The sequence below is a fragment of the Duganella zoogloeoides genome, assembly GCF_034479515.1.
In the GTDB taxonomy this organism is placed as follows: domain Bacteria; phylum Pseudomonadota; class Gammaproteobacteria; order Burkholderiales; family Burkholderiaceae_D; genus Rugamonas; species Rugamonas zoogloeoides.
The window spans coordinates 170,581-226,363 of sequence record NZ_CP140152.1; the positions used below are offsets into that span (position 1 = coordinate 170,581).

The window sequence follows — 55,783 nt, forward strand, 5'->3', positions numbered from 1 at the left end:
GGGGGCTTTTTTTTATTTCAGCGTGACCGGCACCACCACCTTGTCGTCACCGATCTCGATGGCCGCATCGGTAAAGTCGGGAGGACCGAACTTGCCGCGCGCATCGCGGCTGAACGCATAATTTTCCTTCGGCACGCCAATGAAATTGCGGTCGAGCTTGTTGTTCTGGTTTTCATCCTGGTACACCAGCACGGCCCACGTACCCTTGGGCACGTTGTCGATGGTGACGGTGGTCTGGCCCGCTTGCGCCGGCGCCGAGCCGGAGTACGTGCAATCCTTGAGGAAGTGTTCCTTGTCGCAGACGGCGGCATTGATCTTGCCCTTGCCGCCGGCCACGCCGCTCACTTTCACTTCGACGCTGGCGGCCGAGGCCGACCCCGCACACAGGGCGCAGGCCAGCCACAGCATGGCGCGAAAGAAGGAGGGCTTGTGGTAGGCTGTACGCATATGGTTTTCCTTGTGTAATAAGTGTGTTGAGTGTGTTGGAGTGGCGATGTTATTGAATACAGCTATCGTATTGCTGACCGTGGTGTTCATGGAACTGTTTTCCATCGTCGCGCACAAATACATCATGCACGGCTTCGGCTGGGGCTGGCATAAGTCGCACCACGAGCCGCGCACCGGCTGGTTCGAGAAAAACGACCTGTTTGCCGTGGTGTTTGCCGGTGTGGCCATCGCCCTGATTTATTTCGGCACCGAAGGCCACGCGCCGCTGCAATGGATCGGCGCCGGCATGACCGCCTACGGCGCCTTGTACTTCATCGCCCACGACGGCCTGGTGCATCGGCGCTGGCCGTTTTCGTACACGCCGCGCAGCGGCTACCTCAAGCGCCTGTACCAGGCCCACCGCATGCACCACGCGGTGCCGGGCAAGCACGGCGCGGTGTCGTTCGGCTTCCTGTACGCGCCGCCCGTGGCCGAGCTCAAGCGCCAGCTGCAGGCGCTGCATGGCGGGGCGCTCGAAGGCCGTCTTCAGCGCGACGCCGTTCCGGCGGAGGGCGCTGCCACAGGCCCGCAGGACGCTGCTGCATCTTCCGCAACCTCGAAGTAAGGGCACTCACGCCCCCCTTGGCCAGCAACCACAGCTTGGCCGCTTTCGACGTACCGACCCGCACGTCCCACGCGTGCGCGCCACGCGCCTTGACCTCGATGCCGATCTGCCGATAGACATTGCGCGCAGTGGCGATCGCCCACGCCGAGCGCAGGGGTAGCGCGACGATGCCTTCATTGGCCGAGTCGTAATACGGTTCCGCATAATCGACCAGCCGGGCCGCCACCGTGGACAGCGCCGCCCGGTGTTCGGGCAGCGCCAGTTCGGACGGCGGGATGCCCGCCTCGCGCAGCCAGGCGGCCGGCAGGTAGCAGCGGCCGATGTCCGCGTCGGCGACGATGTCGCGCGCGATGTTGGTGAGCTGGAAGGCCAGGCCCAGGTCGCATGCGCGGTCCAGCACATCCGCATCCTTGGCGCCCATGATGGTGGACATCATCAGGCCCACCACGCCCGCCACGTGGTAGCAGTAGCGCAGCGTGTCGTCGATGGTTTCGTACTGCGCGTCGTGCACGTCCATGGCAAAACCGGCCAGGTGGTCGTACGCGTATTGCGGCGCAATCGCGTGGCCCAGCGCCACTTCCTGGAAGGCCGCAAACGCCGGCTCGGTCATCGGCTCGCCCGCATAGGCACGCCGCGTTTGTTCTTCCAGCGTGGCCAGTTCGGCATACGCGTCGTGGGCGGGGGCTGCGGCAGCGGGCGCGAAGCCGAGTTCCTGGCCATCGACCACGTCGTCGCAATGGCGGCACCACGCGTACAGCATCAGCACGCTGCGCCGCACGTCGGCCGGGAACAACGTGGCGGCGGCCGCAAAGCTTTTCGAGCCCACCTTGATGGTCTCGGTGGCATGGTCCATCAACGCTTCGTTCATCGCGCCGTCCCCGCCAGTTCCGCGATCATCAGGCCGGCGGTGGCCTTGGCCGAACCGACCACGCCGGGCACACCGGCGCCCGGGTGGGTGCCGGCGCCCACCAGGTACAGGTTGGCCAGGTCGGCATCGCGGTTGTGCGGGCGGAACCAGGCGCTTTGGGTGAGGATCGGCTCCAGCGAGAACGCCGAACCGACGTGGGCGTTCAACTGGTCGCGGAAATCGAACGGCGTGAAGAAGCGGCTGGTCACCAGCTGGCTGCGCAAGCCCGGCATGTAGCGCTCTTCCAGGTAGGCGAGAATGCGGTCGCGGTAGCGCGGGCCTTCCACGTCCCAGTCGATGTCGGCATTGCCCAGGTGCGGCACGGGCGCCAGCACGTAATGGCTGCCGCAACCGGGGGGCGCCAGCGTCGGATCGGTCACGCACGGCGCGTGCAGGTACAGGGAAAAATCTTCGGCCAGCGTTTTGCCGTTGAAGATTTCCGTGATCAGCGGCTGGTAGCGCGGGCCGAAGCACACGGTGTGGTGTTGCAGCTGGCTGTGGTGGTGGTTCAGGCCGAAGTACAGCACGAACAGCGAATTGGAATGGCGCTTGCCGGCCAGGTTTTTCGCTTGCGCCGGGCCGCGCGGGTGCTGGCCCAGCAGCTTGCCGTACGTGTGCACCACGTCGGCGTTCGACGCCACCGCCTGCGCGGCAAAGGCACGGCCGTCTTCCAGGCGCACGCCGGTCACGCGGTTGCCGGCCGTGTCGATCGCCGCCACCTTGGCGTTGAGTTCGATCTTGCCGCCGATGTCCTCGAACAGCTTGACCATGCCGTTGATCAGGGCGCCGGTGCCGCCGCGCGGGAACCACACGCCCCATTTGCGCTCGAGCGCGTGGATCAGCGTGTAGATCGACGAGGTGGCAAACGGATTGCCGCCGACCAGCAGCGAGTGGAACGAGAACGCCATGCGCAGCTGCTCGTCCTTGATGAAGCGCGACACCATGCCGTACACGCTCTTCCACGCTTCGAGCTTGGCCAGTTGCGGGCCGGCGGCCACCATGTCGCGGATCGACAGGAACGGCACCGCGCCCAGTTTCAGATAGCCTTCGTCGAACACGGCTTTCGAGTAGGCGAGAAAACGCTGGTAGCCGGCCACGTCGTCGGGGTTGCGGGCGTGGATTTGGCGGTCCAGTGCTTCCTGGTCGTTGGCGTAATCGAAGTGGCTGCCGTCTTCCCAGCACAGGCGGTAGAACGGCGTCACCGGCAGCATTTCGACATAGTCGGACAGGCGCTTGCCGGCGGCCGTAAACAGTTCTTCGAGGGCGGACGGATCGGTGATCACGGTGGGGCCGGCGTCAAACGTAAAACCCTGGTCGTGGTACACGTAGGCGCGGCCGCCCGGTTTGTCGCGTTGTTCGAGCAGCGTGGTCTGGATGCCGGCGGCCTGCAGGCGGATGGCGAGCGCGAGGCCGCCGAAGCCGGCGCCAATCACCACGGCCTGTTTTGCTTGGTTCATGCGGAAGTCCTGATCTGTTGAGGTTGGGTTTTGAGTGCGGCTGCCACAGCCTGCCCCACGGGCACCGGCGGCTTGCCGGAGACCACGCGCAACTGGTCGCCCAGCGTCGGGCGGCCGGCATAGAAGCGGGCAATCAGGGGCGCGGACAGCGTATAAAAGCGCTGCATCACGCGCCAGCGGTGGTCGGCTTCGCCGGCCAAAAACAGCATGCGGTTGAGCAGGCGGAAAAAGCGCTGGCGGCGCCACTCGCCGGTGGCGTGCGCGCGGATGGCGGCAAACAGCGCCGCCGCACGCAGGTCTGGTTGCTGTGCGATGCGTTCAGCCAGTCGCACCGCGTGCGGCAGCGAGTAACCGGTGGTCGGATGGAACAGGCCGGCGCGCAGGCCGCTGCTCGGCTGGCCGTGCAGGTCGTCCCAGTAGCCGTCGTGGTCGCACGCCAGCGTGATCGGCAGTGCGCCGCGCTCTTCGCGCAGCACTTCCACGATGCGCCAGCCGCGCGCGGCGGCGTAGGCGGCGATGTTGGCGCGCAGCCGTTCGGGATCGCGCTCGGGCGCATCGACGTAATGGGTGTCTTCGATCAGCAGCCGGTCCGGCCCGAACGGCAGCACGTACACGAAGCGGTAGCCGCCTTGCTGGGCCACGCTGGCGTCCATCAGAATCGGCGCCGTCAAGCCGTGCGGTGCGGCCAGGCGTACTTCCTGGCCGAGGAAAGTCTGGAAGCCGAGCGCCAGCCGGTCGCTATGGACCGGGCCGCGACCGTCGATCACGGCGCCCGCGTGCAGCACGGTGCCATCGACCAGCGTGACCGAGGTGGGGGTGAGCGCGGCAATGGTGGTGTTGGTGCGCAGCGTGTCGCCCAGTATCGGTGCGAGCACTCGGGCGAAATCGTCGGATGCGATACTGGCGTAGCCGCCGGCCAGCGTGCGTTGCAGTTCCGGGAAGACCACCTCGTAGTGCGGCCACCGGGCCGCGACCAACGGCGCGAGCCAGGCGCGCTGGGCGTCATCGAGATCGCTGTCATGGAACGACCAGGTGTGATTGCCGCCGATCTGCGCATCCTGTTCGAGCAGCAGGATGCGCAAGTCAGGGCGCGCCGTGCGCAGGCGCCAGGCGATCAACCCATTGGCCAGTCCGCCGCCGGCCAGGATCAGGTCGTACGGCTTTGCGTTCAGCGTGGCGTTGGTGCCGGCCGGCCTCATGTTGCTGCTCCGGCAGATACGCCGGCCAGGGCCTGCTCCACGATATCTGCCGCGCGCGTGGCGCCGCCAGCATGGGCCAGTTCGCTGGATAATGGCGCCAGGCGGCGCTGGTACGACGGATCGTCCAGCAGAGCGCGCAGGTGCGCCGCCAGTGCGGCCGCGCCGGTGATGCGCGCCGATGCCCGCCGGCCGATGCCCACATGGCACACGCGTGCGGCCACGCCCGGTTGGTCGAAGGCGATCGGCAGCGCCAGCATCGGCGTGCCGGTGGCGATCGCATCCATCACGGTATTGAGGCCGGCGTGGGTGACCACGGCGTCGGCCCGGGCGAGGGCTGCCTGTTGTGGCGCATAGGCGCAGACGGTGGTGGCGCCCGGTGTGCCGGCCTGTTCGATTGCTTTGGACTGGCGGGCATCGAGACCGCCGCAGTGGGCCGCCAGCAGTTGCACGTCCAGCGCGCGGCAGGCCTTGGCGATGCGCTCGAAGGCGCCGAAGCGCTGGCCCTGCAAGGTGCCGAGCGAGGCGAATACCAGCGGTCGGTCCGGATCGAAAGCGGGCAGTGGCGTGGTGGCGGCCTGGACTCCGGCACTGCCACGTAGTGGGCCGACGTGGTGAAAATGGTCGGGCAGGTGCCGGCGCGGGAAATCGAAACCGGCGATCGTCTGGCTGATCTGTGCCAGCGGCGACAGGCACTCGTGCATGGCGTCGCGCGGGGAGATCCCCAGGTTGCGCGCCTGGCGTTCGATGGCGCGCCGGTGCGGTGTCATGATCCAGTCGTACACGCTGGTACTGCCCGCCACCATTTGCAGGCCGCGCGCGCTGGCGTCGTAACCGAACGGCATCACCGGCAGCGGCACGGCTGCTTCGCGGTTGACGGGCAGGGCGCACGCGACCGAGACGAACGGCAGCTGCAGCGCCTCGGCCACCAGGCCCGCTGCCGCTTCCATCTGGTCGCCGAGCAGGGCATCGATGCGCAGCGCTTCGATGGTGCCGGGCAGCTCCTCGCACAGCATGCCGGTGGCGTCGGCCATGTCGAGGATGACCTTGCGCAGGCCCAGCGGGCTGCCGGGATTGGCGGCACGGCGCAGCGCTGCTGCCAGCGAGCCGGGCGGAAAGCGCCGGGCGCCCAGCGCGTAAAAAGCGATGCCGGGAACAAGGGGGGCGGCGGCGCTTGGGGAGCGATTATCTCCCAGGTAGCCAGCGCCAGCGCTCGCCGCGTGGCCGGCGTGACCGTTCAAGGTGCCGGCCATGCTTGCGCCAAGGTAGGCGGCCGCATCAGGCCGGTGCAGGAACGTCACGCGGTGGCCGCGCCGTACCAGTTCGCCAGCCAGCGCGGCCAGCGCGCTGAAGTGACTGGGAAATGCCGGCGCCACCACGCCGAAATGCTGCGGGTGGATGGAGGCCGCCACGCCTGGCGGGCGCGCCGATGCGGACATAACCAGGCTTGCCGCGGCGACCTGCCCGCCGGTCACGACGCGCGCGCAGCGGCCAGCGGGCCGGCGTTGCGGAACAGCGTGCCTACCAGGCCGCGCGTGCCTTGCTTGCCGCCGATGGCGTCGCTCAGGTAGGTGTCGGCCTCGCGCAGGTGGTCGGCCAGGCGCCCGGCCGTGCGTTCGCGTCCCAGCGTGGCGTTGAAGGTGGCCTTGCCGGCGTCCTGGCCGGCATCCTTGCCGGTGATGGCGGCGTCGGCGTCATCGAGCAAGTCGTCCTTGATCTGGAACGCCTGGCCGGCCGACAGCGCGAACGCGCGCAGCGCCTGCAGCACGCGTTCGTCGGCCTCGGCGATGATGGCGGCCATTTCCACCGACAAGCCCAGCAGCACGCCGGTTTTCAACTCGTTGGTGCGGGCGATGTCGTCGAGCGAGCGCTGCGGGTTGCCGTGCAGGTCGAGGAACTGGCCGCGCACCAGGCCCTGGGCGCCGACCGTGTCGGCCAGCGCGCCGACCAGCCGGGTGCGCACATGGGCCGGAATGTCGGGCGCCTGCGACAGCAGCTGAAATGCCCGGCTGAGCAGGGCGACTGACGCCAGGATGGCGACATGTTCGCCGAACTGGCGGTGCACGGTGGGCAGGCCACGGCGCAGCTTGGCGTCGTCCATGCAGGGCAGGTCGTCGAGGATCAGCGAGGCGGCGTGCACCAGTTCCACCGCGCAGGCGGCGTCGAGCAGTGCTGGCGAGGTGCAGCCGAGGTCGCGCGCGACCAGCATCAGCAGCAGCGGACGCATGCGCTTGCCGGTGCCGAGCGTGGCGGCGCGCATGGCGGCCGTGAGCGGATCGGACCGGCCCTGGTCGGGCAGCGCCTGGCTGAGACGCTCTTCGATCTGCCGGCGGATCTCTTCCATGTCCGATGCTGATGGATCATGGCCAGGCTCGCTACCGAAGTTGCTGGTCCGTAAAATCTTGGTAGCCATGGCGCATTTCCTTGTGCTGTAATGTGATGCGGCGGGATGTTTGACGTTGCCGAAAATTATGTAAAAGTTGCTTTAGACCTCATAGAATCATCATACTCAAGCTTTGCCTATCCTACCCTGCCGATCCAATCGTGCGCCAGTTAAAAATAGCGGGTCATCAGCGGGTCATCAGCGGGGCGGCAGCCCTCGGCATGGCCCCGAATGCTGTGCTACCATGCAATGGTTTCTTATAGGAAAGACAAAGGGATGCGGGTAACGAACTGGTTTCTTGCCGTACTGCTCAGCGCTGGCGTGTGGACGCCCGCCGTCGCCATCGAGCGAGTGGCGGTCGGGGCCAGCTTTCACCTCGTGTACGAGCAGGATGCTGCGGGCCGGCCCACCGGTCTGGCTGTGGATGTGCTGCGTGCGCTGGCCGCGCGCGCCGGCGACACCGTGCGCTTCCAGTTCTATCCCTGGCCGCGCGCGCAGGCGATGGTGGAGCGCGGCCAGGCCGACATCCTCGTCGGCCCCTACCGCTCGGCCGAGCGGCTCAAGCGCTTCGACTTCCTCGACCAGCCGTTTTACCGCGATCGCCTGGTATTTTATGCGCGCAGCCAGGGCGGCGCCACCTGGCAGGGCGACTTCCGTAGCCTGGCGGGCAAGCGCGTGGCGGCAGTGCGCGGCTGGCACTACGGCGACAGTTTCGACGTGGCGCGGCCGCTGTTCGACCTGGGCGAGGTATCGCAGGTGGATAACGGCTTGCGCATGCTGGCGCTGGGGCGCGTGGACCTGTTTGCCAGCAACCAGCGCAATACCGACGCGCTGGTCAAGGAGTTGCGCCTGGACGGCGCGCTCACCGTGCTGTGCCCCGACATCGGCCGCATCGACGGCTACCTGGCGTTTCCGCGCACGCCGAAGTTTGCGGCCGCGCGCCAGCAGTACAACCTGTTGTTCAACCAGATGGTGCGCTCGGGCGAGTTGCAAAAGCTGGGCGTGAAGAACCGCGTGCAGGTACCAACCGGCGAGCCGGTTGCAACGTCCAATGCGGCATGCAAGTAAGCGCGCACGCCTGACGCAGGCGTGCACGACGGCGGCGCTTGCGCTAAGCTGGCGCTTCGTCTAACAGGAGAGCACCATGACCCCCGAGCTCGACAGGCGGCAGCGACGGCCGGAAACGTCGCAGACCTCAGATACGGCAGGCTGGCACTCCTTCGATTTCATCGTGCGCCAGGCCTTGCAGGTACAGCGCGACATCGGCACCCCCGGTGCGGTGGAAATGCTGCAAAACATCGGGCTCAACCCGCAGGTGATCGCCCGCGTGCTGAGCCCCGAGCGCCAGGTCCGCGCCGAGGACCTCAGGGCGGTCGCTCAGTCCTTGTGATGGAACGGCGCGAACCACGTCACCAGGAATGACGGGATGGTTGCCGCCATCACCAGCCAGAAGTAGTGCACATAGCCGAGCGCCTGTTGCAGGTGGCCGCTCACCACCCCGGTCACCATCATGCACAAGCCCATCAGGCCGGTGCCGAACGCGTAGTGGGTGGTGCTGTACTTGCCCGGCGCCAGTTGCTGCATCAGGTAAATCATGAAGCCCACCGAGCCGAAACCGTAGAAGAATTTCTCGATCGCCACGCCGGCGCTGATCACCCACAGGCTTTCCGGCTGGTACATGGCCATCAGCAGGAAGGTCACGTTCGGAATGTTCACTGCGCAGCACAGGATGAACAGGGTGGACGGCAGGCCCCGGCGCGAGACGAAAATACCGCCCAGCAGCGAACCCACCAGCACGGCGATCAGGCCGTACGTGCCATAGACCAGCCCCAGCAATTCATTCGACAGGCCGAGGCCGCCCTTGGCGACAGGATCGACCATGAAGAACGGGCCGATCTTTTCCAGCAGGCCGATGCTGAGGCGGAACAGGAAGGCAAAGCCCACCATCAGCCACACGTCGCGCTTCTGGAAGAACGTCACGAACGAGTCCCACAGGATGAAACCGGCTTCGCCGACCGACCTGGGGGCGTTCTCGGCCTTGGCGCCGTCCGGCATCACGCGCGCGTGCCAGATGGCCGAGACGATGATGATGGCGGCAACGATGAAGAAAATCACGCGCCACGATTCGATCCACTGCGGACCGAACTCACCGGCCGGGTGGCCGAAGTAATGGGTGTGCAGCCAGCCGCTCAGGTACACCATGCCGCCCGAGGCAACGATGGGGCCGACGTTCCAGCTCAGGCTCTGGATGCCGCAGAACAGCGATTGCGCGCGCGAGTCGAGCGAGGTGACGTACACGCCGTCGGACGCGATGTCCTGCGTCGCGCCCACCAGCGACAGCAGGCCGAACAGGAACACCATCACCACCATGTAATTGGGCAGCGACATGGCCAGCGCCACGCCGGCAAAGCCGATACCGACGATCACCTGCGTGCATAGCACGAAGAATTTCTTGGTCCGGTACATTTCCACGAACGGCGCAAACAGCGGCTTGATGGTGTAGGCCAGGATCAGGTAGCTCGCGTATTCGGCCGCCTTGCCGTTGTCCATGCCCAGGTTCTTGAACATGATCGACGTCACGCTGGTGAGCATCATGTAGGTGAGCGCCATGGCGAAATAGCTGCTCGGCACCCATAACATCGGCGTGCCGGGGCGGAACATGGCGGCCAGCAGCGACGGGTGCTCGGCGCCGGGCGGCAGGCGCTGCGGCTTGGCTGCCGATGGTGCCTGCGGCTGCGTGGATTCTTGGTGCATGTGTCGTCCTCGTTGTTCTCTATGGAGTATAGCTGCGCAGGCAGGCTCTGCGGCCACTCTGCGGGTCCTCCGGCGCGTACGCCGGAGGGGTACTACGGTTGCGTTGCTCTTTGATTTACGCGGCCTGTTCCAGCTTGGCGTTGCCGCGCTGCTGCACCACGTAGTCGCGGTACCACAGGGCGCTGTGCTTGAGCGTGCGCTTCTGGGTAGCGTAATCGACGTGGACGATGCCGAAGCGCTTGGCGTAGCCCGAGTTCCATTCGAAGTTGTCGAGCAGGCTCCAAAGGAAGTAGCCCTGCACGTCCACGCCTTGCAGGCGGGCGTCATTGATGGCCTTCAGGTGGCGCAGCACGAAGTCGATGCGGGCCTCGTCCGGCACTTCGCCATCGACGATGGTGTCGGCATTGGCCATGCCGTTTTCGGTGATGTAGATCGGCGGCAGGTCGTAGTCGGCGTGCAGCTTGAGCAGCAGTTCGGTCAGGCCGTCCGGGTAAATTTCCCAGCCCATGTCGATGGTGCCCAGCTTGTTTTCGGGCTGGCGCGGCGGCACTTCTGCGCTGCAGAACGAGCGGAAGTAATAGTTCAGGCCCATGAAGTCGAGCTTGCCCTGGATGATGTCCAGGTCGCCTTCCTGCACGTCCGGCGCGTTGTCGCCGTGGACCTTGAGCGCCAGCGCCGGGTAGTGGCCCTTGAAGATTGGATCCATGAACCATTCCACCGAGCGCGAGTATTCAAACTCCGCCATGGCGATATCGGCCGCGCTGTCGGTGGCCGGGTGCGCAGGCCACTGGTTCAGCACGATGCCGAGCTGGGCCGAGCTGGCGACGTCGCGCATGGCGCGCATGGCCAGGCCGTGCGACAGCAGCAGGTGGTGCGACACTTGCACCGACTGCTTGATGTCGGCCACGCCCGGTGCAAACTGGGCATTGCCGTAGCCGAGGTTGGCCGTGCACCATGGCTCGTTATGAGTTGCAATCGTTTTCACCCGGTTGCCGAAGCGGCGCGTGACCTCGGCCGCGTAGGCGGCGAAGTGGTAAGCGGTATCGCGATTGAGCCAGCCGCCTTCGTCCTGCAGGGCCTGCGGCAGGTCCCAGTGGAACAGCGTGACGTGGGCGCTGATGCCTTTGCTTTCCAGTTCGGCCAACAGCTTGTCGTAAAAGGCAAAGCCGGCTTCGTTCCAGGCGCCTTTGCCCTGCGGCTGCACGCGCGCCCATGCGATCGAGAAGCGGTAGGCGTCCACGCCGAGGCTGGCCATGATCGCCACGTCTTCGGGGTAGCGGTTGTAGTGGTCGCACGCGACATCGCCATTGGTGCCGTCGATGATCTTGCCAGGGGTGTGGCTGAAGGTGTCCCAGATCGACGCGCCCTTGCCATCGGCGGTGGCGGCGCCCTCGATCTGGAAGGCGCTGGTCGCAATGCCCCAGGTAAACGATGGCGGAAATTGGGTGAACTCGTGGCGGATGTCGGTCATGGGTCGGCTATAGGTCGGCAAGATGCGGGTGAAGGAGGCTTGAAAACGATTTCAAACGGATGCAGAGATTAAACCCGAACTCGAATCCAGTGTCAATCAATTGATAACACGATGGCATTGTTCAGCGGCGCCGGCACGCAACAGCGGCCTGCGCATGGCATGGCCGGCGGGTTTGTCACGGACCCGCACTGATATAATGCCGCCTCATTCTTTCACTGCACCGCCACCATGTCTTCCGATACTCCCAAAGAACCCCCAGCGCGGGGCATGCTCTACGATCCGACCGAACACCGCATCCGCAGCTTCGTCACCCGCGCCGGCCGCTTGTCCACCGCCCAGGCGCGCGCGCTGGAAGAGCAGCAGCAGTTCCTGATCACGTACGAGAAGGCGCCGCTCGATTACGCCCAGGCATTCGGCCGCCAGGCGCCAACGGTGCTGGAAATCGGCTTCGGCATGGGCGGCACCACGGCCCACATCGCCGCCGCCATGCCTGACAAAGATTTTATTGGCGTGGAAGTGCACACCCCGGGCGTGGGCAGCCTGCTCAAGCTGATCGGCGAGCAAAACCTCACCAACCTCAAGGCGATCCAGCACGACGCGGTCGAGGTGCTCAACCACATGATTGCCGATGGCTCGCTGCATGGCGTGCACATCTTCTTCCCCGACCCGTGGCACAAGGCGCGCCACAACAAGCGCCGCCTGATCCAGGCGCCGTTCGTCAAGCTGCTGGTGCAAAAGCTGGCGCCGGGCGGCTACATCCACTGCGCCACCGACTGGGAAGACTACGCGGTGCAGATGCTGGAAGTGCTTAGCGCGGAAGAGGGCCTGCAAAACACTGCCGACGGCTACGCGCCGCAGCCGGCCTACCGCCCGCTGACCAAGTTCGAAAACCGTGGCATCAAGCTGGGCCACGGTGTGTGGGACCTGGTGTTCTCGAAAAAATAATGGCAGCTTCGGCCTAGCGCTTTTCGAGCGGCTCCAGGTCGAGCACCACGTTGTACGACAGGCGCGCGGTCTGCCACAGGCCGCCGCCGCGCACCTGCGCGTCGCAGCTGGTCAGCTGGCCGGCAAAGCCGTCGCGCTTGAGGCGGGCGCGGAAGATCACCGCCGCCTTCGCTTCCAGGTATCCCACCATCTGCCCTTGCAGGAACACGGCCACCGCCGCATCTTCATACGCATTGCGGTCGTCGCAGAACAGCATCGCCGTGTGCGGGGCGCGCGCGGCAGCATCGCCATGCGCCCCGGCCAGCGCTTTCAATACGGGCTGGTAGCGCGATTCGTTGACCACCTCGACCAGGAAGCGGCCGCCGTCGGACCAGTAGTGGGCCACCGGCGTGTCGGGCAGCACCGGCGTGTAGGGTGCGGCTGGCAGCGGCGGCAGCGCCACTTTTTGCGCCGGGTTCGATTTGACGATCCGGTACACCACCAGCGCGGTGACGGCAATGATCAGGATGGAGATAAGCAGTTGCATGAGGTAACAGGGGCGGACAATCAGGCCGCCATCTTAACCGATCAGGGTGCGACCGACCGCATGGCATCCGCCTGGTACACCACCTTGCCGCCCACCACCGTTTGCAGCACCTTGATGTTGGCGATGTCCTCGGCGGGTATGGTGAAGAAATTGCGGTCGAGGACGATCAGGTCGGCCAGCTTGCCGGTTTCGAGCGAGCCGGTCAGCTTTTCCTGGCGCAAGGTGTATGCCGCGTTGAGCGTGATCGCGCGCAGGGCCGCCGCGCGCGGCATGCCCGGCATGTCGCCCAGGCGGCCCGCGTACTCGGCGCCCGCATCGGGCGCCGCAGTGCGGGTCACGCCCACTTTCAGGGCGAACCATTCGTCGAGCGGATCGACCGGCCAGTCGCTGCCGTAGGCGATGCGCGCGCCGGCGTCCAGCAGCACCGACTGCGGTTGCACCAGCGGGTAGCGCTGCGGCCCCATGTAGGGTTGCAGTGCGCCGAGCGTGTCGGGCGCCGGCTTGGCCCATTGGAACGACAGCACCGGCGTCACGTCGAGTTTGGCGAAACGGGCGTAGTCGCTTGGGGCCACGATTTCGTCGTGGGCCAGCGCCGGGCGCGCTTTCTTGCCGGCTGGCGTGCCGCGCAGCCAGGCGATCGCATCGAGCGTCTCGCGCACGGCGCGGTCGCCATCGACGTGGATGTGCGGATCGATGCCGGCGCGCGCCAGCACATCGAGCGTGGAGCGCAGCGCCGCTTGCGAGAAATACGTGGGCGGGCCGTTGCTGGTGCCCGGCTGCCAGTTCGGCTGCTGTTCTGTGCCCTGGTTGACCAGGTACGGTTCGAGCATGGCGCCGGTAAAGGCCGGCGCCGAGATCACGCCGTCCATGAACAGCTTGGCGTGGCGTACCTGCAGCGACGGCGCCACCGTGGTCGGGCCCTGGTCGAACTGTTTTTTCTGTTTCAGCAGGTCGGCCACGGCGCGCTGCGGTGTACTTCCCTTGTCGAGGTCGATCAGCACGGCAAAGTGGGCGCGTGCGGTGAGCTTGCCTTGCCGTTGCAGGTCGGTAAACGCCGTCATGGTTTCGGGATCGGTATAAGCGTCGAGGAAAGACGTGATGCCTTGCCGGCGCATCGCTTCGAGCGCCTTGGTCGATGCCGCCAGGTTCTCGGCCACCGTGAGCGGCGGCAGTAAATTCATGGCCATGTCTTGCGCCGCGTCTTCGAGCAGGCCGGTGGCCTGGCCGCTGGCGTCGCGCGCGATCTTGCCGCCGGCCGGGTCCGATGTGGCGGCCGTGATGCCGGCCACCGCGATGCCCTTGCTGTTGAGTAGCAGCGAGTGGCCGAACGACGAGCGTACCAATATTGGCCGGTCGGTCTTGAGGGCGTCCAGTGTGGCGGCGGAGGTCGTCACGCCGTCGGGCAGCATGCCCTGCTGGAACCAGTTGACCACCACCAGCCAGCGCTTGGGATCGGCCTTGCCCAGCCGGACATCTTGGTCGATGCAGGCCTGGATGCGCTGCTGGAATTGCGGCACTGTCAGCGGTGCGTAGTCGAGGCTGCAATTGAGCAGGCGGCTGCCACCCGACTGCGGGTGCATATGGCCGTCGATCAGGCCCGGCATCAGCATCTTGCCGCCCAGGTCGATCACCGTGGTGTTCTGGCCTTGCAGTTTGGCGGCGCCTGCGTCATTGCCCACGTAGACGATGCGCCCGCCGCGCACGGCCAGCGCCTGCTGCACGCTGTCTTTGGCATCGACCGTGTAGATGTAGCCGTTGCGGTAGACGGTGTCGGCCGGCAGCGTGGCGGCGGCGGCCGTGGCAGAGGCGAGCGCGCAGGTCAGCGCAAACGGCAGCGCAAACGGCAGCGCAACGGGACACTTCAAGCGGGCAAACCAACCGGGTCGGGTCATGCAGTCTCCAGGAGCTAGAAGGCTGCCTTGAAGCGGGCGCGCAGCGACGGCGGCAAAAAGGCCAGCACGTTCCCCGCGAGCACCAGCGCCAGCCCGCACAGCGCGGCCGGCGTCCATTGGTAGCCTTCGTAAATGGTTGAAATCGTCAACGCGACGATGGGGAATAATACCGTGGAATAGGCGGCGCGGTCGGGGCCGATGCGGCCGACCAGCAGCAGGTAGGCCGTAAAGCCGATCACCGAGCCGGGAATGGCCAGGTACAGCAGCGCCCACAGGTAGCGTGGCGACGGGTCGAGCGCGAACGGCATGCCCAGCGCCAGTGCGGCGGCACCGAGCGTGGTGGCGCCGATCAGCATGGCCCAGGTGTTGGTGAGCCAGGGCGTCAGGCCCAGCGCCTGCATGCGCGAGGACAGCAGGTTGCCGCAGGCGAAGCACCAGGTGCCGCCCAGCGACAAGGCCAGGCCCAGCAGCACGCCGCTGTCGTTCCAGTGGCCCTGCATCTGCGGCGCGAACAGCAGCACGATGCCGGCCAGGCCGAACAGCGCGCCGAGCATCACCTGGCCGCGGATCGGGCGGCCGAGGAACAGCCGCCCGGCCAGCGCGATCCACAGCGGCGCGGTGGAAAACACCACGGCTTCCTGGCCGCTGGTGATGTACAGCGCGGCATAATAAAAGCACAGGAAGTTCAGGCAGAACAGCGCGATGCCCTGCGCGAACAGGTAGGGCCAGGCCTGGCGCGGCGGCCACCAGCGCTGGCGCGTGACCAGCAGCGCCGCCAGCAGCAGCGCGGCGGCAATCCAGAAGCGGTAGGCGATCGAGACCGGCGCGGGCACCACGCCCAGTTGAAAGGTGATGGCAATCCAGGTGGTACCCCAGATCAGGACGGTAAGCAGGTAGAGGACAATATTCATGGCGCCAGCATGGGGGCAGGGCGGCGCCGGCGCTTGTCTGAAATTGCGCATATCGCCACGATGGCGATTTTTGCCGTGCTGGCGCGTGCTAGACTTTATCCATGTCACGCCACCCCGATCTGTCCACCGCCCTGCTGTCCGCCCCCGTTTTGCCGGAAGGCCGGCTGTCGCACTCGGTGTTCAAGACCATGTCCGAGACCGACGCCGTGCTCGAGCGCTTTACCTGGCTCGGCGACGAACTGGCGCTGGCGATCTGGCGGCGCGACACGCCGTGCGCCGAAACATCGTATTGCCAGCCGGGCCACCACACGCTGTCGTACTACATGGGCGGCGGCTACCGCACCGAGCGCGGCGAACTGCCCGGCCTGTACGGCGCGCCGCAGCGCCTGTGCACCTTGCCGGACTGGCACGAATCGAGCTGGACGGTGCGCGGCCCGCTGCGCTTCCTGCACGTGTATTTCCTGCCCGAGCACTTCACCCGCCGCGCGGTGGTCGAGCTGGACCGCGAACCGCGCGAACTGACCCTGGCCGACCGCACGTACTTCGAGCACGCGCGTATCGGCCAGCTGTGCGCGGCACTGGCAGGCATGGACTGGATGGGCGCCGACGCCCAGCTGCGCGCCAATGAAATGACCCACGAAACGCTGTCGCACCTGCTGCACGCGCAGTCGCTGCCGCGCCACCAGGGCCGCGTGCGCGGCGGCCTGGCGCCAGCCGTGCGGCGGCTGCTGGCCGACTATATCGAAGCGCACCTGGCGCACCCGCTGACCTTGCAAACCCTGGCGCACCTGGCCTGCCTGTCGGAATACCACCTGCTGCGCATGTTCAAGGTATCGTTCGGCATGACGCCGTCGGCATGGATCGCCGCGCGCCGCATCGAGCACGCGCGCCGGCTGTTGCAGTGCACAGGCCAGCCGCTGCAGCAGATTGCCGATGCCTGCGGCTATGCCGACCTGAGCCACTTCAGCCACCGCTTCCGCGCGGCCGTGGGCGCCGCGCCGGGGCGCTATCGCAGCGTGGTGGCTGGCTGAGAGTCTTTCCGGGCAGGGAATGCGTTGCTGCTTGCGCGTTTCCCTGCCGAGATGGGGGCGCGCTACTCGAACTCGCGGATCAGTTCCACGATCTGGTCGCCATACGATGCCAGCTTTTTCTCGCCCACGCCGGAAATGCCGCGCAAGTCGTCGAGCGCGGTGGGACGGGCCTTGGCGATTTCGCGCAGGGTGGCGTCGTTGAAGATGATGTACGCGGCGACGTTGTGCTCGCGCGCCGTGCCCATGCGCCAGCTGCGCAGGCGGTCGAAGATTTTTTCTTCGGCGGCCGACAAATCGCTTTCCACGTAGCCTTTCGAGGCGCGCGGGGTCTTCTGCTTGACCGGCTTTTGATATTGGCGCAGCTGTACTTTCTGGCCGCCCTTGAGCACGGGACGGGCAGCGTCGGTCAGTTTCAGCGAGCTGTATTGTTCGTGGTCCACCGTGAGCAGGCCGAGCGCGATCATCTGGCGCAGGATGGCGCGCCACTCGTGCTCGCTGCGGTCGGCGCCGATGCCGAACACCGACAGGCTGTCGTGGTGCCAGGTCTTGATGCGGTCGGTTTCCACGCCGCGCAGCACTTCGATCACGTGGCCGGCGGCAAAGCGCTGGTCCACGCGATAGACGGCCGAGAGCAGCTTTTGCACCGGCACCGTGCCGTCGAACGACACCGGTGGAATCAGGCACGTATCGCAGTTGCCGCACGGTCCCGATTGCTCACCGAAATAATCAAGCAGGCGCACGCGGCGGCAACTCAGGGTTTCGCACAGGCCCAGCATGGCGTCGAGCTTGGTGCCGAGCACGCGCTTGAAGGTTTCGTCCGCTTCGGACTCGTCGATCATCCGGCGTTGCAGCACCACGTCCTGCAAACCATAGGCCATCCAGGCGCTGGCGGGACCGCCATCGCGGCCGGCCCGGCCAGTCTCCTGGTAATAGCCCTCGATGCTTTTCGGCAGGTCGAGGTGGCAGACGAAACGCACGTCCGGCTTGTCGATACCCATGCCGAAGGCGATGGTGGCGCACATGACGATGTTTTCTTCGCGCAGGAAGCGGGCCTGGTTGGCGGCGCGCTTGGCGTGGTCCATGCCGGCGTGGTAGGCCAGTGCGCGGATGCCGTTTTCGTTGAGGAATTCGGCGGTCTCCTCGACCTTTTTGCGCGACAGGCAATACACGATGCCGCAGTCACCCGTGTGCTCGGTGGTGATGAAGTCGAGCAGCTGCTTGCGGCCGTTGGCCTTTTCGACGATCTGGTAGCGGATATTGGGGCGGTCGAACGACGAGACGAACTGCGCCGCGTCGCCCAGTTGCAGGCGGTGCACGATCTCGGCGCGGGTTTGCGGGTCGGCCGTGGCAGTAAGGGCAATCCGGGGCACGTCGGGGAACTGCTCGTGCAGCACCGACAGGCGGATGTATTCGGGACGGAAATCATGGCCCCATTGCGACACGCAGTGCGCCTCGTCGATCGCAAACAGGGCGATCTTCGAGTCCTGGAATAAATTCAGGCAGCGCTCGGTCATCAGGCGCTCGGGCGCCACGTACACCAGGTCGATCTGGCCGGTGCGCACCAGCCGCTCGATGCGGTTGGCTTCTTCGTAGGTCTGGGTGGAATTGAGGAAGGCGGCGCGCACGCCCACTTCTTCCAGCGCATCGACCTGGTCCTGCATCAGCGCGATCAAGGGGGAAACCACCACGCCCACGCCGTCGCGCAGCAGGGCGGGAATCTGGTAACACAGCGACTTGCCGCCGCCGGTGGGCATCAGGACCAGGGCGTCGCCGCCGTTGCTGACATGATCGACGATCTCGGCCTGGTGACCGCGAAAGGCCGGGTAGCCGAACACGGTTTCCAGCAAATGGAGAGCGCGCTCCTGGTTTTCCTGATTCATTTACTGCTCGTTCCTACAACAAAGTGATGTCTTGAGTGACCGTCATTAATCGGCCCAGACGATCACGCCATAATAACCGGTTATGAGGACAATCAGGCCGAACACAATCCGGTACCAGGCAAAAATCACGAACGTATGGGTCATGATGTAGCGCAGCAGCCAGCGGATGCACAGGAACGCCGAAATGAAGGCCGAGACGGTGCCGATGGTAAAGAACGAGACATCATCCATCGACAGCAGCGCGCGGTCCTTGTACAGCGAATAGACGGTCGCACCGACCAGGGTCGGAATGGCCAGGAAGAACGAGAACTCGGTGGCGACCTTGCGCGAAAAGCCGAAGATCATGCTGCCCATGATGGTGGCGCCCGAACGGCTGGTGCCGGGGATCAGCGCAAAGGCCTGGGCGATGCCGATTTTCAAGGCATCGACCGGGGTGATCTGGTCGAGCGACGTGATGCGTTCCACGGCCGGATTGTCCTTGGCGCGCTTTTCCACCCACAGGATGATGAAGCCGCCGATGATGAAGGCGGCCGCGACCGGGATCGGTGCAAACAGGTGCGCCTTGATCGACGAGGCGAAGATCAGGCCCAGGATGGCGGCCGGCAAGAACGCGATCAGCACGTTGAGAGCAAAGCGCTGCTGCACCGGATCGCTGAAGATGCCCGACAATACCAGGCCGATACGGGCACGAAACTCCCAGATCACCGCCATCATGGCGCCGGCCTGGATCACGATTTCAAACACTTTCATTTTGTCTTCCATGCCTGCAAACCCCAGCAGGTGTTCGGTCAGGATCAGGTGACCGGTGGAAGAGATCGGCAGAAATTCCGTAAGACCTTCAACCACGCCCATGATGATGGCTTTAATGACGAGAACAATATCCATGAAGTTAAGTATATAAAGGGTTGGAAGTGAGGGGAATGGCTGCAAATGCCGAGGCACCGGGGGCGAAGCTTACCATGTTCGGCGTGCACTATTTGCAATCTGACTAAGCGGTAATGTTGAATGGTGCGCTGCGGAAATATCGAACGGTTCCAAGCGCGTGACGCCGGGAGAGCGGAACCGCCGCATTGCAGCATCCGCACATCAAGAGATACGTCAGCGCAGCCGCAGCAAACGTGTCAGTTCACCGCTTTTTTCGATGGCGTCGATGGCTGCGTTGACCTGGCCCACGCGCAAGTTTCCTTTTCGGGAAATCGCGCAGCCGGTCTTTTCCTCGCTGATGACCAGTTGGCTGAACCCGGCATCGAGCTCACCGCTGGCAAACTGGCGCTCGACCGTGACGCCGGTGGCGAGGAAGTAATCGAAGCGACCGCCTTGCCATTTGCGCAAGGTCAGTTCGAGCGAGGGCGCGTCGTCGCGCACGAAACCGTCGCCGAGGCGGCCCTGCACTTGCGGATAGTTAAAGCCCAGCACGGTGCCGACGGTCTTGCCACGGATGTCTTCGAGCGAGACTGGCGGCGGCACATGACGCGAGGCGATCAACACTTCGGACGTGGGAATGAAGGGGCGGGTCCAATCGACCTTGCCCTGGAACCAGGCCGGCGAATAGCCGCACACGATATCGCCCTCGGCCGCTTCGAGCGCGCCCATCATGCGCTTGCGCGGCAGCGGCATGAAGCGCACCGGCCGCTTGAGCTGGCGCGCCAGCGCCGCCCCCATCGCCTCCTGGAACCCCGAGCGGCGCGACACCGAGGTCTCGCCGGGGGCGTCTTCCACCTTGTGGATGTAGCGGATCGTGGCTTCTGCCTTGCGAGACGGCGCCACCGGAGAGGCTGCCAGCGCAGCAGCCACCCAGGCAGTGCCCAGCAATATCAGTGCCGACACGGGTATCAGTTTGGTCATGTGGTGCCTCGGTCGGGAAGGTGGTGTCACGCTAGCGGATTAGTGGAACGCCGTCAATGTAACCACATGCTAAGATTGTCGTTATGGCCACGAATGATCGTTTTTGGCCAATTCCCTCCGCCGTCCTGCGCTGGTTTTTTATGTTCAGGCTGCGCGTGCATGGTCTGACAAGTTTCGATAATGTGAACGTTGCACATCAGGAGAAATCACTTGAAGAAAATTAGTATTGTGCTGGTCGTCGCGGCCCCGCTGTTAATGCTGGCAGCTTGCAAAAGCGAGAAACCGCCTGAAGTGGTTCAAACCGTGGAATGGTACAAGGCCAACAAGACTGAACGCGCTGAGGTTTTGGCCAAGTGCAAATCCAATCCCGGTGAGCTCGCTGCTACGCCAAACTGTGTCAACGCCACGCGCGCCGACACGTCCACCACCTGGAGCGCAAGAGGTGGCGGTATTGCCCCAGTTAAACCACTGACGGCAGACGACATCAACAAAAAATAGCGTTAATCAAGGAATGGCGAGAAAGCATGCCACTGACGCTTTCTCGCCAGTACTCGAGACAGCGTTGAGCAGACGTCGGCCCGGCTTCCGGCACGTCTTCAAAGCGGGCGAGTTTATCGCCTGTCCGGCGTGGTTGCGCGGTCCAGTTCATTGAGCCACGAGATTGCCTGTTCCCGGTTCGACCCGCACATTTCTTCCGATGGCTGCAGCCCACCGCAGAACCCCGGCCGCTCGGGGCGGCCGAAGATCAGGCAGCGCTGGTCGTCGCCCAGCTGCACGCAGCGCACTCCAGCCGGCTTGCCATTTGGCATGCCGGGAATCGGGCTGGTAATGGAGGGCGCGGTGCAGCAGGCGCCGCAGTGCGGGCGGCAGGCGAATGCCGGGCGCGCGTTGGCCGGGAGGATCAGGGTGCTCATAGGGCCGGTATTTTACCGCGCTTCTGCGGCGATGTCCCCGGCGGCTACCCACGCGGCCACCCGCTGCGCCACCCATTCGCCATCGTCGAGCGGGAGGTCGTGGCCGGCGTTGGGATGGATGCGGTGCTCGGCCCGCCACGCTTGCGCCAGGTGCTGCGAGCAGCGCGGATCGACCAACTGGTCGCCGGTCGAGGACAGCACCAGCAGCGGCAGGGCGGGGCGTGCGGCCGGTGCACGGAAGCGCGCTGCCGCCACCAGCTGGCGCAGCGCGTTGCGGCGGCTGACCGGGAATTCGTGCTGGTAGCCGAGCCAGCGCCGCAGCAGGCCCTCGCGTTCGGCATTGTCGCCATGGCGGCTGGTCAGGCGCAGGATCAGCCGTTCCTGGGCCTCCACGCTGCCGTCCGCCAGCATGTGCACGATGGCGCCATAGTTGCGCCAGCGCAGGCGCTGGTGGAAGCAGCTGAACGGCCGCATGCTGGTGTTGATCAGCACCGCGCGGTCGATCTCGTGCGGATAGCGGCTGGCCCATTCCACCGCCACCATGCCCCCCAGCGACAACGCCAGCAGCGAGTAGGGTGCCCGTACCCCGCGTGCGCGCAGCTCGGCGCGGCACGCTTCCACCATCGCCGCCACCGAAGTCGGGCTGATGGCGGCGTGATGGACGCCGTTGCCGGGCAAATCCGGGGTGATGATGGTGGCGCCCGGCAGCGCCCGCGCCAGTTGGCCGGGGAAGCGGCCCCAGTGGCGCTGTTCGCGTATCAGGCCGCGCAGCAGGATCCAGGTGAGCATCGGATTACGCTCCGTACCAGTGCGTCAGCGAACGCCGCCGCTGCTGCTTGCGCGCCATCCCTTCCGGCACCCAGCGGCCGTGGCTGTTGACGGCCCGCATCAGGAAATCGAACCAGATCAGGTGGCGGCGCAGCACCCGTTGCAGCCGGTGCGCGGCGGTGGGATTGAACATGGCCACGCGGTCGAACAGCTGGCGCGGGTTCTTCTTGACCCACAGCCACGACCCCATCTCCAGCGTGAGCGGTAAAAAAGTGCGCTCGGTGTAGCTGGTGCCGTTCAGGTACAGGTAATCCCACAGGTCGCCGTGGGTGCGGTACTGGCGGCTCTGCGGCTCGAACACGTAGTTGTGGTTGGGATAACTCTCGCTGAACAGTTCTTCGAGCGCGCCAATGTCGGCCAGGTGGGCGATTGGCGCGGCCGTGTGCGCATGGGGAAACCAGATGCGGTCGCGCAGGCCGAAGCCCGAGTGGCAATCGAGCGCCATGCTGAACTGGCGGGTGAGCAGTTCGCGCTCGACCACGTCGCACACGGCCAGGCTTTCCGGTTCCATCGGCGCGCCGGCAGGGCCGCGGTACCAGGGCAGGTGGTGGCTGTAGCGCTGGCCGCCCAGCATGAACGGCACCCGGTCTACGGCCGACAGTGGCGCATTGCGCATCAGATCGACGCCCTGCGGATTGCAGCGCGTGGCCTGCCACATGCCGCCGGGGTTCACCAGCGGCATGAAGACCAGGCGCATCGATTCGAGCTGCTGGTGCAGTGTGCTGTCCCAGCGCAGCCGCGCCAGGATGCTTTCCATGAACGACAGGATGACCTGGGTGCCGATGCGCTCGAGGCCGTGGATGCCGCCGAAGAATCCGAGTGCCGGCACATCCAGGCTGGGATTGCCCAGCGCGATCGAATACACGGGAAAGTCGCGCCCGTCCATGGAGACGGTGCAATGGGTGTCCACCTGCATATGCTTGCCGCCCGCGTCGATCAGGCGTTTCAGGGTGATCAGTTCTGGCAGATTCTTCTCGGGCATGTGCAGGGACACTGGAAGCGGGGACCAACAAGTGTAGCTGAAATTGATTTCGCGCCAGCGCTGCGCACGCTTGGCTTGAGGCAGATACAGGAGAGTGCAGTTCGCCCCTACTACGCTGGACCTTCTTTGCGATTTGGAAATTTACCTAGGAGATACCATGAAACCGAGCATCTTTTTCAGGATGGCCGTGATACTTGGCCTGTTAGCGGCATCGCACGGGGCAAGCGCGTCGTCGCTGCTGCGCGATTTGTCCGGCAATCTCTCTATCGGTACGCTGTCGATCGTGGCGTCTCCGGTTGTCTCGGCGGTAGGCTCCGCGCAAGGTGGCGCCGCGCTCTCGGCCGGACCGGTGATCTTGGTCAGTGGCGCTTCGTTGGTCGTCAGCGGCTTGGTGCACAACGAAAATATGTCCGAGATATTTTTGACGGCGGTCGGATCGGCTGGCCAGTATTCGGTCACTCTCGGCGCTCAGGCCGTCAATGCAGTGGGCCTGGCCGTCGGCGCCATGGTCGAGGTGGTAAGCGAAAGCAGCGGCACTATTTTAGTAACATCCGGAAAAGTACTGGCCTTCATCCCGAATGCCTTGGGTGAAGCGTTGTTGTCACAACAACGGCTGGCAGCTCCATGAGCGCGCGACGCCATGCGGCTTTGCTGGCGATGGTGCTGTGGGCGGTCTGCGCCATGCCGGCCCATGCCGGCCGCGCGTGTGAAGAACAAGCGATGAGTTTCGAAGCTTTGCGCGACGGGCTGGCAACGGGGGCGCGCTTGCAGGCCGCATTGAATGCCACCGGCAGCGACGTGGCGCTGATCGCGCGCCAGGGACAAGACCTGTCCGCCTACGGGCTGAAATACTCGCATGCGGGCCTGGCGTATCGTGCCGGACCCGGGCAGCCATGGCGGGTGTATGAATTGCTCAACGAATGCGGCACCGCAGCGTCTGGCCTGTGGGTCGATGGGTTGGCCAATTTCTTTCTCGAGGGGCCCTTTAGCTACGACGCGTTGATCCTGGTCCCCCCGGCCGCAGCTGCCGAGCGCCTGACACTGGCCTTGCGCGATACGGTGCAACTGCAACGCTTGCACCAGCCGCATTACAGCATGGTGGCTTACCCGTTTGCCACCACCTACCAGAACTCCAACCAGTGGATACTGGAAGTGCTGGCGCATGCTGCGGCCGACCAGGGGCGGGTCGCAACCCGGCAGGAAGCGCAGCAGTGGTTGCAGGCAGCTGGTTACCGCCCCAGCGAAATGCGTATCGGTGCCCTCAAGCGGCTAGGCGGGCGCATGTTCAAGGCCAATGTTGCGTTCGATGACCATCCGAATAACTTGCGCTATGCTGGCCGCATCAATACCGTGACCGTCGATTCGATCAGCGAGTTTCTACGCAGGCAACAAGGCTGGACCATGCAGGAAGTGAAAAAGTAACTTGACGAAATCGTTTACCTTCCATAGCCTTCCTGGTGGAGACTTCAATTCACAATTAAAAAAGGGTAAACGATGACACACGTTTCAAGCCGCCTGGCGATGCTGCTGACCGCCATCCTGGCCTCCGGGGCCGTCCATGCCGCCACGGCGCTCGACATCCAGCCTGGCGGATCTTTCCGCAACACGGACAACAAGAACCTCAAGGATACGAGCGAAGGCACGTACCCGGTTCCCTACAAAAAGCCTACCGCCGCCGAGATCACCGGCGCACTCGACCGCGTGCGCGGCTACGTGGACAGCATCACCCCCACCCGCATCATCGACAAGGCCACCGGCAAGCCGGTCACCGACCTGAAAAAACCTGTCGCTGGCGCCGTGTTCGAGCCGTCGTCCAACGATTTCGGCCTGATGGTCTACGAGATGGGCGTGATTCACTCGGGCCTGATCAAGGCTGCCGAAGTGACCGGCGACAAGCGCTACACCGACATGACGCGCCGCCACTTCCAGTTCTTCAAGGACAGCAAGCCGTACTTCCGCGCCCAGGAAGACCAGTTCAAGCTGGGCCGTGCCAACAGCTTCACCCGTTTCCTGCAGCCGATGTCGCTCGACGACAGCGGCTCGATGTGCGCGGCGCTGGTGCGCGCGCGCTTCGCCAAGGTCGGTCCCGACCTCAAGGACATGATCGACACCTGCAGCGGCTACGTGCAAAAGCAGCAGTACCGCCTGGCCGACGGCACGTTCGCGCGCAAGCGTCCGCAAGCGTCGTCGCTGTGGGCCGATGACATGTACATGGGCATTCCGGCGCTGGCCGAGATGGGCCACCTGACCGGCGACAAAGCCTGGTTCGACGATGCCGCCTCGAACGTGCTGACCATGGCCGAGCACCTGTACAACAAGCAGAACAACCTGTTTACCCACGGCTGGAACGCCAACAACCCGGACGCGCCGCGCTTCTACTGGGCGCGCGCCAACGGCTGGGCAGTGCTGGCCATGAGCGACCTGCTCGACGTGCTGCCGAAAGACCATCCGTCATACAACAAGGTGCTGGCGCAACTGCGCGCCAGCCTGCACGGCATCGCCGAAACCCAGTCCGGCACCGGTCTGTGGCACCAGATGCTCGACCGTAACGACTCGTACCTGGAAACTTCGGCCACCGCCATCTTTGTGTACGTGTTTGCCCATGCGATCAACGAAGGCTGGATCAGCCCGACCACCTACGGCTCCATTGCCCAGGCTGGCTGGGTAGGCCTGAGCACGCGCATCAACGCCAAGGGTCAAGTCGAGGGCACTTGCGTAGGCACCACGTTCGCCAGCGACCACATCTACTACTACAACCGTCCGACCAGCGTCGATGCCATGCACGGCTACGGTCCGGTGTTGCTGGCGGGTGCAGAAATGCTGCGCATGCTGAAAAATCCCGAGATCGACATCCAGCACAAGCTGCGCACGTACCACTACGTGCCACGCGAGCACGGCAAGGCCATCAGCGATCACTGATAGCCTCGATGTCTGATAAGGCGCCGCTGCGAGCGGCGCCTTTTTTTAACCGCGGTACAGCGGGTGGGACGCCACGTGCACCGTGACCTTGTGGTTGATCATGCCGCTTGGCGCGATCTTGGACAGGTCGAAGCGGGCTTCATCGCGCAGCGTCTGGAAGTGCCAGGTGAAGCTTTGGCCGTTGACGCGAAACTCCACGGTCTCGCCGTTGTTCACGTTGACCGCCCGGGTTTTTTCCGTGATCACCACGTGGCGCTCGGCGGCGGTGGCTGGCGCCATGGTGCCGTACGGGGCAGCCTTGGTACCGGCGGCGTGGGCGCCGCCAGCCAGCAGTGCTGCGGCCAGGCCCGTTGCCAGGGTGGTTGCGAGAGCGGCTTTGCGGAAGGTCTTGAACATGATGAAATCCTTTGAGTGGTAGAGCAGGGGTTCCTGCGGTCGTTGCCGGCATACGTTCGATTTGCTGCCGACAGAACACAGTATGGATGCGCCGTCCACGCCTAAAATCTGCCGCTCGGGGTGTACGGCATATGCCGGTCGGCATATTTCGCTGGTGGCATCCGAGGCGTGCCTCTAGCAGAGCGCAAGGCGCTTCGCTATAGTGGCTGCCAAGCCCATCCTTACCGAAGGAATTACCGATGCATCCCGAAAAAATGACCGGCCTGGAATTGCTGCAGGCAGCGATAGACGGCAAGTTTCCCCGCCCACCGATGTCCGACACCATGCCGATGGAAATCACCGAGGCCAAGGCCGGCTACATTCTCGGCACCGCGCGCGCCGACGAGCGCCACATCAACGTGATGGGCGGCATCCACGGCGGCTTTGCCGCCACCATCCTCGACTCGGCCACCGGCTGCGCCGTGCACTCGATGCTGGAAGCGGGCGTGGGCTACGGCACCACCGACCTCAGCGTCAAAATGTTCCGCCCGGTACCCAAGGGCGAAACCTTGATCGTCGAAGGCAAGATCATCAACCTCTCGCGCAGCCTCGGCGTGTCCGAAGGCACGCTCAAGACTGCCGACGGCAAGCTGCTGGCCCACGCCACCGCCACCTGTTTTATTTTGCGCCGCGACTGACCATGTTGAACCTGACCCGGCAATTCTTCCGCGCCGCCGGCCTGGCCGCGCTGGTCGCTTCCAGCAGTGCCTGGGCCGCCGTGGCCGTCGGCGCCGATGACGCCAACTTGCAATACACGGGCCGCATCGACTTCGCCGACAAGGCGGCGCCGGTGATCTCGTGGCCCGGCACCAGCATCGAAGGCAACTTCACCGGCAGCAGCCTGGCGGTCACGCTCGATGACCAATACGGCAAGAACTGGTTCAACGTTTTTATTGACGGCAAGCTCGATAAACCGGTGATCATCAGCGCCGCCAAGGGCGGCAAGACTTACCCGGTGGCGACCGGCTTGCCGGCCGGTCCGCACCGCTTCCTGATTACCAAGCGTACCGAGGGTGAGGAGGGCGCGACCGTGTTCCGTGGCCTGGAACTGGCCGACGGCGCCAGGTTGCTGGCGCCGCCCCCGCGCAAGGCGCGCCGCATCGCCTTTTTTGGCGACTCGATCACCAGCGGCATGGGCAACGAGGCGCCCGACGACGGCCCCGATCACGAACTCAAGGACAAGAACAACTTCATGGCGTACGACGCCATCACCGCGCGCGCGCTCGACGCGGAAATGCACGTGGTGTCGCAAAGCGGCATCGGCGTGATGATCAGCTGGTTCCCGTTCATCATGCCGCAGTTTTACGACCAGTTGAGCGCGGTGGGCAACAACGACAGCCGCTGGGATTTCAGCCAGTGGACGCCGGACGTGGTGGTGATCAACCTGTTCCAGAACGACAAATGGCTGATCGACCGCGAGCAGCGGCTCAAGCCAATCCCGACCGACGCGCAGCGCATCGCCGCCTACAAGGATTTGGTGAAAAAGATCCGCGCCGAGTATCCGCGCGCCTACATCATCTGCGCACTGGGCAGCATGGACGCGGTGAGCCCGGGCAGCAAGTGGCCCGGCTACGTGAGCAGCGCGGTGGCGCAACTACGCGCCGAGCAGGATGAACGCATCGACACGCTGTTTTTCGACTACACGGGCTACGACAAACACCCGCGCGTGAAACACCACCAGGCCAATGCCGCCAAGCTGACGGCGTTTGTCCGCCAAAAAATGGGTTGGTAACTTCGGGGTCAGTGCCGACATTCGGACACGAACTGAGCCCTATAGCGGTTGGGCCCGTGTCCAAATGTCGGCACTGACCCTAATGCCGTTACTAATGCCGTTAAGTTAAGCTCCGCATAGCCGTCGTACCCGCGCAGGCGGGTACCCAAGTTCTGCAAAATCCCCGGAAACGCCTGCCAAATTGGGTCCCCGCCTGCGCAGGGACGACATTTTTAAGCAAACAAAATTAAGACTTTTCGCTTAACTTAACGGCATTAGGCACTGACCCTGAACTTTAAAATTCTTCCCAGTCGCCGTCGCTGCTGGCGGCGGGTTTGGTGCGGGCGGGTTTGTCGGCCAGTTTTAATGCTGGCGATTTGGCCGCTGGCCTGGCTGCCGGTTTGGTAATCGCAGGGCGGGTGGCTGGGGCTGCTGCTTTGGCTGCTGCCGGACGCGATGCTGTTGACGCGCGAGCCGGGCTGCCAGCCACCTGGAACACACTCACCATCTCGGCCAGTTTGACTGCCTGCTCCTGCATCGCTTGCGAAGCGGCGGCGGCTTGTTCCACCAGTGCGGCATTTTGCTGGGTGACCGTGTCCATCTCGGCCACGGCGGTGTTGATCTGCTCGATGCCCAGTTCCTGCTCGCGGCCGGCCGAGCTGATCTCGCCCATGATCTGCGTGACGCGGCGCACGCTGCTGACGATTTCCGTCATGGTGGTGCCCGCTTCGTTCACCAGCGCGCTGCCGGTGCCCACTTTTTCCACCGAATCGGTAATGAGCTGCTTGATGTCCTTGGCGGCGCTGGCCGAGCGGTGCGCCAGGTTGCGCACTTCGGTGGCCACTACCGCGAAGCCACGGCCCTGCTCGCCGGCGCGGGCCGCTTCCACGGCCGCGTTCAGCGCCAGGATGTTGGTCTGGAAGGCGATGCCGTCGATCACGCCGATGATGTCGGCGATCTTGTCCGACGATTCGGTGATTGAGGCCATGGTATCGACCACGCGCGCGACCAGCTCGCCCCCCTTGACGGCGATGTCCGAGGCGGAACCGACCAGCTGGTTGGCCTGGCGGGCGTTGTCCGAATTTTGTTTGACGGTCGAGGTCAGTTCCTCCAGCGATGACGCGGTTTCCTCCAGGCTTGCGGCCTGCTGTTCGGTGCGGCGCGACAGGTCCATATTGCCGGCGGCGATTTCATTGCTGGCAGTGGCGATGGCGTCGCTGCCGTCGCGCACGCTGCGCACGGTGTCGGCCAGGCGGTCCTGCATCTGGTGCAGGCCGGTCATCAGCGCGCCCATTTCATCCTGGCGGCCGAGGTCGATGGTATTGGCCAGGTTGCCGTCGGCAATGGCGTTGAAGTGCTTCAATGCTTCGCCCAGCGGGTTCATCACGGCGCGCAGCAGCATGAGCGACGACACCAGCGCCACGACCAGGCCCAGCACGATGGCAACGATGGCGAAGGTCATGTTGCGGTTGTAGGCGGCCTGGCTGGCCTCGTATTGCCTGGCAGTCGATTCGAGCTGGTACACGGACAGCTTTTCGGCGCTGTCGGTGTACAGGCGGAACAGGCGGGTCACTTCGCTGAGCATCAGGCGGTCAATTTCCGGCTGGTTCTTCTCGCGCAGCGCCTTGAATGCCTGCTGGATGCCGTCCTTGATCAGCGCGGTGCGCGCGGCGCCGGTCTGGTCGGCCAGCGCTTTTTCACCGTCGCCGAAAGGCAGTGCGGTATAGCGCGCCCAGGCTTTGTCGCTGGCGTCGAGGAAGCCTTGCGAGCGGGCCAGCGTTTCTTCAGCATTGGCCGCGTCCGGCTTGAGCGCCACGCGGTCGATCGACAGGCGCGCGCGGTCGATCTGGATCTGGGTGTCGGCAATGGCCTTCATCGACACCATGGAATTTTCGTAGACGTCCTTGAGTACGCCGTTGGTGGTGTGCAGCGCCGAGATGCCGCGCACGCCAATAAAGATCATCAAGGCGCCGAGCAGCAGCATGGTCCCGATCAGGCGGGTGCGGATAGTGAGGTTTGAAAACATGGTGTGTTCCATTCGAGAAGTGTCGCAAGGCCAAAATACGGTCAACGTAAGCAGGATTGCAATGTCAACAGCGGCAACGGACCAGGGGACGTGGCGGCCGGTTGCGGAAAATCGGTCTCTACGCTGTGCGCCGGGATGGCGGTGGGCAGCGATGCGGCAGGGGAATGGGCCACATGGAGGGTTCGGTCACTGCGGCGGGGATAAGGCCGTAGACTTGCATGCGCGTAGTCTGAAAGACCGGCAGTGTGACAGCGAACGCCGCCAGTCTAGCTGATTAATTTCTGGTGGGCAAATGAAACAAATTGAATTGCAGATGATTTTGCGACACTTCAGCGCGGCCGCGCCGGATTGCCGACCACGGTCACGCCGGGTGCAACGTCGCGCGTGACCACGCTGCCGGCGCCGATCAGGGCATCGTCGCCGATGGTCACGCCCGGCATGATCAGCGCGCCGGCACCGATCCAGACATTCTTGCCGATCTTGATCGGCCGCCCGAACTCCAGCCCTTGGGCGCGCAGCGCCGGTTCGCGCGGATGGTCGGCGGTGAGGATTTGCACGCCGGGCCCGATCTGCGTGCCGTCGCCGATTTCCACCTGTACCACGTCGAGAATGACGCAGTTGAAATTCATGAACACGCCGTCGCCGAGCGTGATGTTGTAGCCGTAGTCGAGGTGGAACGGCGGACGCACCACGCAGTGCTTGCCGACGGCGCCCAAGCCTTCGTGCAGCAGTTCAGCATGTTGTTGCGGTGTCAGGCCGATGCTGCGGTTGTAGCGCTCCATCCAGTGGCGGGCGGCAGCCTGGTCGGCCTGCAGTTCGTCATCGACGGCAGTGTAAAACTCGCCGGCCAGCATTTTCTGTTTTTCGGTTTTGGTATTGGGCATCGTCAGCATTTCCTTTGGCAAGAGTGTGGATTTTGCCATAGTTGTCAGCAGGGCCAGGCACCGCACCTTGACGTCCCCCGGCCTTGCGCTTATATTAATGACTTACAAGTAAGTAACAGTCAGGCAAGAGTCGATCCCCCATGCAAGCCCCTCAAGACAACAAGCCCCGCTGGGAGCGGCGCAAGGATGCGCGCCCGCAGGAATTGCTGGCCGCTGCCCTCGACCAGTTCGTCGAACGTGGTTATGCCGCCACCCGGCTGGAAGACGTGGCCAAGCGCGCCGGCGTGTCCAAGGGCACGCTTTACCTGTATTTCACCAACAAGGAAGAGCTGTTCAAGGCCGTGGTGCGTGGCACCATTGTCGAAGTTATCGGCGAGGCCGAGCAGGATGCCGCCGGTTTCGAAGGCCACAGCGCCGCGCTGATGCGCGAGCTGCTGATGCGCTGGTGGAACCAGTGCTGCTCCAGCCAACTGGCCGGGATCACCAAGCTGATGTTCGCCGAAGGTAACAACTTTCCGGAACTGGCGCATTTTTACAACGAAGAAGTGGTGGCGCGCGGTACCGGACTGATCCGCAGCGTGCTGGTGCGCGGCATTGATCGCGGCGAGTTTCGCGCCGTCGATCCCGACGTCATGACGCCGGTGCTGGTGGCGCCGGTGATGATGCTCATGATGTGGACCCAGTCCTTCATGCCCGCCTGCGAGATGCCACCGATCGATCCGCACGCCTATATGGACCTGTTTATCACCACCAACCTGGCCGGCCTGGCCGCCCCCGCGCAGTGAGCCGGCGCCGCAGCGTTACGCCCCTGCGCGGCCAGCTTGCCGTTTCCGCCGGTTCAACCCCCTCAAATTGCAGCCTGTCGCAATTTCCCGCGATCCGACCGTCATATCGTTAATATGTCCCCCGATGTCAGTTCAACGATAAAATGACGGATTATTTAATCCCGACCGAGTCTTAAGATGAATATTGAACAAGTCCGCTTCAACATGATCGAACAGCAAATCCGCCCTTGGGACGTCCTCGACACCGAAGTGCTGGACCTGCTGCACGTGGTCAAGCGCGAGAATTTCGTGCCTGTCGCCCACAAGGCGCTGGCCTTTGCCGATACCGAAATTCCACTGCCAGGCGGCGAGAACATGTTGTTCCCGAAGATCGAAGCGCGCCTGCTGCAAGACGTCATGGTCAAGAAACATGAGTCGGTGCTGGAAATCGGTACCGGCTCCGGCTACATGGCTGCGCTGCTGGCATACCGCGCGCGCCACGTGACCACCGTGGAAATCTCGCCGGAACTCAAAGCCCTGGCCGAGCAGAACCTGGCCGCCAACGGCGTGGCCAATGTCACGGTCGAACTGGGCGATGGCGCGCAGGGCTGGACCAACGGCGCACCGTTCGATGTGATCGTGGTGTCGGGTTCGCTGCCGGAACTGCCGGAAGCGCTGCTCAAGCAGCTCAAGGTCGGCGGCCGCCTGGCGGTCATCATCGGCCAGGCGCCGGCGATGAAGGCGCAGCTGATCACCCGTACCGGCGAAGCCGGCTACGACACGCGCACGCTGTTCGAGACCTCGGTCAAGCCTTTGCTGCTGGCTTCCAGGCCGTCGGCGTTCAAGTTCTGAGCGGGGCCGGCATGCAGATGATCACCGCGCCGGAACTGGCGGCCTGGCTGGCCGACGATACGCGCGCCAAGCCGGTGCTGCTCGATGTACGCGAGCCGTGGGAATTCGACGAGTGCCGTATCGACGGCTCGGTGCTGATTCCGATGAACACCATCCCGGGACGCATCGACGACCTCGATGAAGATGCCGAGATCGTCTGCATCTGCCACCACGGCGCACGCAGCATGAACGTGGCAGCGTTCCTCGAGCGTCACGGCTTCGGCAAGATGGTCAACCTGACGGGCGGCATCCATGCCTGGGCCCTGCAAGTTGATCCGGCAATGAAAAAGTATTAAAGGTATTAAAGGTAGAGAACGCAAGCGCCGGCCATCACCGGCGCTGCGGGAGCAGTGTTTGATTCGATCAACTTAAAAAGACTCCAACGGAGAAAGCAATGCAGAAATCCCTTATCGCCGTGCTGCTGTCCAGCGCTTTGATGACCTTGGCTTTACCTGGCGCACAGGCCGCCGATCTTATCCAAGTCTATCAGCAAGCACTGGCGAACGACGCCACGTACGCCAGCGCCCGCTCGTCACTGGATGCGGGGCGCGAGCGCACCACCCAGGGACGCGCCGGCCTGCTGCCGTCGGTCTCGGCGCAGGGGAGCAATACTCGTAACAATGGCGATTTCCGCCCGTTCAACGAGGGACAACTGATTACCGACGGTAGCGGCATCGGCTTTGTCACCCGGCGCGATACGGACAACCACGTCAACAGCTATTCCGTCACGCTGAGCCAGCCGCTGTTCAACTGGGCCGCCTGGCAAACCTATCAGCAGAGCAAGCTGGTCCAGGCCATCTCCGAAGCCACGTTCGCCCAGGCCCGCCAGGACCTGATCACCCGCGTGGCGCAAGCGTATTTCGACGTGCTCACGGCGCAGGACAACCTCACCGCCACCCAGGCGCAAAAAACCGCGACCACCGAGCAGCTGGCTTCGGCCAAGCGCAATTTCGAAGTGGGCACCCAGACCATCACCGATACCCACGAGGCGCAAGCCGCGTACGACCTGGTGGTGGCGCAGGAGTTTGCCGCGATTACCGACCTCGATAACAAGCGCACCGCGCTGCAAGTCATTACCGGCAAGCCGACCGGCGAACTGGCGCCGCTGCGCGCCGGCGTGACCATCTCGGCGCCGGAGCCGGCCGCCATCGATCCGTGGGTGTCGTCGGCCGAAGGCCAGAACTTCTCGGTGATCGCTTCGCAGCTGCAGCTGGAAATTTCCAAGCGCGACATCTCGCGCAACCGTGCCGGCCACATGCCGACCCTGAACCTGGCCGCATCGACCAGCCACCAAAGCACCACCGCGTCAGGCACGCAAAAGAACAACGCCATCGGCGTCACCTGGAGCGTGCCGATCTTCAGCGGCTTTGCCGTCACCAGCCAGGTGCGCGAAGCGATCGCGCTGGAAGACAAGGCCCGCAACGACCTGGAAGCTACCAAGCGGCTGGCCGCACAAAATGCCCGGGTGGCATTCCTCGGCATGAACAGCGGCCTGGCGCAAGTCAAAGCGCTGGAAGCGGCGGAAGTGTCGAGCAAGTCCTCGCTCGATTCCAACAAGCTCGGCTACCAGGTGGGCGTGCGCATCAATATCGACGTGCTGAACGCCCAGCGCCAGCTGTACGCGACCCAGAAAGACCTGTCCAAGGCGCGCTACGACACCGTCATGAACGGCCTGCGCCTGCGTTCCGCCGCTGGCACGCTGCGCGAGGATGACCTGGCGCCGATCAACGCCTTGCTGCAACATTAAGACGGAATTCACGCAACAAAAGTTGCCTTTCGTTATCGTATTAAGTTAGTATCCATTCCTGTTGTTTTACAAATAATTAAGCTTTCGTACTAATTATTCGACTAGGGGAATGGAATGGTTTTAGCGTGGATTTTGATCGTCGTCGGTGCAGTCCTGTTTTTCAGCATGGGCTTGCTGGGTGCGCTGTTGGCGGCGCCGGTCTGGTATTTTGCTTACCGTCAATGGCAAAAGGCCAGCGGCCCGCAGGCGCTGGTGACCAAGGGCTTCGATGAGGAATTCCTCAAGTCGGCCGATTTTTCGCACACGTTTAAAAAATTCGCGATCGCGGTGGACGTGAAAAACCAGCGCGTGTACCTGGCGCAGAACGGCAAGTCGAAAATCTACAGCTATGCCGACATCCGTGGCTGGCGTTACAACCTCTCGACGGGCGGCGCCGTGTATGGCGGCGGCATGAACGCGGCCATGGTCAATATTGCCAACAGCAACCAGAACGTCAACAGCAGCGGCTTTTTCGTGCGCGTCAAGGATGTCGATCATCCTGAATGGCAAATCCAGTTCAAGTACAACAAGCAGTATGAGCATGAACTGAAGCGCTGGATGGAAATTTTCGAACAAAAAGTGAACAACAACTAAGCAAGTTCGCTGTCATCTGAAATGCAGTAAAAAATTATTTTGTTTTTACTGCATCCAAATCGGCTGGTCGTTTGTAGTGCTGGGGTAAGCCCAACAACCACTACAGGAGCCAAGACCATGCCTACCCTGCCATACGCCAAACTGTTGCTCGTTTCCGCTGTCTCGTTGTCGCTCGTCGCTTGCGGCGGCAGCGATGACGATATCGGCACCAATACGCCCGTTCCGCCCACCACCCCGCCTGTGGTGACCGTGGCGGGCGACGTGTTCGTGCTGACCGCGAGCAACAAGCTGCTGTCGTTCGACCGCGCCACTCCCGGCACCATTCGCACCACGGCCACCGTGACCGGCCTGCAAGCGGGCGAAAACCTGCTGGGCATCGATTACCGCCCGGCCGATGGCATGCTGTACGGCGTGGGCAGCACCGGCCGCATCTATACCCTCGATGGCACGACCGGCGCGGCCACCCTCAAGTCCACCCTGGCCGCTGATACGACCGACACCACCTTGCCGTTCACGGCGCTGGCCGGTACCGAGTTCGGCGTCGATTTCAACCCGGTGGCCGACCGCCTGCGGCTGGTGAGCAACACCGGCCAAAGCCTGCGCATCAATGTCGATACCGGCGCCACCACCACCGACGGCGCCATCAATGGCGGCGCGGTCAACACCGCCATCACGGCCGCTGCCTACACCAACAGCTTTGCCGGCACCGGCAGCACCACCTTGTTCGTGATCGATGCCGCCAACGGCACGCTGTACACCCAGAACCCGCCCAACAACGGCACCCTGGCCCTCCCGCTGCCACTCGGCCTGACCGCCACTGCCGTGGCCGGCTTCGATATCGATGCCCGCACCAACACCGGCTACGCCGTGATGACGGTGGGCGGCGTGCGCGGCTTCTACACGCTGAACCTGGCCGCACCCGTTGCGCCCGCTACGCAGGCTACCCTGGTGGCCGCGATCAATGTGACCGAAGAGTTGCGTGGCGTTGCCCTCAAGGCGCCGGCCGCACCCATCGCTTACGGCCTGACCGACGACGCCCGCCTGGTCACTTTTAAAACGGCTACCCCGAATACGCTGGACGCCAATGTCGCCATTTCCGGCCTGGCATCGGGCGAGCGCCTGCTGGGCATCGACATCCGGCCGAAGGATGGCCTGCTTTACGGCATGTCCTCGACCGGCCGCATCGTCACCGTCGACCCTGCTACCGGCGCTGCGACCGCCCGTGCCACGCTGGCAGCGGACCCGACGGACACCACCGCGCCCTACACGGCCATTACCGGCACCGCGTTTGCCGTGGACTTCAACCCGGTGGCCGACCGCCTGCGCGTGATCGGTAATACCGGCCAGAGCCTGCGTATCAATGTCGATACCGGCGCTACCACCACTGACGGCGCCCTCAACCGCGCCGGTCTGGCGCCGGTAGTGACCGCTGCTGCTTACACCAACAGCTATGCCGGCACCACGGCCACCCAGCTGTTCGACATCGACACGGCCAGCGCCAGCCTGGCGCTGCAAAATCCGCCGAATGACGGCACGCTGGTCAATGTGGGTCTGTTGAACGTGGCGGTGGCGGGGGACGCCGGTTTCGATATCGCCGGCGGCGCCAACGGCCTGGCGCTGGCAGCGTTGCGCACCACGGCCAGCGGTCCGAGCGCGCTGTACCGGATCGACCTGGCCACCGGCGCAGCAGTGCTGGTCAATGGCGCGGCTACCCCGGCGACGTCGGCGATCGGCGCCGGTGCGGTGGGGCTGACCGACCTGGCGATCGCCATCAAGTAAGCGCCGGACGTAAAAATGGCGGGCTGTGCAGCCCGCCATTTTTTTGCGCCCGGTATTGCGCGCTCCGAGCCAACACCGCCTTGCCCTGGCATCGAACCCCGTACGGGTGCCGATGCCAGGGCGGCCATGCGGGTTAAGGGTTAAAAGTTACAGCCCGGCGCCGGCGCCGTCGAAGCGGCGTTCGATCAGCTCGATCTTGTAGCCATCGGGATCGGTAACAAACGCGATCACGGTGTTGCCGCCCTTGACCGGACCTGGCTCGCGGGTGACGGCGCCGCCATTGGCGCGCACCGATTCGGCGGCGGCGTAGATGTCGTCGGCCGAGATGGCGATATGGCCGTAGGCGGTGCCCAGGTCATAGCTGGTGGTGCCGTAGTTGTACGTCAGTTCCAGTTCCGCGTGCTCGGGGTTGGACCCGTAACCGAGGAATGCCAGCGTGTACTGGTATTCCGGGTTGTCGCTGGTGCGCAGCAGTTTCATGCCCAGCACCTTGGTGTAGAAATCAATGGAGCGCTGAAGATCGCCGACTCGCAGCATCGTATGCAGAATTCGCATGGTGGTCTTTCGTGATGAACAAGCGGCGATTTTATGCGATTTAAGCGGACTCCGTTGCGCGCCTTAGCAGTTGACCAACCCTTCAGAGCAAGGCGCAGGGACGAAGACAGTACATATGTACGGCACGGCCCTGCAACGCCGCTATGAAGGGTTGGTCAACCGCTTATGCTTGCAGTTTTGCGTCGAGGGTGATTTCTGCGTTGAGCAGCTTCGAGACCGGGCAATTGACCTTGGCCTTGTTGGCGGCTTCCTCGAACTTGGCCTGATCGGCGCCGGGGATGGTGGCCAGCAAGGTCAGGTGCACCTTGGTGATGGCAAAGCCGCCATCGACCTTGTCGAGCGTGACCGCTGCGGTGGTTTCCAGCTTTTGCGCAGTCATGCCTGCTTCAGCCAGTACGCCCGACAATGCCATCGTGTAGCAGCCGGCGTGGGCGGCGCCAATCAGCTCTTCCGGGTTGGTGCCGGGGCCGTCTTCGAAACGGGCCTTGAAGCCGTAAGGGGCTTCTTTGAGCACCCCGGTCTGGGTGGAAATGCTGCCGATGCCGTCTTTCAGGCCACCGCTCCAGACTGCTGAACCGCTGTGTTGACTGCTCATATATTTCTCCTTGGGTTGAATGGTTATTTGCTGGCGGTGGCAGCTGCCGGAGCCACCCGCCAGATGATGTTGCCCACGTCGTCGGCCACCAGCACGGCGCCCGGTTTGTCGATGGCGACGCCCACCGGACGGCCTTGCGCCTTGCCCTTGGCGTCGAGGAAGCCGGTGAGGAAGTCCTGCGGCGGCCCCGACGGCTTGCCGTTGGCGAACGGCACATACACCACCTTGTAGCCGCTGTGCGGCTTGCGGTTCCACGAGCCATGCTGGCCGATGAAGGCGCCGCCCTGGTAGGCCTGCGGCAGCAGCTTGCCTTCGTAGAACACCAGCCCCAGCGAGGCCGTGTGGCCGCCCAGTGCATAGTCGGGCGCGATGGCCTTGGCCACCAGGTCCGGTTTGGCGGGCTTGATGCGCACATCGACGTTCTGGCCGAAATAGCTGTACGGCCAGCCGTAAAAGCCGCCGTCGCGCACCGAGGTCATGTAATCAGGCACCAGGTCGTTGCCCAGTTCGTCGCGCTCGTTGACGACCGTCCACAGCGCCTTGGTGTGCGGCTCGAAGCCCATGCCGTTGGGGTTGCGCAGGCCGGTGGCAAACAGGCGGCCCTTGCCGCTGGCAATGTCGAACTGCCAGATCGCCGCGCGGCCTTCTTCCTCTTCCATGCCGTTTTCGCCGACATTGCTGTTGGAGCCGACCGTGACGTACAACGACTTGCCGTCGGGGCTGGCGATGACGTTCTTGGTCCAGTGGTGGTTGCGGGTGCCGGCCGGCAAGTCCATGACCTTGGTGCCGGCAGCGGCGATGGTGGTGTCGCCTTCCTTGTACGGGAAGCGCACCAGTGCATCGCTGTTGGCGATGTACAGGTTGTTGCCGACCAGCGCCATGCCGAACGGCGAATTCAAGCCTTGCAGGAACACGGTGCGGCTTTGCGCCACGCCCTTGGCATCGACGCCGCGCAGCAGGGTGATGCGATTGGCGGACGGCGTGACCGCGCCGGCTTTTTTCATCTGGTGCTGCATGATCTTGCCCTTGATGCCCTTGCTGTCGTCGGGCTTGGGCGGAGCGTTGGTTTCGGCCACCAGCACGTCGCCGTTGGGCAGCGTGTAGATCCAGCGCGGGTGGTCGAGGTCGCGTGCGTACGCCGTGACGGTGAAGCCGGCGGGCGGGCGCGGGGTCTCCTGCGCGGTCCAGCGATCGACCGCTGCCACGTTGACGGTGGGGATCAGCGACTTGTCGGGCTTGGGCAGCACCGGATTGGGGCCGAAGCCGACCGGGTAGGCGGCGGCGCCGGCCGGTGCCGCGGGGGCTGCTGGCGCGGTCTGCGCCAGCGCGACAGCGGAAGCGAGCGCAGTAAGAGTGAAGACGACGGTGCGTGCGGTGGCGTGGTTCATGTAGTGGCAGGTCCTGTTGGTATTGTTAGTCTTGTTTGGTGTCGGGCAGCGGCTTGGCAGTAGCCTCGCGCGGGGCCGGGGTGTGCACCTGTTGCACGCCGGGCTTGTTGCGCAGGTCGGTATCGACCATGCCGCTGTCGATATCGGCAGCGGCTTGTTTCATGATAGTGCGTTCCTTGGGTTTCTGGCCCTCGGGCGATTCGTCACGCTCGTGTGGCAGGCGCTTGCCGCCGTCGTTTTCAATCTTTTCGTCGGTATTGACTTTTTCTTGGGTAGACATCGTGCCCTCCGGGTTTTATTGTGCGATCGATATTAGCGAGTTGTCATGGCCTTGGTCGCCACCTTGAATCTTGACAACTTCCAACCGCCACGTCGGTGCGCGCTTGCACTCCGGGCAAGTGCACACTATACTGCGCAAAATACTGTTCATATGTACAGCAAACCAGTGCGGGCCGTGGGTTGGCCGGTGATGGCAGAACCCGACGTAATCGGTTACTCTGCTGCGTGTCGCCGCCGCCAACTTTTGCCGAGATTTTTATGACTACCAAGCACGCCGTCTTTCACACCATCGCACTGGCCGTGCGCAAGAACACCGACGGCATCGCCGACTCGGTGGGCAGCGTGGTCGATTTTTTGCAGGCTGGCGGCTACACGGTGGTGTTCGAGGAGCAAACCGCGCTGGACCTGGCGCCGCATTTTTCCGGCCTCCGGTCCATGACCGCCGCCGAGATCGGCGCCGAAGCGGACCTGGCCATCGTCATGGGCGGCGACGGCACCATGCTGGGCATCGCCCGCCAGTTGGCGCCCTACAATGTGCCGCTGATCGGCATCAACCAGGGCCGCCTCGGGTTTATCACCGACATCCCGCTCGAGGGCATGTTCGAGGTGCTCACCCGCATGCTGGCCGGCAGCTTCAAGGCCGAACGCCGCACCCTGCTGGAAGGCAGCGTGCTGCGCGAAGGCAAGAGCATCCACCTGGGGCTGGCCGTCAACGACGTGGTGGTGGCGCGCGGCGCCGGCGCCGGCATGGTCGAGCTGCGCGTGGACGTGGACAACCAGTTCATGTACAACCAGCGCTCGGACGGTCTCATCATTTCCACCGCCACCGGCTCCACCGCGTATGCGCTGTCGGCCGGCGGCCCGCTGCTGCACCCGGCCCTGGGCGGCATCGTGATGGTGCCGATTGCGCCGCACGCGCTGTCCAACCGGCCCATCGTGTTGCCCGAGTCGAGCGAGATCATGGTGGAAATCGTGCGTGGGCGCGATATCAGCGTCAACTTCGACATGCAAACCTTTGCCAGCCTGATGCCGCAAGACCAGATCGTGATCCGGCGCTCGCCGCACACGATCAACTTCCTGCATCCGGAAAACTGGAGCTATTACAACACCCTGCGCGAAAAACTCCATTGGAACGAGTATCCGTCGGGTGAAGGCAAACTCAGTTAACCCCCTACTTTCAGGCATCCATGCTCCGCACCCTGTCCATCCGTGATTTCGTTATCGTCGATTCGATCGAACTGGAATTTTCCGCAGGCTTTACCGTCTTCACCGGCGAAACCGGGGCCGGCAAGTCGATCCTGATCGATGCGCTGACGCTGGCCCTGGGCGGCCGGGGCGATGCCAGCGTGGTGCGCGAAGGCGCGGCCAAGGCCGACATCACCGCCGATTTTGCGCCCTCGGCCCAGGCCGCCGAGTGGTTGCAGACGCACGAGTTCGCAGTGGAAGAGGGGGGCGCACTGCTGCGCCGGGTGATCGACAACGCCGGCCGCAGCAAGGCGTACATCAACGGCGTGGCCGCCACTGCCGCCCAGCTGCGCGAACTGGGCGACCTGCTGGTGGACATCCACGGCCAGCACGCCCACCAGTCGCTGATGAAGGCCGACGCCCAGCGCGCGCTGCTCGACGGCCAAGCCGGCGCCGACACGCGTGCCGTCGCGGCTGCCTATAAAACCTGGCGTGCGGTTGCGAAGCAGCTGGAAGAATTCGAAACCAACGCCGCCAACGTGTTATACGAGCGCGAGCGGCTGGAGTGGCAGGTCAACGAACTGGAGAAGCTGGCCGTCAAACCGGGCGAGTGGGCCGAGGTGACCAACGAGCAAAGCCGGCTGTCGCACGCGGCCAGCCTGCTCGAAGGCGCGCAGGAGGCTTTGACCGTGCTGTCCGAGGCGGAAGAGCATCCGATCATCTCGCAACTGTCGTCACTGAACCAAAAACTGGGCAAGCTGGCGGCGGTCGATTCCGGCATGCAGGTCGTCGTCGATCTGATCGAACCGGCGCGCATCCAGTTGCAGGAAGCGGTGTACGCGATCAACGATTACCTCGACCGCGTCGATCTCGACCCCGAGCGGCTGCGGTCGGTGGAATCGCGCATGGAGGCGATCCACTCGGCCGCGCGCAAGTTCCGCGTGACCGAGGAAGAGTTACCGGACGAGCACGCCAGGCAGGCCGAGCGCCTGGCACAACTGGCCGATGCCAGCGACATCGAAGGCTTGCGCAAGCAGGAGCAAAAGCTCAAGAACGCCTACCTCGACGTGGCGAAAAAACTCAGCACCGTGCGCGCCCGCACCGGCCGCCAGCTGGCCGATGCCGTCACCCGCGCAATGCAGGAACTGAGCATGACGGGCGGACGTTTCGATATCGCCCTGAACCCGTGCGAGCCGGGTGTGCACGGCGTGGAGCAGGTGGAATTCCTGGTGGCCGGCCATGCCGGCGTGGCGGCGCGGCCGCTGGCCAAGGTGGCTTCCGGTGGCGAACTGGCGCGGATTTCGCTGGCGATTTCCGTGATCACGTCCAAGGCCGCCACCACGCCCACGCTGATTTTCGACGAGGTCGACAGCGGCATCGGCGGCGCCGTGGCCGAGGTGGTGGGGCGCCTGCTGCGCCGGCTGGGCCAGGAGCGGCAAGTGCTGTGCGTGACCCACTTGCCGCAGGTGGCCAGCCAGGGCGGCCAGCACTTCCAGGTGGCCAAGCGCACGCTGGCCAATGGCAAGACGGCCTCGCGCATCGACGTGCTCGATTCGGGCGCGCGGGTGGAAGAGGTGGCGCGCATGTTGGGCGGCCTCGAGATTACCGCCACCACGCGTCAGCATGCGCGCGAGTTGTTGGCGTCCTGAGCAGGTGTGGGGTCCGGTGGTTGCGCGCGTTCTTATCTATAATGGCGCGTTAATCCAATTTCATTGCCGGCCCGCCACATGACATTCAAAAAAGAACCTCCCTATAAACACGGCGCCGTTGGCCGCACCGCGGTGGTGCTGGTCAACCTCGGCACGCCCGACGCGCCCACCACCTCGGCGGTGCGGCGCTATTTGCGCGAGTTCCTGTCCGACCGCCGCGTGGTGGAAATTCCGCGCGCCGTATGGTGGTTCATCCTCAACCTGATCATCCTGCCATTCCGATCAAGCCAGTCGGCCAAGAAGTACGCCACCATCTGGACCGCCGAAGGCTCGCCGCTGAAGGTCAATACCGACGCCCAGGCTGGCAAGCTGATCGGTGCGCTGGAAGACCGCGGTCACCAGGACCTGACCGTGGCGATGGCCATGCGTTACGGCTCGCCGGCGCTGCCTGACGTGCTCGACAAATTGAAGGCCGATGGCCACGACCGCATCCTGGTGCTGCCTGCCTATCCGCAGTACTCGGGCACGACGACCGGTTCGATTTACGACGCCGTGTTCAAGCACTACGGCTCGGTGCGCAATATTCCCGAGCTGCGTTTCGTGCGCAACTACCACGACGACGAAGGCTATATCCACGCGCTGCGCGATTCGGTGCTGGCGCACTGGGACCAGCATGGCAGGCCGGAAAAACTGGTGCTCAGCTTCCATGGCGTGCCGAAGCGTACGCTGATGCTGGGTGACCCGTACCACTGCGAATGCTTGAAGACCGCACGGTTGCTCGCTGCCGCGCTGCGCCTGAAACCGGAACAATATATCGTGACCTTCCAGTCGCGGTTCGGCAAGGCCGAGTGGCTGCAACCGTACACCGCACCGACCGTGGCGCAACTGGCGCGCGACGGCGTCAAGCGCATCGACGTGCTGTGTCCCGGTTTTACCAGCGATTGCCTCGAAACGCTGGAAGAAATCTCGATGGAAGTGCGCCACGACTTCGAGCAGAACGGCGGCCGCGAGTTCCATTACATTCCGTGCCTGAACGCGTCGCGCAAGTGGATCTCGGCGCTGGCGGAAATTGCCGAGCACCATATGATCGGCTGGCCGACGCAGGCCGGTCCGTCCGAGCACGATGCGCGCCGCAAGGACGCCGAAGTGGGGCGCGCCGCTGCCCTGGCACGCGGCGCTGCCGACTGACCGACCATCCGGCGCCCGCTGCCCTGCAGCGGCGCGCCAACCAAGCCTGATATCGGCCAAAAAGCCACATCCCCGCGTGCACCACCCCCGCTTTCGATAATCAGCACTTGCGGGTGGTGAGTGCCAGCCTGTTAAAATACCCAGCTTGTTACATCGTCACTGTTGAACCGTACCCCCTTGAAATACGGGGATACCGCTCCATTTACGGCCAGTGCAGTGATATTCGCTATGACAAACAAAATCGTCATGTCAAACAAATACGATCGTAGGAGTCTTTAGATGCAAGATCAGGAAAATCAAGCAGTGCCTAATCCAGAAAACGCCGCCGAAACGGCTGCGCCATCGACTCCGGACCAGCAGTCTTCCCTGGAAGAGCAACTGGCCAGTACCGAAGCGCGCCTGGCGGAAACCCACGACGCGTTCATGCGCGCCAAGGCCGATTGCGAAAACATGCGCCGTCGCGCCCAGGAAGACGTGGCCAAGGCCCACAAGTTTGCGGTGGAAAGCTTTGCCGAAGCCATGGTGCCGGTCAAGGACAGCCTGGAAATGGCCCTGAAAGTCGAGGCGCCAACGCTCGAATCGCTGAAAGAGGGGGTTGAAATGACCCTCAAGCAACTCAACGCGGCCTTCGAGAAAAACCGCCTGCTGGAAATCCTGCCGGCGCAAGGCGAGAAACTGGACCCGAACAAGCACCAGGCCGTTGCCGTGGTGCCGGCGGACCAGGAAGCCAATACCGTAGTTGCTGTCTTGCAAAAAGGTTACATGATCGCCGACCGCCTGTTGCGTCCGGCCATCGTGACCGCAGCGCAAGCAAAGTAAGCACTTGAAAAGACAAAGTAATTCCACATATTAGTACCATCTAGAACATAGCAAAGAGGAAGAAAATCATGGGTAGAATTATCGGTATCGATCTGGGAACCACGAATTCCTGCGTTTCCGTCATGGAAAATGGTCAGCCAAAGGTAATCGAAAACGCCGAAGGCGCGCGTACGACGCCGTCGATCATTGCTTATCAAGAAGATGGTGAAATTCTCGTCGGCTCGCCGGCCAAGCGTCAGGCCGTGACCAACCCGAAGAACACCCTGTTCGCGGTCAAGCGCCTGATCGGTCGTAAATTCGACGAAAAAGAAGTGCAAAAAGACATCGGCCTGATGCCTTACACGATCACCAAGGCCGACAACGGCGATGCGTGGATCGGCGTGCGCGACAAAAAACTGGCGCCACAGCAAATCTCGGCCGAAGTGCTGCGCAAGATGAAGAAAACCGCTGAAGACTACCTGGGCGAAGAAGTGACCGAAGCGGTCATTACCGTGCCAGCGTACTTCAACGACTCGCAGCGTCAGGCCACCAAGGATGCCGGCCGTATCGCTGGCCTGGACGTCAAGCGCATCATCAACGAGCCGACCGCTGCTGCTCTGGCATTCGGCCTGGACAAGAACGAAAAGGGCGACCGCAAGATCGCCGTGTATGACCTGGGCGGCGGCACGTTCGACGTTTCGATCATCGAAATCGCCGACGTTGACGGTGAAAAGCAGTTCGAAGTGCTGGCCACCAACGGCGACACCTTCCTGGGCGGCGAAGACTTCGACCAGCGCATCATCGATTACATCATCGACGAATTCAAGAAGATCAACGGCCTGGACCTGAAAAAAGATCCGATCGCCCTGCAGCGCATCAAGGCTTCGGCCGAGCGCGCAAAGATCGAACTGTCGTCGTCGCAGCAGACCGAAATCAACGAGCCGTACATCGCCATGGCGAACGGCGCGCCGGTCCACCTGACCCTGAAAATGACCCGCGCCAAGCTGGAATCGCTGGTGGAAGAGCTGATCATCGCCACCATCGAGCCATGCCGCATCGCCATCAAGGATGCCGGCGTCAAGGTCTCGGACATCGACGACATCATCCTGGTCGGCGGTATGACCCGTATGCCGAAGGTGCAGGAAAAGGTCAAAGAATTCTTCGGCAAGGATCCACGTAAAGACGTGAACCCGGACGAAGCCGTGGCTGTTGGCGCCGCGATTCAAGGTTCGGTCCTGTCGGGCGAGCGCAAGGACTTGCTGCTGCTGGACGTGACCCCGCTGTCGCTGGGTATTGAAACCCTGGGTGGCGTGATGACCAAGATGATTCACAAGAACACCACGATTCCGACCAAGTTCTCGCAAGTGTTTTCGACCGCCGATGACAACCAGCCTGCCGTGACCATCAAGGTCTACCAGGGTGAGCGCGAAATCGCGGCCGGTAACAAGGGCCTGGGCGAATTCAATCTGGAAGGTATCCCGCCAGCATCGCGCGGTACGCCACAGATCGAAGTGACCTTCGACATCGACGCCAACGGCATTCTGCACGTGGGCGCCAAGGACAAGGCCACCGGCAAGGAAAACAAGATCACGATCAAGGCCAACTCCGGTCTGACCGAAGCGGAAATCCAGAAAATGGTCAAAGACGCCGAGCTCAACGCCGAAGAAGACAAGAAAGTGAAAGAACTGGCCGAATCGCGCAACCAGGCTGACGCTTTGGTCCACTCGACCCGCAAATCGCTGACCGAATACGGCGACAAGCTGGAAGCGTCGGAGAAGGAAGCGATCGAAGCATCGATCACCGACCTCGAAGGTTCGATCAAATCGGGCGACAAGGCCGACATCGACGCCAAGGTGGCCGCATTGACCACCGCTTCGCAAAAGCTGGGCGAGAAGATGTACGCCGACATGCAGGCGCAGCAGGCAGCTGGCGGTGACGCCGGTGCAGCAGGCGCGCAAGGTGCCCCAGGCGCCGAGCAAGCCAAGCCACAAGACGACGTGGTGGACGCTGACTTCAAGGAAGTCAAAGACAACAAGTAATTGTTGTTGATCGTTGTGGCGGGGCCTTTCACGGCCCCGCTGCCAGTATTCCGCCGAGCCGAGCGGGCGTTCCCCACGCTGCCGGCTCGGCTTTTTCGCATCATCACTACCGAATATTTAATACAGCAAGGTCCCGACCAATATGGCAAAGCGTGATTTCTACGAGACACTCGGTGTCGCAAAAAACGCGTCGGAAGACGAAATCAAGAAGGCCTACCGCAAGCTGGCCATGAAGTACCATCCCGACCGCAATCCGGACGACAACGAGGCTGAAGGCAAGTTCAAGGAAGTCAAGGAAGCCTACGAGATGCTGACCAATCCGGAAAAGCGCGAGGCGTATGACCGTTACGGTCACGCCGGCGTCGATCCGAACAATGGTGGTGGCGGCTTCGGCGGCGCCGGCGGTTTCGGCGATGCCTTTGGCGATATCTTCGGCGACATCTTCGGTGGCGGCGCAGGACGCGGCCGCAGCGCCGGCCCGCAGGTCTATCGCGGCGCCGACTTGCGCTACAACCTCGAGATCACGCTGGAGCAGGCTGCCCACGGCTTCGACACCACGATCCGTGTACCGTCCTGGGACAAGTGCGACACCTGCCACGGCAGCGGCGCCAAGCCGGGCACGTCGCCGGTCACCTGCACCACCTGCGCCGGCCACGGCCAGGTACGCATGCAGCAGGGTTTCTTCAGCATCCAGCAGACTTGCCCCAAGTGCCACGGCACCGGCAAGATCATCCCGGAACCATGCCCGGCCTGCTCGGGCCAGGGCCGCATCAAGCGCAACAAGACCCTGGAAGTCAAAATCCCGGTCGGTATCGACAACGGCATGCGCATCCGCTCGTCGGGCAACGGCGAGCCGGGCACCAATGGCGGGCCATCGGGCGACCTGTACGTGGAAATTCACATCAAGCCGCACGCGGTCTTCCAGCGCGAAGGCGACGACCTGCATTGCGAAATGCCGATCTCGTTTACCAAGGCAGCGTTGGGCGGCGAAATCGAAGTGCCGACCTTGTCTGGTAAAGTGTCGTTTACGATTCCCGAAGGTACCCAGTCGGGCAAGACCTTCCGCCTGAAAGGCAAGGGCATCAAGGGCGTGCGTTCCGGTTTCGCGGGCGACCTGTTCTGCCACGTGGCGGTCGAAACGCCGGTCAAGCTGACCGAAAAGCAAAAGGACTTGCTGCGCGAGTTTGAAAAATCGACCACCGAAGGCGGCAACAAGCACAGCCCGCAGACCAAGACCTGGCGCGACAAGGTGAAAGATTTCTTCGAGTAACCGCTTGTAAACATTGCGTCATGCAGCACCGGTAATATCTGACCGCCGCGCCGCCCATTCCGGGTGGACCGGCGGTCTCTTTATGTACGAGAGGACACCATGAAAGACCTGGAACAAAGCACTTCCCCCCTGCGCGGCCTGCTGGAAAACAACCGCCGCTGGGCCGCTTCGGAAGTTGAGCGCGATCCCGATTTCTTCAACCGCCTGGCCAACCAGGCCGCGCCCGAGTACCTGTGGATCGGTTGCTCGGACAGCCGGGTGCCTGCGAATGAACTGCTGGGCCTGGCGCCGGGCGATGTGTTCGTTCACCGCAATATCGCCAACGTGGTCGTGCACTCCGACCTGAACTGCCTGTCGGTGCTGCAGTTCGCCATCGACATCCTCAAGGTCAAGCACGTGATCGTCGTCGGCCACTTCGGCTGCAAGGGCGTGCACGCGGCCATGACCGGCACCCGCGTGGGCCTGGTCGATAACTGGCTGCGCCACGTGCACGACGTGCACCAGAAGCACGAACGCTACATGGGCACCGTGGTCAACGAACAACGCCGCTCGGAGCGCCTGGTGGAATTGAACGTGATCGAGCAAGTCTCCAACGTCTGCCGCACGACCATCGTGCAGGACGCCTGGGATCGTGGCCAGGAACTGACGGTGCACGGCTGGGTGTACGGCATCCAGGACGGCAAGCTGCAGGAGCTGGGCATGAGCGTGTCCTCGCTGGCTGAACTGGCGCCGCGCGTGGAGCAGTCGCTGGCGCGGTACGAGACGGTTGCCGTATAAAGCTTTCTTATATCGTTAGCCGATAAGCTTCGTTTTACAAATAAGGAACGCGGTCTAGACTGGTGGCACACTGATTTCGGAGCTGTGCCATGTCTGCCGTTCTCCAAGCTATGTTCGAGGTCGAAGTGTTCGATGCGCCTTTGGGTGCGGAGATCCTCGGCCTCGATTTGCATCATCCGCTGCCTGCGCGCGATTTCCAGCGCATCCACCAGGCGCACCTCGATCACCACTTGCTGGTGTTCCGCGACCAGCGCATCACGCCGCAGCAGCAGGTCGATTTCAGCCGCCGTTTCGGGCCGCTGCAAATCCATGTGCTGCGCAACTTCCAGCTGCCGTCCAACCCGGAAGTGCTGGTCATTTCCAACATCATCGAGAACGGCCAGCCGATCGGCCTCGGTGATGCCGGCCATTTCTGGCATTCCGACCTGTCGTACAAGGACAAGCCCAGCCTGGGCTCGATGCTGCACGCGCAGGAGCTGCCGGCCGAGGGGGGCGACACCTTGTTCGCCAATATGCACCTGGCGTGGGATACGCTGCCGGCCGCCTTGCGCCACGCCGTGCGCGGGGCGCGCGCCGAGCATAGCTACCTGGTGCAATACGAGGAACTGCGCCGCCGCAACCCGTGGCGCCCGGCGCTCACGCCAGCGCAGATCGACGAAGTGCAGCCGGTGGTCCACCCGGTGGTGCGCACGCACCCGGAGACGGGGCGCCAGGCGCTGTTTGTGAGCGAGCATTTCACCACGCGCATCGTCGGCATACCGGACGACGAGAGCCGCGCGCTGCTGGCAGAACTGTTCGCCCACAGCGTGCGCCCGGAGCACGTGTATCGCCACCGCTGGGCGCCGCACGACATGGTGTTCTGGGACAACCGCTCGCTGATGCACCTGGCGGCCGGCACGCCCGACCACCTGCGCCGCAAACTGTATCGCACCACCATCGAAGGCGATGTGCCTTTTTGAGACTTTTTGACCACGGGACCACCATGACCACTCTGTTCAAACGTACCATCGCCGCCAGCCTGCTGCTGGGCTTTGCCGCCGCCGCCCCCGCCCATGCCGAAGGGACCATCAGCATCGCGCGCCAGTTCGGCGTGGTGTATGCGCTGCTCAACGTCGCCGAGGACCAGAAGCTGATCGAAAAACACGGCAAGAAAAACGGCCTCGAGATCAAGGTGGAGTGGAAACAGCTGTCCGGCGGCGCAGCCGTCAACGATGCCTTGTTGTCGGGCGCCGTCGATATCGCCGGTGCCGGCGTGGGGCCGCTCTTGACCATCTGGGACCGCACGGCGGGACGCCAGAACGTAAAAGGCGTGGCGTCGCTCGGCAGTTTTCCGTACTACCTGGTGAGCACCAATCCCAAGGTCAAAACCATCGCCGACTTTACCGAGAAGGACCGCATCGCGCTGCCTGCGGTTACCGTGTCGGTGCAGTCGCGCATCCTGCAATACGCGGCGGCCAAGCAATGGGGCGAGAAGGAATTCGCGCGGCTCGACAAGTTTACCCAAACCCTGCCGCACCCGGATGCCGCCGCCGCGTTGATCGCGGGCGGCACCGAGATCAACGCCCACTTCGGCAACCCGCCGTTCCAGGAGCAGGAACTGGCCGGCAATCCGAATGCCCACATCGTGCTCAATTCCTACGACGTGCTGGGCGGCCCCAGCTCGGCCACCGTGTTGTACGCCACCGAAAAATTCCGCAACGAGAATCCGAAAACCTACCGGGCCTTTACCGCCGCGCTGGCCGAAGCCGCGCAGTACGCGAGCACCAATCCGGAAGGCGCGACCGATGCGTTCCTGCGCGTGACCAAGAGCAAGATCGACCGCGCGCTGGTGCTGAAAGTGTTTAAGAATCCGGAAGTGAAATTCAGCGTGGAGCCGCAAAACACCCTGGGCCTGGCGCAGTTCCTGTACCGCGTGGGCGCGATCAAGAAGCAGCCGGCCAGCTGGCGCGACTACTTCTTCGAAGACCCCGTGATTACCAAGGGTGGCTGACATGGCGTTCCAGATCGTTCGCGCCGCACCACCGCCGGCGCCACTGCTGCGGGCGGAAAATGTCAGCCTCGAATACGGCGCCGTGTGCGCCACCCACGAGGTGAGCTTCGATGTGTATCGCGGCGACCGCTTCGTGCTGCTGGGGCCTTCGGGCTGCGGCAAGTCGTCGCTGTTGAAGGCGGCGGCCGGCTTCATCAAGCCAGCCGGCGGCGCCATCAGCATCGACGGCCGTGAAGTGACCGGGCCGGGACCGGACCGCATGGTGGTGTTCCAGGAATTCGACCAGCTGCCGCCGTGGAAAACAGTGCGCGAAAACGTGATGTTCCCGCTGTTGATGACAAAACGTCTGAACCGCCACCAGGCCGAAGAACGCGCGCGGCACTGGATCGCCAAGGTGGGCCTGGCCGGTTTCGAGAACGCCCATCCGCACACGCTGTCGGGCGGCATGAAGCAGCGGGTGGCCATCGCCCGCGCGCTGGCGATGCAGCCCGATATCCTGCTGATGGACGAACCGTTTGCCGCGCTCGACGCGCTCACGCGGCGCAATATGCAGGAAGAGCTGGGGCGGCTGTGGGAAGAGCTGCGCTTTACGCTGCTGTTTGTCACGCACTCGATCGAGGAGGCGCTGGTGGTCGGTAACCGCATCCTGCTGCTGTCGCCGCACCCGGGGCAGGTAAGAGCGGAGTTGAACAGCCACCAGTTCGGGCTGGCCAGCGCGGGCAGCGTGGAGTTCCAGGCGGCGACGCAGCGTATTCACGGTTTATTGTTTGGCGGGGTGGAGGATGCATCAGGCGCGCCCGAAGCCGCCACCATCAATACCAGCCCCGTCATTTCCAACGTCATCCTCGCGCACGCGGGGATCCATGCTGAGTATCCCATCACGCGGTCTATGGATCCCCGCCTTCGCGAGGATGACGGGGCGGGGGCGCGGGCCGATGGGAACGTATCCCGGATTGCGGAGAAAGCCTGATGAGCCTTAGTCTCGAACCCCCGATCCGCCAGGAGTACGAATATACCCCCGCCGCCGCCACACTGCGCATCGCCCCCGGCCCTGCGCCATTGGTGCGCCGCCTGCGCCAGCAAACCTGGCTGCGCAAGACGTTGATCCTCGCCGCACTGGCCGTGCTGTGGGAGGCCATCGCGCGCTGGCAGCACAATGACCTGCTGCTGCCGAGCTTCCTGCAAACGGCCAGCGCCTTTTTTGACGGCATCGCCAGCGGTGAACTGCTCGACCGTATCCGCACGTCGCTGGCCGTGCTGGTCCAGGGTTACGCCGCCGGCGTACTGGCCGCCTTCGTACTGACCGCGCTGGCCGCGTCCACCCGCGTGGGCCGCGACCTGCTCGAAACGCTGACGTCGATGTTCAACCCGCTGCCGGCGATTGCCTTGCTGCCGCTGGCGCTGCTGTGGTTCGGCCTGGGCAAGGGCAGCCTGATCTTCGTGATCGTGCACGCGGTACTGTGGCCGCTGGCGCTGGGCGCATACGCCGGCTTCCAGAGCGTGCCCGAAACGCTGCGCATGGCCGGCCGCAATTACGGCTTGAGCGGGCTGCGGCTGGTACTGCACATCCTGGTGCCGGCAGCGCTGCCATCGATACTGTCGGGCCTGAAGATCGGCTGGGCGTTTGCCTGGCGCACCCTGATCGCGGCCGAACTGGTCTTCGGCACCACGTCGGGGCAGGGCGGCCTGGGCTGGTACATCTTCCAGAACCGCAACGAGCTGTATACCGACAAGGTGTTTGCCGGCCTGGCTGCCGTGATCCTGATCGGGCTGCTGATCGAAAACGCCGTGTTCCGGCCGCTCGAACGCATCACGGTGCTGCGCTGGGGAATGCAGCGCTAGGGTGGGAATGAGGTACCCGGTGGCATTAAATCGACAGAAGCCCCGATAAACTGGCAAAAATTTGGTGTTGTGCCTTAGAATCTGCGCATGCACATCAAAACGACTGGTTTGGTTCTTGCTTGCCTTACAGCCCAGGACCAACCCGCTGCCACCTCCCATGACCACGCGTAACCTGCGCATTGTTGTCGTCAACGCCCTCATCCATCCCGGGAGCGAGGACGACGAGGCCATGCACGCCCAGGTCGAACGGGCGCGGATACTGCGGCTTGGGCTGCTCGAGGCCGGTTACGACATCGTTGCCTCGCTGCCGCCGGACATGTATTTGCCCGACCGCATAGCCCAGTTACAGCCGGACATGATCATCGTCGATGCCGAGTCCGATGCGCGCGACGTGCTCGAGCACATCGTCATCGCCACCCGCGACGAGCGCCGCCCCATCGTGATGTTTACCGAAAGTGAAGACACGGCCAGCATGGAAGCGGCCGTCGCGGCCGGCGTGTCGGCGTACATCGTGGCCGGACTGCAGAGCGACCGCATCAAGCCGGTGCTCAACGTGGCGTTGGCGCGGTTCAAGCGCGAGCAGAAACTGCTCGACGAACTGTCCGACACCAAGAGCAAGCTGGCCGAGCGCAAGATCATCGAGCGCGCCAAGGGGCTCTTGATGGAGCGCCAACATTTCAGCGAAGAGCAGGCGTACCAGAAGCTGCGCAGCATGGCCATGAGCAAGAACCTCAAGCTCTCGGAAGTCGCGCAGCGTATTCTGGATGTCGAAGACCTGCTCGGATAATCTTTATTTTGTTTTTCGCGTCCAAAATGAGGCGCGTGCTCACCAACGGTGCGCGGGTGCGGTGCATTGTCGTCAATTCCCTTACCTTCCCCCTGTGACAGCCCGCTGGCACAGACATTGCATAGTCTTAAACCAAGCGCAACGCTGCGCTGCTGAACCTCGCCAACGGCGGTGAGGGTCACAAGACAACGACGTCTACCATCACGCGAATGCGTTCGCGGGGGTAGGCGTTTTTTTTGGTCCAACGGTTTTGCTGACTACTAAGGGAACGCCATGAAAGAAACACCAAATATCGCCGACAACGCCTTGCCACCGACCCCGGCCGACGTTAATGTCACGCGCAGGAAAATCATTCATGGCGCAAGTCTGGTCGCAGGAGGAAGCATGTTGGGTTTGGCAACTGGTGGTGTGTGGGCGGCAGGTTCCGATAAACCGGAGAAGGAAGAAGTCAAGATCGGCTTTATTCCACTGACCGACTGCGCGTCGGTGGTGATGGCGTCGGTGCTGGGGTTCGACAAGAAGTATGGCGTCAAGTTCGTGCTGAGCAAGGAGGCCTCGTGGGCCGGCGTGCGCGACAAGCTGTCCAATGGCGACCTCGATGCCGCCCACGTGCTGTACGGCCTGCTGTACGGCGTACAGATGGGCATTGGTGGACAGAAGAAGGACATGGCGGTGCTGATGGGCCTGAACAACAATGGCCAGGCCATCACGCTGTCGAAAAAGCTGGCCGACAAGGGCGCCGTCGATGGCGCCAGCTTGGCCAAGCTGATGCGCACTGACAAGCGCGAGTACACGTTCGCCCAGACCTTCCCGACCGGCACCCACGCCATGTGGCTGTACTACTGGATGGCCGCCAACGGCATCAACCCGATGAAGGACGCCAAAGTGATCACGGTGCCGCCGCCGCAGATGGTGGCCAATATGCGCGTCGGTAATATGGACGGCTTCTGCGTGGGCGAACCGTGGAACCACCGCGCCATCATGGACGGCATCGGCATCACCGCCACCACCACCCAGGACATCTGGAAGGACCACCCGGAAAAAGTGCTGGGCTCCACCCTGGAATTCGCCAAAAAATATCCGAACACCTGCCGCGCCATGATGGCCGCCATCCTGGATGCGGGTAAATGGATCGACGCATCGCTGGCCAACAAGAACAAGATGGCCGAAGTGATCGCCGACAAGTCGTATGTCAACACCAGCAAGGACGCGATCGACCAGCGCATCCTGGGCCGCTACCAGAATGGCCTGGGCAAGACCTGGGACGACGCCAATCACATGAAGTTCTACAACGACGGCCTGGTGAACTTCCCTTACCTGTCGGACGGCATGTGGTTCATGACCCAGCACCGCCGCTGGGGCCTGCTCAAGGACGACCCGGACTACCTGGCCGTGGCCAAGTCGGTCAACCAGATCGACCTGTACAAGGATGCGGCGGCGATGACCAAGACACCGGTGCCGAAAAGCCCGCTGCGCACGTCCAAGCTGGTGGATGGCGCAGTGTGGGATGGCTCGAACCCGAAGGCGTTTGCCGCCTCGTTCAAGATCCGCGCTTAAGTTGCAGTAGTCCGATTCATCGTCCTTTGAAGGAAAGCCATGAACGCCATGCTCCAACCCGACAGCGCCAAGCCGCTCGATACCGAAGTCCTCGAAGCTGGAAAGCCGGCGCGCCGCCCGCGCCGCGCGCTGGCCGCCAATTCCAGCGCGCGCGTGCGCCAGCAGCTTTCGGCCACCGCCATGAAAATCGTCGCGCCATTGGTGGGCGCCGCCTTGCTGGTGCTGATCTGGCAGCTGATCACCATCAAGAACGCCACCTTCCCGACGCCGCTGGTGACATTCCACGAAGCGGTCAAAATGTTCTCCGATCCGTTCTATCGCAACAGCCCGAATGACCAGGGCATAGGCTGGAACCTGCTGGCGTCCTTGCAGCGGGTGGCGGTGGGCTTCGGCCTGGCTGCGCTGGTCGGCATCCCGCTCGGCTTCGTGATCGGCCGCGTGAAGTTTGTCAGCGCCATGTTCAGCCCCATTATCAGCTTGCTGAAACCGGTGTCGCCGCTGGCCTGGCTGCCGATTGGTCTGCTGGTGTTCCAGTCGGCCAACCCCGCTGCGATCTGGTCGATCTTCATCTGCTCGATCTGGCCGATGATCATCAACACCGCCGTCGGCGTGCAGCGCGTGCCGCAGGACTATATGAACGTGGCGCGCGTACTGAACCTGTCGGAGTGGAAGATCCTGACCAAGATCTTGCTGCCATCGGCGTTGCCGTATGTGCTGACCGGCGTGCGCCTGTCGATCGGCACCGCGTGGCTGGTGATCGTCGCGGCCGAAATGCTGACCGGCGGCGTGGGCATCGGCTTCTGGGTATGGGACGAGTGGAACAATTTGAATGTCCCGCACATCATCATCGCCATCGTGGCCATCGGCTTCGTGGGCCTGCTGCTGGAACAAGCCCTGATGGCGCTGGCCCGAGCTTTCACCTACGAACAAGTGTCGAACTAAGGAGCATGGCCATGGACGAATCGAAATTCATCGACATCGAGGGCGTGGAGATGGTCTTCCACACCAGGAAGGGTGTATTCCACGCGCTGCGCGAGATCGACCTCACCGTCGCCAAGGGCGAGTTCATCACCCTGATCGGCCACTCGGGCTGCGGCAAATCGACGCTGCTCAACCTGATCG

General features: G+C 63.6%; 55 protein-coding genes and 1 pseudogene (1 of these 56 cut by a window edge). 32 read left to right on the forward strand and 24 right to left on the reverse strand.

Annotated elements, in window-relative coordinates; translation table 11 throughout:
* Positions 1–12: 12 nt before the first annotated feature.
* Positions 13–447 (reverse strand): DUF2141 domain-containing protein, encoded by a 435-nt coding sequence (locus SR858_RS00780; protein WP_019923696.1) that lies wholly within the window; start codon positions 445–447, stop codon positions 13–15.
* Between the two features lie 46 nt (positions 448–493).
* Between SR858_RS00780 and SR858_RS00785 the strand changes: the two are divergent.
* A pseudogene (locus SR858_RS00785) lies at positions 494–883 on the forward strand (sterol desaturase family protein); the annotation flags it as partial.
* A 40-nt stretch (positions 884–923) separates the two neighbouring features.
* On the opposite strand, the gene crtB reads toward SR858_RS00785, so the two are convergent.
* The 5 genes from crtB to SR858_RS00810 are packed head-to-tail and all read right to left on the reverse strand — an operon-like array spanning position 924 to position 7,024.
* A complete protein-coding gene (crtB, locus tag SR858_RS00790; protein ID WP_019923698.1) occupies positions 924–1,919 on the reverse strand; it encodes a 15-cis-phytoene synthase CrtB in 996 nt (331 codons plus the stop codon).
* Complete coding sequence (locus tag SR858_RS00795) at positions 1,916–3,415, reverse strand: phytoene desaturase (RefSeq protein ID WP_019923699.1); 1,500 nt, start codon at positions 3,413–3,415, stop codon at positions 1,916–1,918. The genes crtB and SR858_RS00795 overlap by 4 nt, the downstream gene beginning before the upstream one ends.
* Positions 3,412–4,614 (reverse strand): lycopene beta-cyclase CrtY, encoded by a 1,203-nt coding sequence (gene crtY, locus SR858_RS00800; RefSeq protein ID WP_019923700.1) that lies wholly within the window; start codon positions 4,612–4,614, stop codon positions 3,412–3,414. Before crtY ends, SR858_RS00795 begins: the two co-directional genes overlap by 4 nt.
* A complete protein-coding gene (locus SR858_RS00805) occupies positions 4,611–6,050 on the reverse strand; it encodes a nucleotide disphospho-sugar-binding domain-containing protein (protein WP_019923701.1) in 1,440 nt (479 codons plus the stop codon). The genes crtY and SR858_RS00805 overlap by 4 nt, the downstream gene beginning before the upstream one ends.
* Before the next feature lie 32 nt (positions 6,051–6,082).
* Complete coding sequence (locus SR858_RS00810; RefSeq protein ID WP_019923702.1) at positions 6,083–7,024, reverse strand: polyprenyl synthetase family protein; 942 nt, start codon at positions 7,022–7,024, stop codon at positions 6,083–6,085.
* A gap of 246 nt (positions 7,025–7,270) precedes the next feature.
* Here SR858_RS00810 and SR858_RS00815 point away from each other — a divergent pair, with 246 nt between their 5' ends.
* Together SR858_RS00815 and SR858_RS00820 are read left to right on the forward strand one after the other, a co-directional pair.
* Positions 7,271–8,062, forward strand: coding sequence for a substrate-binding periplasmic protein (locus SR858_RS00815; RefSeq protein ID WP_019923703.1), 792 nt, complete (start codon positions 7,271–7,273; stop codon positions 8,060–8,062).
* 76 nt (positions 8,063–8,138) lie between these two features.
* Entirely contained in the window at positions 8,139–8,384 is a 246-nt protein-coding gene (locus tag SR858_RS00820) for a hypothetical protein (RefSeq protein WP_019923704.1), read from the forward strand.
* Here SR858_RS00820 and SR858_RS00825 read toward each other — a convergent pair.
* Together SR858_RS00825 and SR858_RS00830 are read right to left on the reverse strand one after the other, a co-directional pair.
* Entirely contained in the window at positions 8,372–9,748 is a 1,377-nt protein-coding gene (locus SR858_RS00825; protein WP_019923705.1) for an MFS transporter, read from the reverse strand. The genes SR858_RS00820 and SR858_RS00825 overlap by 13 nt on opposite strands.
* A 115-nt stretch (positions 9,749–9,863) precedes the next feature.
* Positions 9,864–11,219, reverse strand: a complete 1,356-nt coding sequence (locus tag SR858_RS00830; RefSeq protein ID WP_019923706.1) for a GH1 family beta-glucosidase — start codon at positions 11,217–11,219, stop codon at positions 9,864–9,866.
* A 267-nt stretch (positions 11,220–11,486) separates the two neighbouring features.
* Between SR858_RS00830 and trmB the strand changes: the two genes are divergently transcribed.
* Positions 11,487–12,164 (forward strand): tRNA (guanosine(46)-N7)-methyltransferase TrmB, encoded by a 678-nt coding sequence (trmB, locus tag SR858_RS00835; protein WP_019923707.1) that lies wholly within the window; start codon positions 11,487–11,489, stop codon positions 12,162–12,164.
* Positions 12,165–12,177: 13 nt separating this feature from the next.
* Here trmB and SR858_RS00840 read toward each other — a convergent pair whose 3' ends face one another.
* Genes SR858_RS00840 through SR858_RS00850 form a run of 3 tightly spaced genes read right to left on the reverse strand, consistent with a single transcriptional unit; the run spans position 12,178 to position 15,493 of the window.
* Positions 12,178–12,690, reverse strand: a complete 513-nt coding sequence (locus SR858_RS00840) for a hypothetical protein (RefSeq protein WP_019923708.1) — start codon at positions 12,688–12,690, stop codon at positions 12,178–12,180.
* A gap of 41 nt (positions 12,691–12,731) precedes the next feature.
* Positions 12,732–14,582, reverse strand: coding sequence for an amidohydrolase (locus tag SR858_RS00845; protein ID WP_084670101.1), 1,851 nt, complete (start codon positions 14,580–14,582; stop codon positions 12,732–12,734).
* Positions 14,583–14,596: 14 nt separating this feature from the next.
* Positions 14,597–15,493, reverse strand: coding sequence for a DMT family transporter (locus SR858_RS00850; RefSeq protein WP_019923710.1), 897 nt, complete (start codon positions 15,491–15,493; stop codon positions 14,597–14,599).
* Positions 15,494–15,594: 101 nt separating this feature from the next.
* Here SR858_RS00850 and SR858_RS00855 point away from each other — a divergent pair, with 101 nt between their 5' ends.
* Positions 15,595–16,524 carry an AraC family transcriptional regulator gene (locus tag SR858_RS00855; protein ID WP_019923711.1) on the forward strand — a complete coding sequence of 310 codons (930 nt, stop codon included), beginning with the start codon at positions 15,595–15,597 and terminating at the stop codon, positions 16,522–16,524.
* Between the two features lie 62 nt (positions 16,525–16,586).
* On the opposite strand, the gene recQ is transcribed toward SR858_RS00855, so the two are convergent.
* The 3 genes from recQ to SR858_RS00870 form a co-directional block, all read right to left on the reverse strand.
* Positions 16,587–18,404, reverse strand: a complete 1,818-nt coding sequence (gene recQ / locus SR858_RS00860) for a DNA helicase RecQ (RefSeq protein ID WP_019923712.1) — start codon at positions 18,402–18,404, stop codon at positions 16,587–16,589.
* A 45-nt stretch (positions 18,405–18,449) separates the two neighbouring features.
* Complete coding sequence (locus SR858_RS00865) at positions 18,450–19,289, reverse strand: undecaprenyl-diphosphate phosphatase (RefSeq protein WP_019923713.1); 840 nt, start codon at positions 19,287–19,289, stop codon at positions 18,450–18,452.
* Between the two features lie 213 nt (positions 19,290–19,502).
* Complete coding sequence (locus tag SR858_RS00870) at positions 19,503–20,249, reverse strand: substrate-binding periplasmic protein (RefSeq protein WP_019923714.1); 747 nt, start codon at positions 20,247–20,249, stop codon at positions 19,503–19,505.
* Between the two features lie 210 nt (positions 20,250–20,459).
* Between SR858_RS00870 and SR858_RS00875 the strand changes: the two genes are divergently transcribed.
* Positions 20,460–20,747, forward strand: a complete 288-nt coding sequence (locus tag SR858_RS00875) for an EexN family lipoprotein (RefSeq protein ID WP_154820039.1) — start codon at positions 20,460–20,462, stop codon at positions 20,745–20,747.
* A 113-nt stretch (positions 20,748–20,860) separates the two neighbouring features.
* Here SR858_RS00875 and SR858_RS00880 read toward each other — a convergent pair whose 3' ends face one another.
* Genes SR858_RS00880 through SR858_RS00890 form a run of 3 tightly spaced genes read right to left on the reverse strand, consistent with a single transcriptional unit; the run spans position 20,861 to position 22,973 of the window.
* Complete coding sequence (locus SR858_RS00880; RefSeq protein WP_019923715.1) at positions 20,861–21,163, reverse strand: YkgJ family cysteine cluster protein; 303 nt, start codon at positions 21,161–21,163, stop codon at positions 20,861–20,863.
* 12 nt (positions 21,164–21,175) lie between these two features.
* Positions 21,176–21,952, reverse strand: a complete 777-nt coding sequence (locus SR858_RS00885) for an alpha/beta fold hydrolase (protein WP_019923716.1) — start codon at positions 21,950–21,952, stop codon at positions 21,176–21,178.
* A gap of 4 nt (positions 21,953–21,956) precedes the next feature.
* A complete protein-coding gene (locus SR858_RS00890) occupies positions 21,957–22,973 on the reverse strand; it encodes a M14 family zinc carboxypeptidase (protein WP_019923717.1) in 1,017 nt (338 codons plus the stop codon).
* A 157-nt stretch (positions 22,974–23,130) separates the two neighbouring features.
* Between SR858_RS00890 and SR858_RS00895 the strand changes: the two genes are divergently transcribed.
* From SR858_RS00895 to SR858_RS00905, 3 genes are all read left to right on the forward strand, one after another.
* Positions 23,131–23,601, forward strand: coding sequence for a hypothetical protein (locus SR858_RS00895; RefSeq protein ID WP_019923718.1), 471 nt, complete (start codon positions 23,131–23,133; stop codon positions 23,599–23,601).
* Positions 23,598–24,395 carry a DUF2145 domain-containing protein gene (locus tag SR858_RS00900; protein ID WP_019923719.1) on the forward strand — a complete coding sequence of 266 codons (798 nt, stop codon included), beginning with the start codon at positions 23,598–23,600 and terminating at the stop codon, positions 24,393–24,395. The genes SR858_RS00895 and SR858_RS00900 overlap by 4 nt, the downstream gene beginning before the upstream one ends.
* A gap of 72 nt (positions 24,396–24,467) precedes the next feature.
* Entirely contained in the window at positions 24,468–25,892 is a 1,425-nt protein-coding gene (locus tag SR858_RS00905; protein ID WP_322534261.1) for a glycoside hydrolase family 88/105 protein, read from the forward strand.
* A gap of 45 nt (positions 25,893–25,937) precedes the next feature.
* Here SR858_RS00905 and SR858_RS00910 read toward each other — a convergent pair whose 3' ends face one another.
* Complete coding sequence (locus tag SR858_RS00910; protein ID WP_019923721.1) at positions 25,938–26,288, reverse strand: CzcE family metal-binding protein; 351 nt, start codon at positions 26,286–26,288, stop codon at positions 25,938–25,940.
* 239 nt (positions 26,289–26,527) lie between these two features.
* On the opposite strand from SR858_RS00910, the gene SR858_RS00915 reads away from it, so the two are divergent.
* Positions 26,528–26,965 carry a PaaI family thioesterase gene (locus SR858_RS00915; protein WP_019923722.1) on the forward strand — a complete coding sequence of 146 codons (438 nt, stop codon included), beginning with the start codon at positions 26,528–26,530 and terminating at the stop codon, positions 26,963–26,965.
* Positions 26,966–26,967: 2 nt separating this feature from the next.
* Positions 26,968–28,059, forward strand: coding sequence for a GDSL-type esterase/lipase family protein (locus SR858_RS00920; protein WP_019923723.1), 1,092 nt, complete (start codon positions 26,968–26,970; stop codon positions 28,057–28,059).
* A 274-nt stretch (positions 28,060–28,333) separates the two neighbouring features.
* Here SR858_RS00920 and SR858_RS00925 read toward each other — a convergent pair whose 3' ends face one another.
* Complete coding sequence (locus tag SR858_RS00925) at positions 28,334–30,064, reverse strand: methyl-accepting chemotaxis protein (protein ID WP_040378084.1); 1,731 nt, start codon at positions 30,062–30,064, stop codon at positions 28,334–28,336.
* A 329-nt stretch (positions 30,065–30,393) separates the two neighbouring features.
* Positions 30,394–30,957: a sugar O-acetyltransferase gene (locus SR858_RS00930; RefSeq protein WP_019923725.1), complete on the reverse strand. Its 564-nt coding sequence runs from the start codon at positions 30,955–30,957 to the stop codon at positions 30,394–30,396.
* A 131-nt stretch (positions 30,958–31,088) separates the two neighbouring features.
* Here SR858_RS00930 and SR858_RS00935 point away from each other — a divergent pair, with 131 nt between their 5' ends.
* The 6 genes from SR858_RS00935 (at position 31,089) to SR858_RS00960 (ending at position 36,762) form a co-directional block, all read left to right on the forward strand.
* A complete protein-coding gene (locus tag SR858_RS00935; RefSeq protein WP_019923726.1) occupies positions 31,089–31,733 on the forward strand; it encodes a TetR/AcrR family transcriptional regulator in 645 nt (214 codons plus the stop codon).
* Between the two features lie 177 nt (positions 31,734–31,910).
* A complete protein-coding gene (locus SR858_RS00940) occupies positions 31,911–32,564 on the forward strand; it encodes a protein-L-isoaspartate O-methyltransferase family protein (RefSeq protein ID WP_019923727.1) in 654 nt (217 codons plus the stop codon).
* An 11-nt stretch (positions 32,565–32,575) separates the two neighbouring features.
* Entirely contained in the window at positions 32,576–32,899 is a 324-nt protein-coding gene (locus tag SR858_RS00945) for a rhodanese-like domain-containing protein (RefSeq protein WP_019923728.1), read from the forward strand.
* Between the two features lie 98 nt (positions 32,900–32,997).
* Positions 32,998–34,350, forward strand: a complete 1,353-nt coding sequence (locus tag SR858_RS00950; RefSeq protein ID WP_019923729.1) for a TolC family outer membrane protein — start codon at positions 32,998–33,000, stop codon at positions 34,348–34,350.
* 114 nt (positions 34,351–34,464) lie between these two features.
* Complete coding sequence (locus SR858_RS00955) at positions 34,465–34,983, forward strand: DUF4755 domain-containing protein (RefSeq protein ID WP_084670103.1); 519 nt, start codon at positions 34,465–34,467, stop codon at positions 34,981–34,983.
* Between the two features lie 117 nt (positions 34,984–35,100).
* Positions 35,101–36,762, forward strand: a complete 1,662-nt coding sequence (locus SR858_RS00960; protein ID WP_019923731.1) for a DUF4394 domain-containing protein — start codon at positions 35,101–35,103, stop codon at positions 36,760–36,762.
* Positions 36,763–36,909: 147 nt separating this feature from the next.
* Here SR858_RS00960 and gloA read toward each other — a convergent pair whose 3' ends face one another.
* The 4 genes from gloA to SR858_RS00980 all read right to left on the reverse strand — a co-directional run bounded on the left by gloA (position 36,910) and on the right by SR858_RS00980 (position 39,580).
* The gene (gloA, locus tag SR858_RS00965; protein WP_026637618.1) at positions 36,910–37,317 is read right to left on the reverse strand and encodes a lactoylglutathione lyase; all 408 of its coding nucleotides are present in this window, start codon (positions 37,315–37,317) and stop codon (positions 36,910–36,912) included.
* Positions 37,318–37,480: 163 nt separating this feature from the next.
* Complete coding sequence (locus SR858_RS00970; RefSeq protein WP_019923733.1) at positions 37,481–37,912, reverse strand: OsmC family protein; 432 nt, start codon at positions 37,910–37,912, stop codon at positions 37,481–37,483.
* 23 nt (positions 37,913–37,935) lie between these two features.
* The gene (locus SR858_RS00975) at positions 37,936–39,300 is read right to left on the reverse strand and encodes a PQQ-dependent sugar dehydrogenase (protein WP_019923734.1); all 1,365 of its coding nucleotides are present in this window, start codon (positions 39,298–39,300) and stop codon (positions 37,936–37,938) included.
* Positions 39,301–39,325: 25 nt separating this feature from the next.
* Entirely contained in the window at positions 39,326–39,580 is a 255-nt protein-coding gene (locus tag SR858_RS00980; RefSeq protein ID WP_019923735.1) for a hypothetical protein, read from the reverse strand.
* 257 nt (positions 39,581–39,837) lie between these two features.
* Here SR858_RS00980 and SR858_RS00985 point away from each other — a divergent pair, with 257 nt between their 5' ends.
* The 15 genes from SR858_RS00985 to SR858_RS01055 form a co-directional block, all read left to right on the forward strand.
* Positions 39,838–40,746: an NAD kinase gene (locus tag SR858_RS00985; RefSeq protein WP_019923736.1), complete on the forward strand. Its 909-nt coding sequence runs from the start codon at positions 39,838–39,840 to the stop codon at positions 40,744–40,746.
* Positions 40,747–40,766: 20 nt separating this feature from the next.
* The gene (gene recN, locus SR858_RS00990) at positions 40,767–42,413 is read left to right on the forward strand and encodes a DNA repair protein RecN (RefSeq protein ID WP_019923737.1); all 1,647 of its coding nucleotides are present in this window, start codon (positions 40,767–40,769) and stop codon (positions 42,411–42,413) included.
* Between the two features lie 78 nt (positions 42,414–42,491).
* Positions 42,492–43,601 carry a ferrochelatase gene (hemH, locus tag SR858_RS00995; RefSeq protein ID WP_019923738.1) on the forward strand — a complete coding sequence of 370 codons (1,110 nt, stop codon included), beginning with the start codon at positions 42,492–42,494 and terminating at the stop codon, positions 43,599–43,601.
* 279 nt (positions 43,602–43,880) lie between these two features.
* On the forward strand, positions 43,881–44,420 hold the full coding sequence (gene grpE, locus SR858_RS01000; RefSeq protein ID WP_019923739.1) for a nucleotide exchange factor GrpE: 540 nt from the start codon (positions 43,881–43,883) through the stop codon (positions 44,418–44,420).
* Between the two features lie 68 nt (positions 44,421–44,488).
* Positions 44,489–46,438, forward strand: coding sequence for a molecular chaperone DnaK (dnaK, locus tag SR858_RS01005; RefSeq protein ID WP_026637619.1), 1,950 nt, complete (start codon positions 44,489–44,491; stop codon positions 46,436–46,438).
* Positions 46,439–46,580: 142 nt separating this feature from the next.
* A complete protein-coding gene (gene dnaJ, locus SR858_RS01010) occupies positions 46,581–47,708 on the forward strand; it encodes a molecular chaperone DnaJ (RefSeq protein WP_019923741.1) in 1,128 nt (375 codons plus the stop codon).
* A gap of 99 nt (positions 47,709–47,807) precedes the next feature.
* Positions 47,808–48,485 carry a carbonate dehydratase gene (can, locus tag SR858_RS01015; RefSeq protein WP_019923742.1) on the forward strand — a complete coding sequence of 226 codons (678 nt, stop codon included), beginning with the start codon at positions 47,808–47,810 and terminating at the stop codon, positions 48,483–48,485.
* Between the two features lie 89 nt (positions 48,486–48,574).
* Positions 48,575–49,444, forward strand: coding sequence for a TauD/TfdA dioxygenase family protein (locus SR858_RS01020; protein ID WP_026637620.1), 870 nt, complete (start codon positions 48,575–48,577; stop codon positions 49,442–49,444).
* A gap of 23 nt (positions 49,445–49,467) precedes the next feature.
* Positions 49,468–50,475 carry an ABC transporter substrate-binding protein gene (locus SR858_RS01025; protein ID WP_019923744.1) on the forward strand — a complete coding sequence of 336 codons (1,008 nt, stop codon included), beginning with the start codon at positions 49,468–49,470 and terminating at the stop codon, positions 50,473–50,475.
* A gap of 1 nt (position 50,476) precedes the next feature.
* Positions 50,477–51,445, forward strand: a complete 969-nt coding sequence (locus tag SR858_RS01030) for an ABC transporter ATP-binding protein (protein ID WP_051120376.1) — start codon at positions 50,477–50,479, stop codon at positions 51,443–51,445.
* A complete protein-coding gene (locus SR858_RS01035) occupies positions 51,445–52,317 on the forward strand; it encodes an ABC transporter permease (RefSeq protein ID WP_019923746.1) in 873 nt (290 codons plus the stop codon). The genes SR858_RS01030 and SR858_RS01035 overlap by 1 nt, the downstream gene beginning before the upstream one ends.
* A 157-nt stretch (positions 52,318–52,474) precedes the next feature.
* A complete protein-coding gene (locus tag SR858_RS01040; RefSeq protein WP_019923747.1) occupies positions 52,475–53,104 on the forward strand; it encodes an ANTAR domain-containing response regulator in 630 nt (209 codons plus the stop codon).
* A gap of 273 nt (positions 53,105–53,377) precedes the next feature.
* On the forward strand, positions 53,378–54,661 hold the full coding sequence (locus tag SR858_RS01045) for a CmpA/NrtA family ABC transporter substrate-binding protein (RefSeq protein WP_084670105.1): 1,284 nt from the start codon (positions 53,378–53,380) through the stop codon (positions 54,659–54,661).
* Between the two features lie 39 nt (positions 54,662–54,700).
* Positions 54,701–55,603 carry a nitrate ABC transporter permease gene (gene ntrB, locus SR858_RS01050; RefSeq protein WP_019923749.1) on the forward strand — a complete coding sequence of 301 codons (903 nt, stop codon included), beginning with the start codon at positions 54,701–54,703 and terminating at the stop codon, positions 55,601–55,603.
* Between the two features lie 11 nt (positions 55,604–55,614).
* Positions 55,615–55,783, forward strand: the 5' end (the start) of a protein-coding gene (locus tag SR858_RS01055) for an ABC transporter ATP-binding protein (RefSeq protein WP_019923750.1). It continues 638 nt past the right edge of the window; the window shows 169 of its 807 coding nt (coding positions 1–169); its start codon is at positions 55,615–55,617; its stop codon lies beyond the right edge, outside the window.

Excerpts from the sequence above, each read along its gene's own strand:
- SR858_RS00780 (WP_019923696.1), bottom strand. The coding sequence starts at position 447 with ATGCGTACAGCCTACCACAAGCCCTCCTTCTTTCGCGCCATGCTGTGG.
- crtB (WP_019923698.1), bottom strand. The coding sequence starts at position 1,919 with ATGAACGAAGCGTTGATGGACCATGCCACCGAGACCATCAAGGTGGGC.
- SR858_RS00795 (WP_019923699.1), bottom strand. The coding sequence starts at position 3,415 with ATGAACCAAGCAAAACAGGCCGTGGTGATTGGCGCCGGCTTCGGCGGC.
- crtY (WP_019923700.1), bottom strand. The coding sequence starts at position 4,614 with ATGAGGCCGGCCGGCACCAACGCCACGCTGAACGCAAAGCCGTACGAC.
- SR858_RS00805 (WP_019923701.1), bottom strand. The coding sequence starts at position 6,050 with ATGTCCGCATCGGCGCGCCCGCCAGGCGTGGCGGCCTCCATCCACCCG.
- SR858_RS00810 (WP_019923702.1), bottom strand. The coding sequence starts at position 7,024 with ATGGCTACCAAGATTTTACGGACCAGCAACTTCGGTAGCGAGCCTGGC.
- SR858_RS00815 (WP_019923703.1), top strand. The coding sequence starts at position 7,271 with ATGCGGGTAACGAACTGGTTTCTTGCCGTACTGCTCAGCGCTGGCGTG.
- SR858_RS00820 (WP_019923704.1), top strand. The coding sequence starts at position 8,139 with ATGACCCCCGAGCTCGACAGGCGGCAGCGACGGCCGGAAACGTCGCAG.
- SR858_RS00825 (WP_019923705.1), bottom strand. The coding sequence starts at position 9,748 with ATGCACCAAGAATCCACGCAGCCGCAGGCACCATCGGCAGCCAAGCCG.
- SR858_RS00830 (WP_019923706.1), bottom strand. The coding sequence starts at position 11,219 with ATGACCGACATCCGCCACGAGTTCACCCAATTTCCGCCATCGTTTACC.
- trmB (WP_019923707.1), top strand. The coding sequence starts at position 11,487 with ATGCTCTACGATCCGACCGAACACCGCATCCGCAGCTTCGTCACCCGC.
- SR858_RS00840 (WP_019923708.1), bottom strand. The coding sequence starts at position 12,690 with ATGCAACTGCTTATCTCCATCCTGATCATTGCCGTCACCGCGCTGGTG.
- SR858_RS00845 (WP_084670101.1), bottom strand. The coding sequence starts at position 14,582 with ATGACCCGACCCGGTTGGTTTGCCCGCTTGAAGTGTCCCGTTGCGCTG.
- SR858_RS00850 (WP_019923710.1), bottom strand. The coding sequence starts at position 15,493 with ATGAATATTGTCCTCTACCTGCTTACCGTCCTGATCTGGGGTACCACC.
- SR858_RS00855 (WP_019923711.1), top strand. The coding sequence starts at position 15,595 with ATGTCACGCCACCCCGATCTGTCCACCGCCCTGCTGTCCGCCCCCGTT.
- recQ (WP_019923712.1), bottom strand. The coding sequence starts at position 18,404 with ATGAATCAGGAAAACCAGGAGCGCGCTCTCCATTTGCTGGAAACCGTG.
- SR858_RS00865 (WP_019923713.1), bottom strand. The coding sequence starts at position 19,289 with ATGGATATTGTTCTCGTCATTAAAGCCATCATCATGGGCGTGGTTGAA.
- SR858_RS00870 (WP_019923714.1), bottom strand. The coding sequence starts at position 20,249 with ATGACCAAACTGATACCCGTGTCGGCACTGATATTGCTGGGCACTGCC.
- SR858_RS00880 (WP_019923715.1), bottom strand. The coding sequence starts at position 21,163 with ATGAGCACCCTGATCCTCCCGGCCAACGCGCGCCCGGCATTCGCCTGC.
- SR858_RS00885 (WP_019923716.1), bottom strand. The coding sequence starts at position 21,952 with ATGCTCACCTGGATCCTGCTGCGCGGCCTGATACGCGAACAGCGCCAC.
- SR858_RS00890 (WP_019923717.1), bottom strand. The coding sequence starts at position 22,973 with ATGCCCGAGAAGAATCTGCCAGAACTGATCACCCTGAAACGCCTGATC.
- SR858_RS00895 (WP_019923718.1), top strand. The coding sequence starts at position 23,131 with ATGAAACCGAGCATCTTTTTCAGGATGGCCGTGATACTTGGCCTGTTA.
- SR858_RS00900 (WP_019923719.1), top strand. The coding sequence starts at position 23,598 with ATGAGCGCGCGACGCCATGCGGCTTTGCTGGCGATGGTGCTGTGGGCG.
- SR858_RS00905 (WP_322534261.1), top strand. The coding sequence starts at position 24,468 with ATGACACACGTTTCAAGCCGCCTGGCGATGCTGCTGACCGCCATCCTG.
- SR858_RS00910 (WP_019923721.1), bottom strand. The coding sequence starts at position 26,288 with ATGTTCAAGACCTTCCGCAAAGCCGCTCTCGCAACCACCCTGGCAACG.
- SR858_RS00915 (WP_019923722.1), top strand. The coding sequence starts at position 26,528 with ATGCATCCCGAAAAAATGACCGGCCTGGAATTGCTGCAGGCAGCGATA.
- SR858_RS00920 (WP_019923723.1), top strand. The coding sequence starts at position 26,968 with ATGTTGAACCTGACCCGGCAATTCTTCCGCGCCGCCGGCCTGGCCGCG.
- SR858_RS00925 (WP_040378084.1), bottom strand. The coding sequence starts at position 30,064 with ATGTTTTCAAACCTCACTATCCGCACCCGCCTGATCGGGACCATGCTG.
- SR858_RS00930 (WP_019923725.1), bottom strand. The coding sequence starts at position 30,957 with ATGCTGACGATGCCCAATACCAAAACCGAAAAACAGAAAATGCTGGCC.
- SR858_RS00935 (WP_019923726.1), top strand. The coding sequence starts at position 31,089 with ATGCAAGCCCCTCAAGACAACAAGCCCCGCTGGGAGCGGCGCAAGGAT.
- SR858_RS00940 (WP_019923727.1), top strand. The coding sequence starts at position 31,911 with ATGAATATTGAACAAGTCCGCTTCAACATGATCGAACAGCAAATCCGC.
- SR858_RS00945 (WP_019923728.1), top strand. The coding sequence starts at position 32,576 with ATGCAGATGATCACCGCGCCGGAACTGGCGGCCTGGCTGGCCGACGAT.
- SR858_RS00950 (WP_019923729.1), top strand. The coding sequence starts at position 32,998 with ATGCAGAAATCCCTTATCGCCGTGCTGCTGTCCAGCGCTTTGATGACC.
- SR858_RS00955 (WP_084670103.1), top strand. The coding sequence starts at position 34,465 with ATGGTTTTAGCGTGGATTTTGATCGTCGTCGGTGCAGTCCTGTTTTTC.
- SR858_RS00960 (WP_019923731.1), top strand. The coding sequence starts at position 35,101 with ATGCCTACCCTGCCATACGCCAAACTGTTGCTCGTTTCCGCTGTCTCG.
- gloA (WP_026637618.1), bottom strand. The coding sequence starts at position 37,317 with ATGCGAATTCTGCATACGATGCTGCGAGTCGGCGATCTTCAGCGCTCC.
- SR858_RS00970 (WP_019923733.1), bottom strand. The coding sequence starts at position 37,912 with ATGAGCAGTCAACACAGCGGTTCAGCAGTCTGGAGCGGTGGCCTGAAA.
- SR858_RS00975 (WP_019923734.1), bottom strand. The coding sequence starts at position 39,300 with ATGAACCACGCCACCGCACGCACCGTCGTCTTCACTCTTACTGCGCTC.
- SR858_RS00980 (WP_019923735.1), bottom strand. The coding sequence starts at position 39,580 with ATGTCTACCCAAGAAAAAGTCAATACCGACGAAAAGATTGAAAACGAC.
- SR858_RS00985 (WP_019923736.1), top strand. The coding sequence starts at position 39,838 with ATGACTACCAAGCACGCCGTCTTTCACACCATCGCACTGGCCGTGCGC.
- recN (WP_019923737.1), top strand. The coding sequence starts at position 40,767 with ATGCTCCGCACCCTGTCCATCCGTGATTTCGTTATCGTCGATTCGATC.
- hemH (WP_019923738.1), top strand. The coding sequence starts at position 42,492 with ATGACATTCAAAAAAGAACCTCCCTATAAACACGGCGCCGTTGGCCGC.
- grpE (WP_019923739.1), top strand. The coding sequence starts at position 43,881 with ATGCAAGATCAGGAAAATCAAGCAGTGCCTAATCCAGAAAACGCCGCC.
- dnaK (WP_026637619.1), top strand. The coding sequence starts at position 44,489 with ATGGGTAGAATTATCGGTATCGATCTGGGAACCACGAATTCCTGCGTT.
- dnaJ (WP_019923741.1), top strand. The coding sequence starts at position 46,581 with ATGGCAAAGCGTGATTTCTACGAGACACTCGGTGTCGCAAAAAACGCG.
- can (WP_019923742.1), top strand. The coding sequence starts at position 47,808 with ATGAAAGACCTGGAACAAAGCACTTCCCCCCTGCGCGGCCTGCTGGAA.
- SR858_RS01020 (WP_026637620.1), top strand. The coding sequence starts at position 48,575 with ATGTCTGCCGTTCTCCAAGCTATGTTCGAGGTCGAAGTGTTCGATGCG.
- SR858_RS01025 (WP_019923744.1), top strand. The coding sequence starts at position 49,468 with ATGACCACTCTGTTCAAACGTACCATCGCCGCCAGCCTGCTGCTGGGC.
- SR858_RS01030 (WP_051120376.1), top strand. The coding sequence starts at position 50,477 with ATGGCGTTCCAGATCGTTCGCGCCGCACCACCGCCGGCGCCACTGCTG.
- SR858_RS01035 (WP_019923746.1), top strand. The coding sequence starts at position 51,445 with ATGAGCCTTAGTCTCGAACCCCCGATCCGCCAGGAGTACGAATATACC.
- SR858_RS01040 (WP_019923747.1), top strand. The coding sequence starts at position 52,475 with ATGACCACGCGTAACCTGCGCATTGTTGTCGTCAACGCCCTCATCCAT.
- SR858_RS01045 (WP_084670105.1), top strand. The coding sequence starts at position 53,378 with ATGAAAGAAACACCAAATATCGCCGACAACGCCTTGCCACCGACCCCG.
- ntrB (WP_019923749.1), top strand. The coding sequence starts at position 54,701 with ATGAACGCCATGCTCCAACCCGACAGCGCCAAGCCGCTCGATACCGAA.